Below are 56794 nucleotides of genomic sequence, written 5' to 3'. Positions count from 1 at the left end.
TGTCATACTGTACCTCTTCTATTTTTACTTACCGGTCGGTAAGTAAATTGTAAAATGAAAATGAATGATTTGCAAGTTAATTAGAGTTTTAAAAGGAACTTCTTGATGAACCTAGAAAAATATAAAGTAAAAACAATGTATAACGATAAGGAGGATTTTCATATGGGATCTGGCGGTAAAGGTGGTAGCGGCGGCGGTGAAGATGGCAAAGATGGTAAGAGCGGTAGTAGTGGGCTTTTATTACTCATTCTGCTCTTTATCGTATTCATTATAATTGGAGCTAGTTATAGTGTGTTTAGCTTCTAAGAAAAGACACAATTCAGTTAGTTATAGTAGCGTAGAAAACTGAAACAGAGATTAAAATTTTCCTTCTTAAGGTTTCTTCACCAGTAAGGGCACACAAAATAGAAAGCCCCGGTTATATTTAACAGCCAGCGCTTTCTATCTTCAGTATTCTTATAATGCTTCATCTATATTTCCAACTCGCACACGTAAATCATTATTGATCATCCACAATAATATACGCTGTTCTAATTGGCCCATGCACACCTACGACAAGGTTCATTTCAATATCCGCGCTATTTGACGGACCAGAAACGAAGTTCACACAAGCCGGCAAGTTTTCTCCCGCTTTATTTTGATTATGGATCAGTTTTGTAGCTTGGGTTAATCTTGGTACAATCGTACTTTTAGGAACGATTGCAATATATGACTCTGGAAGAAGACTCACATGTCTTCCTTTTAACCCGTCATTAAATAGTACAACGGTTCCTGATTCTGCCAGAGTCATATCACTGAACGTAATGCCAAGGTCAGCAGCTTTCGCAAATTTTATGTCCTCTTCTTTATGATCTAATCCCCATGTACGAAAATGTGTTGTTCCTTCATTGCTGAAACATGGTGTAAGACCATACTCATTAAAGCGCTCATCATTCGAACATATAACAGATTTGATATTCCAACTTTTTATAAAAGACCCCAATGTTTCAACAAGATTTTCCTTTGTTGTTCGCTTTACTTCTGTATGAATGACTTCGCAGTGCTCTATTAACTTTAATACAAGTTCGTCTTGCGCCAGTCCGTCAAAAACAGTCCACTGCGGGGAAAAAGACCAGTTCGGTTTTTCCACTGCTTCTGGACGTTTCCTACCAAGCTTTTCTGATAACTGGAGTAAAAATTCCTCACGATTTTGGATGGCCATCATTGTTCTCCTTTTCGTGTTTTTCAAACCACTCTCGAAACGGTTGTTTTTTCGGAACTGGAAAATCTCTCGCATCCGTCCAAGCTTTTAACGGCCCAATTCCACGCTCGATCTTATCCCCTTTTGCAAGAGGTTTTAATGCATACGGAGCGCTCTTCGCTGCAAAAGAAAATAGTCTAGGACTCTTCACCGCTTTTTCAAAACCTTTCATAGCCACGTTCCAAGCCACAGGTGATTTTTTTTCTTCTACAATGCGACTGCGGTGTTTAATTAATAAGTCATGTAACGGGATTTTCACTGGACACGCTTCTGTACAAGCACCACAAAGGCTAGATGCGTAAGGTAAATCCTTATATTCATCATATCCCCCTAAAAGCGGTGTCAACACAGCTCCAATTGGTCCTGGATAAATAGAGTCATATGCATGTCCACCAATATGCCTGTATACAGGACACACATTAATACATGCCGCGCAACGAATGCACTGGAGGACACTTTGGAATTCCGTTCCTACAATATCGGAACGACCATTATCAACAATGACTAAATGAAATTCCTCAGGTCCATCTTCCCCGCCAGGCTCAGTTAACCCTGTAATATAACTTGTTAACTTTTGTCCTACAGAACTTCGGCATAGAAGTGTTACTAAAACATCAAGCTCTTCCCATGTTGGAACAATACGTTCCATCCCCATAACTGTAATCAACGTTTTCGGAAGTGTCGTAGTAAGTCTTGCGTTTCCTTCGTTTGCTACGATAGAAATTGATCCAGACTCTGCAACAGCAAAGTTACATCCAGTCACCCCTATATCCGCTGCAAAAAAATCATCACGTAAATACGATCTTACAAACCTCGCCATTTCCGTAGGATCAGATGTTCCAGTGTAATTTAACTTTGTTTTAAATATTTCACAAATGTGTTCTTTATCCTTGTGAAGACACGGAACAACAATGTGTGATGGAGGATCGTGGTCGTTCACTTGTAGAATAAATTCAGCAAGATCTGTTTCTAACACTTCCGCTCCAGCTTCTTCAATCGCTTCATTTAAACTAATCTCTTCCGTTACCATCGATTTTGATTTCACAATTTTTTTCGCGTTTTTCTTTTTTACAATCTCTTTTACATATTCCCTTGCGTCTTCTGCAGTTTTTGCGAAATAAACAAAACCACCGTTTTTCTCAATATTTTCACTTAGCTGATGCAAATAATAATCAAGGTTCTCTAATGTATGCTTTCGAATTTCTTCTCCTAAAGCTCGCCATTCTTCCCAGTTCCCAAGACTCTCAGTAGCTTTTAATTTCTTAACTCTAAGACCATCTTGCGCTTTCCTGACAGCCTGTCGCATAAATTGATCCCCAATGCCTGTTGCAGTACGCTTATGAAAGGGATCGTTCCCAATTTTCATTCCCATCTCTATATCCCCCCTTGTTTTCGATCTTCATTTAATACTTGAGCAATATGTTTTACATCAATTGGATAACCATTACGTGTTAAACGTCCTTTTATATTCATTAAGCAGCTACAATCCATCCCAATTAACAATTCCGCACCGGTTTCCATAATATGCTTTACTTTTTCTTCAACCATTTGCTCAGAGATTTCTGGCATTTTCACTGAGAATGTCCCTCCAAATCCGCAGCAATCATAATTATGCGGCAGTGAAACAACTTCCAGTCCCTTTACACATTTTAATAATTTTTGCGGTGGTTCCTTAATCCCCATTAATCGGCTCATATGACAAGATGTGTGAACCGTTGCTTTTTTATGAAGCTCCGCACCTAAATCTTCTTTCCCTAACACTTCAACTAGAAATTGTGTGAATTCATATGTTTTATTTCCAAGTTCAGTAGCTTTTTTCTTCCAATCTGCTTCGCTTTCAGAAAATAAGCTAGAAAACTCGTGAACCATCATAGCGCAAGACCCCGATGGTGCCACAACATATTCTGAACTGGCAAAGGCTTCAATCATATGTTTTGCAGCTGTTTTTGTTTCTTTCACATACCCGCTATTATAAGCAGGTTGTCCGCAGCAAGTTTGAGTTTTTGGAAAATCAACTTCACACCCTAAATCTTCAAGAATTTCCACAACATCTTTCCCTACTTCTGGATAAAAAATATCTGCAACACAAGTAATAAATATTGATACTTTCATATTTTGCACCCCTAAATACAGTAAAGTAAGCTCAAGCAACTTCATCTGTATATTATTGGTAAAAAAATAAAAATATGAATAAAAATAAAAAAAGCATCCTAAATGTGTAATTTAGAATGCTTTTTGTAAAACAAATTAATTTCTATTAAGCAATCGCATACGATAACAATTCATCGTTACTTCCCCAAGCCTTTGCAACAATTGATAATTCGCATATGCTCCGACCGGGGCACCGATGATTGGGACAAGCTGGAGCATTTTTGCTAAATCGATATAGTCTCGGTATTCTGTTTGGAACTTTTCCCAGTCCATATGATTTTCTTCTTCTGTATCCCACGTTTCAATCGCTTTCCATACTTCTTTTCGGTAATCGTCACTTGAAAAAGCAAGCTGGAAAACGTGAAGAATAAAAAGGCGCTCTTCTTTTTTACTCGTATCAAATCCGTACAATGTTGCTGCATCAAATAAAAATTTTATTTTAATAGTAAGTAATAACGGGAAATCGGCAAGGCCAAGGAGAATACCACCTGCTCCTGTTCCTGCCCCTTCTGCCGCTGCAACTTTTTTGTACTCATCCATTTTTTTACGTACTTCATCGTCTCTTCTTTGCAGTGACCAGTTCGTTTCTTTTAGCTTCGGTTTTATGAAGTTTGATCCAGCGCTAATTGTTTGCACCATCATCCGAATCGTTTCTGTTAGTACCTTTTGCACTTTCGCGGGCACTAGTTGTTGCACTTTCACCTGCACTTTTTTAGAGAACCGTGTCATCATAGAAGAATCTTTCATGAATGTAGCTTTCCACTGCTCCAATTCTTTTATAACCTTCTCTTCATATGTAATCATAGGTTCATTCCTTTCAGTTTAAACGCTCAATGCGCTTTGCACCGTATTGATAAACGAAACCAATACTAAATAATATGCTTACTACAAATAAAATGCCGGTCATTATGAAATCTTTCGTCGCAAGTGCAAATATAATTGTAAATACAACGCTACCAATGATAAGAATCGCATTTAATAAAGTAAGGAAATCTCTCTTCTTCTCGTCTCCCCCTACCGGATATAAATCAAGCCAAACTTTCATACGGTGATGTTTCCAAAGGGTTAAGAGCTGGTAGCCGATTAAGTATAAGAAAACAAGGCTTACGATAAAACGTCCATATAAAAATGGGATAAAGTAAAGAATAATTCCCCCAAGAACGAGTAAACGCATATATAATCCGAAATAGTTACCCGATCTTAAAAATGTTCTCGTATATAAGTATAAATATGTACGTTTCTCACCAATCATCGAAAGAATGAAATCAAGCCATTTCCTACGTGATACTCTTTCTTTTAACGCTGGTACATCAACGAACATATTCGCAATGCGGTACAGCAGCATCATTTTTTTACCTTCTTCAGAAATTAAATACTCCCAGTTTAGCGGCTTTCCTTTCACCTTTTGATGCATAACAGCAAGGTATAGTGCCATAAGAAAGACAATTACACCGGTAAAAATGAATGAAGTACGTTCTACAAGGACGTACACAAATAAGCCGTTTAAGATAAAGCGAATAAACCAATCCGCTTTTTGAACACTTTGATCTGTTAAAAATGATTTTTCCCACGCTACGAATAAATTCCACGCTTTTACAATGACAAACGCGATTACAATCCATATGTAATTGGCACCTGTTTGTTTCATTTGCTGGAAGTATAACGGGGCAAGCGCAGCTGCTACCATTGCGATTATGTATAACTGAATCATAAACGTAAAAAGAAATGCCTTCGTAAAATAAGGCTTTAACTTTTCTTCAACTGGCAGCAAATAAACGAGATCTGCTTCTTTTAATAACGTTTGGATTGATCCAGCTGTTAACACGAGGCCAAGTAAGACTGCCATAACGACCGCTGTCGGAAACGAAGGTGTTAACGTTTGTAACCATTGCTGGTAATAATACGCTCCTGCGCCGATGATAAATACGAAAATAAATTTCAAATGATCATTAAATACGTATTTACTATATGTACGAACTTCTTTTAGAAAGTGCCGAAATCGTTCTTTCCATAACGCTGTGCTATTCATAATCTTCTTCCTTCGTTAACGCAATATAAATATCATCAAGCGTTGCACCAGGCATATTAAACCCGGATTGAAGTTCTGATAATGTTCCCATCGCTCTCACTTCACCTTGATGCAAAATGATGAATGAATCACAATAGCGCTCTGCTGTCGCTAAAATATGTGTACTCATTAAGATGCCCGCACCACTCTTTTTCATTTGATCCATCATTTGAAGAAGTGATTGAATCGCTAACGGATCAAGCCCCACGAAAGGTTCGTCCACAATGTAAAGTGATGGTTCAACTAAAAATGCACTCATAATCATCACTTTTTGTTTCATCCCTTTTGAGAAATGAGACGGAAACCATTTCAAACGATTTTTCATGCGAAATTCTTGTAATAGTTGTCCTACGCGTTCTTCATATTGTTTTTCATCTACACCGTACGCCATCGCTGTTAATTTCAAATGCTCTTCTAACGTTAACTCATCATATAATACTGGCGTTTCTGGAATGAAGGAGAAACTAGAACGGTACGCTGTCATATCATCACGAATTGTTTTCCCGTTAATTGTGACAGTTCCTTTTTTCGGCTCCATTAAACCGATGATATGTTTAATTGTCGTACTTTTCCCGGCTCCATTTAAACCGATCAAGCCGACAAGTTCGCCTTTATTAACAGAGAACGAAACATTTTGCAGTACAGGTCGTTTCGTATATCCTCCTGTAACATTTTCTACACGCAATAACTCGCTCATACGACACCACTTTCTTCATTTATATTCATTCACTTTTGTAAGAAATGTATATATTCATCTTACCAAAAATCATGGTGCACTACATAGTATCGATGCCTTCAAAAAAAATTTAAATTTCTTGGCATATATTTTTACGAAAGCGGACATCATAATTAGTGAAGAAGGAACACATTGAAAAAGCAACCACCAATTGATGAGTACAACAACATAGTGAAGTCATCATGAAATGGGGTGTCCAAGTTGGACAATGAAATTTACACATAACCAGATAATTTGTTTCATTTTCGAAACGGGGTGTCTCCGAAAGAGCATATACTGTTTTAAAAAATAAACAATTTCATTTTAAAAAAAGATTGCAATTCATTTCACTTGAAAATGGGGTGTCTACGGCAGAAACTTTAGCCGATTTACCGTGCATTTCTTAAATAAATGAGGTGTCTGCGAACCGTAAATTATAAAAAATGCTTTTTCAATCCCTCTTCAGAAAAACAGGAAGCTGAGTCAGCTTCCTGTTTTTCGTGTTTGTTCTCCTATGTAATTATGGTAAAATACGGCTAAGACTATTTGAAAGGATGAGATCGATGAATCATACAGCGGACAATTGTATTTTTTGTAAAATCATTGACGGGCAAATCCCTTGCTCAAAAGTATACGAAGATGAACATGTACTTGCATTTTTAGATATTAGTCAAGTAACAAAAGGACATACTCTTGTTATTCCGAAAGTTCACAAACAAGACATTTTTGCGTTAACGCCAGAAATCGCATCACATATTTTTGCTGTCGTTCCAAAAATCGCAAATGCAATGAAAGCAGAATTTAATCCAGTTGGTTTCAACCTACTTAACAATAACGGCGAAAAAGCTGGACAAACTGTATTCCACTTCCACCTTCATTTAATTCCACGCTACGGTGAAAACGATGGTTTCGGTGCTGTTTGGAAATCACACCAAAATGAATACACAATGGAAAATTTACAAAACATCGCAAGTACAATTGCAAATAGTGTGAAATAGTGCCACTATAATAAGAAGTAATACATAATAAGCCCATTCCTCTGGCATTTATTGTATGGCTTCTTTCTTCACAAAAAATGCCGGGGGTATGATTTTTTGTGCATAGCATGTACAAGAGAGAAAAGCTCGCTTTTCTTCCCCTTGTCTTAAAGATATGCACACTTTTATACATCATGAATACGAACGAAAAATAAGGAGGTTTCCTTTTATGTCAAAAGCTAAATCCTTTATTACAGGTGTACTTTGCGGCGGAGCAGTTGCTGGACTAGCCGTTCTTTTCTCAACTCCTTCTTCTGGTAAAGCTATGCGCGGTAAGCTGAAAGAAAAAGGAACTGATATTAAAAAAACATTAGCTGATATTACAGCTGATACGAAGTTATTAAAGCGTCAAATCGTTGAAACTGCTTCAGAAGGTAAAGAAGTATTCCAAGAACTAAAAGACGATATGCATGACACGCTTTCTAACTGGAAACAAGATATTTCTCAAAACAAACGACATATCGAAAAAGAAATTTTAGACATTCAAAAGTCAATTGAGAAACTACAAGAAGCCGTTCCAGAAAAAGCGTAAACATATTCCTGCTTAGTTTTTTGCATATAACAAATATTTTTCATACGAATTAACCTTAACACGGCATATCACATAGATATGCCGTGTTTTTATGCATTTACAATATATGTTATCCCTTAACATGTAAAGACAACACATGTATTCTCGACTCATAAAACGCTTCCATAGTTATGCATGATTTGTATAGAATGTTATTTTTCCGAAAAATTTTCACAATTCTCACAAAAAGACTTTATTAATTTTTATTTTACTGGCATAATAGATAATAATGAAAAAAGAATGTTAAAGTGGGTGAGTAAATGAAAAGTGGAGAAAAAAATTACTCGGTAAAAGAAGCGATGATTTTCAGCCAACGTATTGCTCAATTATCGAAAGCGTTATGGAAATGCGTAGAGAAAGATTGGCAACAATGGATTAAACCTTACGATTTAAACATTAACGAGCATCATATTTTATCAATCGCTTATCATTTAAAAGGGGCTTCTATTTCTGAGATTGCTAAGTTTGGAGTTATGCACGTATCAACGGCGTTTAACTTCTCTAAAAAGCTAGAAGAACGCGGCTATCTTGTATTCTCTAAAAAAGAAGATGATAAACGAAATACGTACATTGAAATTACAGACAAAGGGGAAGAATTACTACTTCGCTTAATGGAGGAGTATGACCCTGAAAATAATTCTGTTTTTAATGGGGCACTTGAACTTCGTAATTTTTACGGTAAGTTCCCAGAAAATATCGAACTTATTGCGATCCTTCGCAATATTTACGGACAGGACTTCATCGATATTTTTGAGAAATCATTAGAGAATATTGAGGAGAACTTTACGGAGACCGATCAAAAATTAGTTAAGAAATAATCTATTTATCCTTTCGCAATCATGCGTAAGAATTCATTCATAAGTGGCACAAATAAGCCCTGTTTTGCTAGCGCTTCCGCAGTTTCGTGTACTTCGAGCTGATGTGGAAGCGCTTTTTCAAATTGATCTAATAGCGCATCAAACAATAGAAGGCCTTCTGCTTTCTCCACTACATATTGTTCGTTCAGTCTTTCACAAAGTTTTAGTATACGTTCAATGTCTTTTTTACGAGCTTTTTTCTTTATGATTAAAGAATAAAATGGACACTTTTCTTCATCAATCATTTTAAATAGTAGGTCTACGTAGTATTCAGCTTGTTCTAGTCTTCTTACAACGTCCATTTTCTCCCTCGCTTCCTAACACAAAGTCTTCTATTTCTGAATTTTGTAACACGAACAAAATATCGTATGATACAATATATAAAGTATATGTATTTTAGCCAAAAGGAGGTCTCGCCTCATGACTCTTATAACCGTTGTTTTTGTTGCATTCGCACTTCTTGTTATATTTTACACGAATTTCATGACACATACACTGTGTGAGCGAAAACAAATATCTGCGAGCCGCCAGCCCGGTGTCTTTCGAGTTATTAATGTATGTATTACCATTCTATTAATTTCTAGTTATGTAGAAATTATATTTCATGGAAAGTGAGGAAGGAAGCCCCTTCCTCATTTTTTTCCTCTATAAGCAAATTATACCTACTATAACTAATAAAATAAACAGTACAAGTAATAAAATAAGTTTTGAATTCATCCCCCATCCCCTCCTCTTTTCTGTATATGCGACATCCGCCCAATATGGTACCCTTTCAAAATCTGACACAAACTGGTTAAAATTTCTTTATCAATAGGAAAACCCGTCGAAATATGATATATTAAATTTTGTACATATTGCTTATACTATGAAATAAATGACACGCATCTTAACTTTATCCTCAAACCTCGGTAAGCCCTGTTAAGCGTGCTTTTACATATTAAAAAGCAAAGGCATCAGTGAGACTTAATCGGGCTCTTATGAACGAAAATAACCTATCATAAGGCGTTTCTTCATTAGTGCGGGATAAATTAAAAATACATAATAGTAGGAGTGTTTATTGAATGAAGAAAGCTATGCTTGCCTTAGCCGCAACAAGTGTAATCGCATTATCAGCATGTGGAACATCATCATCAGACAAAATTGTTACATCTAAAGCTGGTGACATTACAAAAGAAGAGTTCTACAATCAAATGAAGACACAAGCTGGTAAACAAGTACTAAATAACATGGTTATGGAAAAAGTACTTATCAAAAACTACAAAGTCGATGAAAAAGAAGTAGACAAAAAGTTCGATGAAATGAAAAAGCAAGTCGGTGACCAATTCGATACACTAATGAAACAACAAGGTCTTAAAGAAGAAACAGTTAAAAATGGCGTTCGCGCTTCATTAGCTCAAGAACAAGCAATTGAAAAATCAATCACTGATAAAGACTTAAAAGCAAAATATGAAGACTATAAGCAAGAAATTAAAGCAAGCCATATTCTTGTAAAAGATGAAGAGACTGCTAAAAAAGTGAAAGAAGAACTTGCACAAGGTAAATCTTTCGAAGAGTTAGCGAAAAAGTACTCTGAAGATCCAGGTTCAAAAGAAAAAGGTGGCGACTTAGGATTCTTCGGACCAGATAAAATGGTAAAAGAATTCGATGAAGCTGCTCGTAAGCTGAAAAAAGACGAAGTAAGTGAACCAGTAAAAACACAGCATGGTTACCATATCATTAAAGTAACTGATACTCATGCTGATAAAACTTTCGATCAAGCAAAAGCTGACATCAAAAAAGAAGTAGTTCAAGAAAAAACGCAAGATGCTCAATTTATGAACGATCTTATGATGAAAGAAATCAAAAAAGCTGACGTAAAAGTTGACGATAAAGATTTGAAAGATCTTTTCGAAGAACCAAAAGCTGACGCTAAAAAATAATGAAAAGCTCGGGCTAAGCCCGAGCTTTTTTGTATGTGCAAATACTTTTTAAATAAGAAGTAGCCCTATTTTATGTTAAATGAAATTATATCGACTTACCAACAAAATCAGACATGAGTCCCCTCTCCCCTTGTAAAAAGGAAAACAAAAAACCTCAGTTCCACCGCATACGGAACCAAGGTTTATCTTATTATCATTGATTAAATTAAAAAACTATGGTAAATTAGTACAGAAACACATTCGTCAAAAACGGTAGAATGTATTTATCCGTATCTTAATTGTACACCAAAACACATCTTCAGTCAACCTCTATTTTTCACTTTTAAAGGAGTGCTTACCGCATGAACAAAAAACTTGATCAAGAACAAAAACGATTAGATACCGTAATCGAAACGATTACGCAGCAAATTGATAAACTGGAAAGCGAAACTGGCAGACGCCGGGCAGAAGTAATCAACATTCGTAAACACTTTTGGGATGATGTAAAAGTTAACACTGATACTTTTGACGATTATCTTGAAACGGTTATCAACTTAAGACAACAAGCTCAGTCACTAGCCGTAACACAAATTACCCATAAGCACACCTTTAATCGACTTGCTGCATTACGCCGTATGCATAAAGCACCTTACTTTGGACGAATTGATTTCAAAGAAGAAGGAGAATCTGGCGCAGAACAAATTTATATAGGAGTTGCTACACTTACCGATGCAAGCGGAGAAAATTTTCTTATATACGATTGGCGCGCACCAATTTCAAGTGTTTACTACGATTATCCACCAGGACCGGCTGAGTACAGCACACCAGGAGGCGTAATCCGCGGCAATGTGGAGAAAAAATTACAATATATTATTCAAAATGGCGAGATTGATTCTATGTTCGATACGAGCCTTACAATTGGCGATGAAATTCTGCAACAAGCGCTCGGAAAAGGTACGAATAAACATATGCAAAGTATTGTTGCTACTATTCAGCGCGAGCAAAATGAAATTATCCGTCACGATGAAGGGCGACTACTTATCGTGCAAGGAGCTGCTGGTAGCGGTAAAACGTCAGCTGCCCTGCAGCGAATCGCCTACTTACTATATAAATATCGCGAATGGCTAAAAGCAGATCAAATCATTCTCTTCTCCCCTAACTCCATGTTCAACAGCTACGTATCTAACGTACTGCCAGAACTCGGCGAAGAAAATATGCAGCAAGTTACATTCCAAGAATATTTAAACCATAGACTAAGTAAGTCATTTGATGTTGAGGATCCTTACGAGCAATTAGAATATATGCTAACTGAAACGAATAGCGCAAATTATAAAACTCGAAATGCGAGCATTCGATTTAAAGCATCTACTCAATTTTTCGAGATGATTAGAGCATACAGACAATCTCTTGAATCTTCAGGCATGCTATTTAGAGGAATGAAATTTAGAGGAAAACTGATTGCCTCTGCTAAAGAAATTACAGAGCAATTTTATAATACTGATTCCTCCCTCCGCTTCCATAATAGAATCGAGAAGTTAACGGATTGGCTAAACAAACAAATAGATGCAATTGAAAAAACAGAACTGAAAAAGCCGTGGGTAGAAGAAGAAATCGAATTACTTAGTAAAGATGAATACCAAAAGGCTTATAAATATTTACAGAAAAAAGGCGAGTTTGACGACAACTCCTTTCATGATTATGAAAAAGAAACGAAATTACTCGGACGTATGATTGTCCGCAAAAAATTAAAGCCACTTCGTAAAGGCGTTCAAACACTGCGCTTCATCAATTTCACAGGTATATATAAACAACTCTTCACAGATGCGTCATGGGTTACTGGAGAAAAACCTAAAGAATGGGACGAAATTTGTTCATTAACTGTGAACATGTTAGATGAAGGAAAGCTACATTACGAGGATGCGACTCCATTTTTACTTTTAAAAGAATTAATTGAAGGCTTCCAAACGAACAGAACAATTAAGCACATACTCGTAGATGAAGCGCAAGATTACTCTCCGTTTCAGTTCGAGTTTTTAAAACGTCTCTTCCCTGCCGCAAAAATGACAGTGCTCGGAGACTTTAACCAAGCAATATTTGCCCATGCGAGTGAAGCAGTGAATTTCAATACACTTACTAGCTTATACGGACCAGATGAAACGAACGGCATCAACTTAACTCGTAGCTATCGCTCAACAAAACCGATTATTGAATTCACACGCTATCTCGTACCGGAAGGAAAGAATATTAACGCCTTTGAACGTGACGGCGAGAAACCTACAGTGACTAAAGTTTCTGATTACAGCGAACTGCATGATCGTATCACTTCTAAAGTTGCTGAACTACAAAAACAACAGCACAATACGATCGCAATTATATGTAAATCCGCAGCTGAAAGTGCCGCTGCCTACGAAGCACTCAGTCATATCGAGAATATTAAACTTGTGAAAAGTAACTCAGCCGAGTACGAGCAAGGCATCGTCGTTATCCCTGCTTATTTAGCGAAGGGTATCGAGTTTGATGCTGTTATTATTTACGATGCTTCTAAAGATGTGTACAGTGATGAAAGCCTACGTAGATTGTTCTACACTGCTTGTACACGCGCAATGCATGAATTGCAGCTTTATAGCGTTGGTGAGGTTAGTCCTTTTGTAACGGGGGCTGCTTCGGAGAGTTTTGAATGTATAACGAAAACACCTTGATTTTTATCAAGGTGTTTTTTTCATTCTAAATGAAATATCTTTACGCCGATATACACTCAGCACAATCCCCATTATAAATGCGTGAAACAGAGCTGGTATCAATCCGTAGCTAATAAAAGGTAATGATATAGAAACACGTGGCAATAATCCTAAAATCATGCCAACGTTATAAATAAAATGGACTACAAAAAGAGTCACTCCGCCAACGAGAAGCAGTTTACCATAACCATCATTTATTTTATAAGCTATGTTCATTATTCTTACTGCAAAAAGAGAAAGAATCAAGACAAGAACAAGCGCAAGCACATATCCATAGTAGTAAGTCAAACTCGCGAATACAAAATCAGTATGTGCAGCAGGGATAGACTTTATATTTCCATATGTACCAAACCAACCTGCCGACGACATTACCTCTTTTAAACGTAAATCCCATAGATCATGCTCCGGGTTTAAAAACCCTAAAATTCTAGCTATCCGATATTCTTTTACGGCAGACCAGGAAAGTAAATCCCTAATAATAAAGAAACAAATTGGTAACATTGTAATGAGCCATGCCGTTTTCTTTCCTAACTTACTCCACCAAAGCATAACAAATACCATCGTAATATAAATGAAAATTGGTAAAAGAATTGATGTCGTTAAAAATAGATATAAAGAAAATACGTACAGCATGAAAAGATGTATAAATTTTAATCTACTGTTATTAAAAAATGAAGCCCAGGCTAGAAAAAAGAATGGTATCGTCATTAAACAGTCAATTTTGATGGGACCAATTTTTATGAGCGCTTCCCCATTCACGTAACCACTTGGAAAACATTTTAACGTTAACAGAATAAGTACTCCGATTGTATAAAACAGCCATCCAAGCCTCTCTAACTTTCGATAATCAATTAGCATTATCCCAACAGCTGTTGCAATGCCGAGAATAACAAAAATTACTTTGTTCATTAATAAATCATTCGTATGCCCAAGAGCTATTATTGGCAAAAACCCTAACCCCATAGCAGCCACTAATAAAATAATTAAGAACCAATCAACCTTTGGCTTATGAAGTTTGTTAAGTTCCCTGCCAAGCTTGATCGGACTTCCCATTTGTTCCACAGCTTTATTTTCAGCAATTTCCTCACTTAATCCTTTTTCTATCCACGTGTTCTTCGCCTGTTTTAAGTGAAAATCTAGTTCGGTTGCTACAAAGCTCTTTGCTTCTTTTGATTTAATATGATTCGTAACTTCGCTTACAAAACGATCCCCTTTTTTATTCAATTTCGCCTCACTCCTGTACTAAGTCTTTTAATATAAATTGTACCTTCGTAGTATTTTTTTCTGCCTTTCGCAACATCTTGTTTCCTTTATCATTTAATTGATAATATTTAGCTCCTGAATGATCCCAACTTGATTGGATAAAACGATTCTGTTCTAGACGATGTAATACAGTATATAAAAACCCTTCATTCCCTTCGAATTTTCGAATCCCTCTCCCTCGTAGTAGCTGTGACAATTCGTATCCTGTTTTTTCATTACTGAGGAGTTGTAAAATCGCTAACGAGATGTCCTCTTCCTTTTCGTGTGATGCATTGATTTTTTCGCGCACCCGCTTTCGGTGTTGATCAGAAAAATTCAAATGTTTAAACGTTGTATTCTCCATTGATTTTCGCAGGCCTTTTAATCGATCTTCCATTTGATTATTCCTCCAATCCTTTCTTCAAAAGCTCCTTCGCTTTTTTCAGTCTCGTTTTTATCGTGTTTTCTTTCACTTCTATTACAATAGCAATCTCTTTAATTGATAGTTCTTCATAATAAAATAGATAAATGACTTCTCGATATTTTATCGGTAAATTCATTACTGCAGAAGCCAGTTCACGGTCCTTCGCATTTTGAATAACAGTTTGTTCGACACTATCATTTTGAACCCCAATATAAGCAGCTTCACCCTCTGTCACGATCACCTTTTTGTTATACCAACTTTTTATGTAGTCCTTACATTGATTAATCGCAATTCTCCACAACCACGTTTTCACATTCGATTTCCCTTTGTATGTATGAAGAGATTTATAACATTTCACAAATATATCTTGCGTTAAATCCTCAGCGACTTCTTTATTATTCACATATGAATACACAAGCTGTAAGACTTCTTGTCCATACTTGTTCATTATTTCATCGATAAGGAGTTCCTTATCTTCTATTTCAAACGCTTCTACCGTTAATTCATCCACATCATTTCCTCCTTCCCATTTATTAGACGACGCACTGTATGGAAAAGTTTTATAAATTCATAAAAAAACGGTTGGAAATGTCCATACCGTTTTGTTAAACCTTTATTTCAAACTTAATTCTCTTTACGAAGAATAAACCTTTTATTATGATACAACACTTTAGTTGAGATTTTAGCGCATTCATAATAAAACAAAAAACCACCTAAAGGCTCCCCTTCAGGTGGTTCTCTATTTTACGCTAAAGCAGCTGCTTGCTCTTGTTGATCTACAGGAATTACAGCATCGCTTAACGCTTTTTCTAATTCAGCTGTGTATTTCATTTGCTCTTCTTTGCTCCAGCCTAGTTTCGCAGCCATGTAGTTGATTACTGCTTCTTTCCACTCGTATACCCAGTGGATGTTGAAGAATACAGCGCCTCTGCGGCGTACGAAGAAGTCAACTGGTTTCGCTGTCATTTCGTAATCCATTGCGTATACAAGCGGGATTAGAACGTCTAGCGGCATGTTGTATTCTTTCGCTTCGTCTTTATGTTTTTTCGCTAAGTCAAACAGTACGTCAACGTTAGAGCCGTAGAATTTCGCGAATTTTTCCGCTTGTGCTGTCGTTAAACCATATTTCGTACCTTCGCCTGCTTTTCTCGCAACAAATGCCGGGAATCCGTGCGAACCACTTACATGACCACCAGAGATTGGCATATGTTTCGTATCGCTCTTCTTATATGCGCTATGGCCTTCTTTTTGTAATAGATTCGTTACGTAGTCTACTACCATTTCAGCCATTTTGCGGTATCCTGTTAATTTACCGCCCGCGATTGTAATTAAACCAGATTCAGAAGTCCAAATTTCATCTTTACGAGAAATTTCAGATGCATTCTTACCTTCTTCATAAATTAGCGGACGTACACCAGCCCAGCTTGATTCCACATCTTTTTCTGTAATTTTCACGCTTGGGAACATGTAATTAATCGCATTAATAATATATGTGCGATCTTCTGTTGTCATGTGTGGTACAGCTGCGTCTTTATCATAGAACGTATCTGTTGTACCTACGTACGTTTTTCCTTCGCGAGGAATCGCGAACACCATACGTTTATCTGGTGTATCAAAGTAAATTGCTTGCCCTAATGGGAAACGTTTTTGGTCAATTACTAAATGCACACCTTTTGATAACTGAAGTACTTTCCCTTTTTTAGAGTTATCCTTTTCACGAAGTGTATCTACCCAAGGACCAGCTGCGTTTACAATTTTCTTACCGTAAACTTCATACACTTCTCCGTCTAGTAAATCGATTACACGTACACCGCATACTTTTCCATCTTTATATAAGAAACTGTCTACTTTTGCGTAGTTAACAGCTTTCGCACCATGTTCAATCGCTTCTTTCATTACTTCAATTGTAAGACGCGCATCGTCTGTACGATATTCTACGTAGTAACCGCCGCCTTTTAATCCTTCTTGTTTTACAAGAGGCTCTTTATTTAGCGTTTCTTCACGGTTAAACATCTTTCTGCGCTCGCTTCGTTTTACACCTGCTAAGAAGTCGTATACACGAAGACCAATTGATGTACTGAATGACCCGAACGTGCCGCCTGTATGGAACGGAAGTAACATCCACTCCGGTGTTGTTACATGGGGACCGTTCTCATATACGATCGCACGCTCTTTCCCCACCTCTGCTACCATTTTCACTTCAAGTTGTTTTAAATAACGTAAACCGCCGTGTACAAGTTTCGTTGAACGACTTGATGTACCTGCTGCAAAGTCCTGCATTTCAAACACAATCGTTGATAAACCGCGTGTTGCCCCATCTAATGCAATACCAGAACCAGTAATACCTCCACCAATTACGATCACATCTAACTCTTGTTTATTTACTCCATTTAATACGTCTTTACGTTGTTTACTTGAAAATTTCATGGTAATTCCTCCCTTTGATAACGAAAAAAGAGACCACAAGCTCCGCTATAGATTTCGCCTCTATAGCGTGTTGTGGTCTCTCCAAATCTCCTACCGAATTATTAACTTGTCATCATTATAACACTGTTTATGATTATTTGAAAGCTTTAGTTGCTTCAATTGCTTTTTTCCATCCAGCATATAGCTCTTCGCTTGTTTCCGCTTCCATCGTTGGTTCAAAGCGTTTGTCCATATGCCACTGTGCTTTAATTTCATCTTGGTTTTTCCAGTATCCAACCGCAAGACCAGCTAAGTATGCTGCACCTAAAGCTGTCGTTTCATTGATCACTGGACGCTCTACAGGAACGTCTAAAATATCACTTTGGAACTTCATTAAGAAGTTATTTTTAACTGCTCCGCCATCAACGCGTAATGTATTTAGTTCAATACCTGAATCTGCTTCCATTGCGCATAGTACATCTTTCGTTTGGTATGCTAAAGATTCTAGCGTTGCACGAATGAAATGCTCTTTCGTCGTACCGCGTGTTACACCAAACATAGCGCCGCGTACTTCACTATCCCAATACGGTGTACCTAGTCCTACGAATGCCGGTACTATGTATACACCTTCAGTTGATTCAACACGGCTAGCGTACACTTCGCTCTCGCTCGCATCTTTAAACATACGCAGTCCGTCACGTAACCACTGAATTGCAGAACCAGCTACGAAAATACTTCCTTCTAATGCGTAATTCACTTTACCATCTAAACCCCATGCAATTGTTGTTAATAGGCCATGCTCAGAAGCTACTGCTTTTTCGCCTGTGTTCATTAACATGAAACAACCAGTTCCGTAAGTGTTCTTCGCCATACCTTCACCGAAACAAGCTTGTCCAAATAATGCTGCTTGCTGGTCACCAGCTACACCTGCGATCGGTACATTTTGACCGAAGAAGTGATAATCAATTGTTTCTCCATATATTTCAGATGATTGACGTACTTCTGGAAGCATGCTCTTTGGTACTGTTAACATGTCTAGAAGCTCATCATCCCACTGTAAGTCGTGAATGTTAAACATTAATGTGCGTGATGCATTTGAGTAATCTGTTATGTGCGCTTTACCGCCAGACAATTTCCATACAAGCCATGTATCAATTGTTCCGAATAATAACTCGCCGTTTTCTGCTTTTTCTCTTGCACCTTCAACGTTATCTAAAATCCATTTTACTTTCGTACCAGAGAAGTATGCATCAATTAAAAGACCTGTTTTTTCGCGAACCATCTCGCTATAACCTTTTTCTTTTAACTCATCACAGATTTCAACTGTTTGACGAGATTGCCATACGATTGCGTTATAAATTGGTTTTCCAGTCGTTTTATCCCATACAACCGCTGTTTCACGTTGGTTCGTAATACCGATACCAGCGATTTGTTCTGGCTTCACATCTGCTTCACTTAAGCAAGTTGCGATAACCGCTAAAATAGATCCCCAAATTTCTTGTGCATTATGCTCAACCCAGCCTGGCTTTGGAAAATGTTGTGTAAACTCTTTTTGAGCTGAATGAACGATTTTTCCTTCTTTATTGAAAAGAATTGCGCGTGAGCTTGTTGTTCCTTGGTCTAATGAAAGAATATATTTTTTCATATCAGTTTCCCCCTATGCTACTTTTCTACTATTTGTAGTAGCTCCACTTTTTTTACTTGTCATATAAGAGATTGCTAGTACAATCACAGTTGTAATAATCACATAAATAAGTGCTGAATTTTGTTTTCCTTCAAATACAACTTGATGGAATAATCCTGCAAGTGATCCACCTAGAATTGGACCAACTACTGGGATCCATGCATACTTCCAGTTTGAACCGCCCTTTCCTGCAATCGGAAGGAAGAAGTGTGCAATACGCGGACCTAAATCACGAGCCGGGTTGATTGCGTATCCTGTTGTTCCACCTAATGATAAACCAATACTTACAATTAAGAAACCTACGATAAATGGATTTAAACCATCTGCAAATTTATTTGCTCCAATTGCTAATATACCAAATACTAAAACGAATGTTCCAATCATTTCACTTAAAAGGTTTGTAAATGTATTCGGAATTGCTGGACCTGTTGCAAATACACCTAACTTTGTTCCTGGATCTTCTGTTTCTTTCCAGTGTGGTAAGTAATGTAAATATACAAGAACTGCCCCGATAATTGCCCCAATCATTTGTGCTGCGATATACATAGGTACATCACTCCATGGGAACGCTCCCTTAAACGCAAGTCCTATCGTTAAAGCCGGATTCAAATGTGCCCCACTAATTGATCCAACTGCATACGCTGCCATAGCAACCGCTAGACCCCAACCCATTGTAATTACAATCCAACCAGAATCTTTCGCAAACGATTTCTTTAAACTTACACCAGCGCAAACACCGCCACCAAGTAAGATTAACAACGCAGTCCCTATTAATTCCCCTAAAAATGCTGACATAAAATCCCTCCACAATCAATTTAAATGCTTTCGAAAAGTGATAGAGGTAAAATGAATGGCCATTCGTTTTTTTCAAAAGAAAAAGATCCACAGCTTACATGCTTCTATATAATATATATAGAAACAATAAAATGTGGATCTCTTCTTTTCTCCGTCACGTTTATTAACTTGTCTATAATGTTAACCCTTAATGAAAGCGGTGTCAACAGAATTTTTTTCACATTTTCGTCACTTTTTTTGGTAATGTTTCCATAGTTCTTTTTTCGATGTCGTAATTGCTGTCGCACCAGCATTTAACGCTCTTTCAACGTCTTCTACCGTTCGAATAAAACCACCTGCTAAAATTGGTACACCTGTACGCTCTTTCACCTCAGCAATGACACCCGTTAACGCACCAGGAAGCACCTCTATATAATCCGGCTTCGTCTTTTCTAGCAAATTACAGCTCTTTTCCATTGCGCTAGAATCAATTAAAAAGATGCGTTGAATGGAGACGACACCTTTTTGCTTCGCCTTCATAATTACGCTCGCCTTTGTCGATAATAACCCGTACGGTTTATATTCTTGGCATAAAAACTCCGTCGCATGCCCATCACTTTGTAATCCATGGATCAAATCCACATGTAAAAATACTTTTTTATTATGCTGCTTCGCGAGCGACACAACACTCTTCAATTGACCGACATGAATATCTAAAATAACAATATACTCATACGAACTATGTAATAGCTTCTCCAAATCTTTAATTTGCCTCACTGCCGGCAAAATCTTTTGCTCATGAAATTCCATTCTAAACGTCCCCTTCCTATCTATCCTTTATAGTACACAATTTGGGTGAAAAGAACAGCTAGTGTAGGGGATTTCTTACAAATCTTTCTCTTATCTATATATTTTCTTCAACTTATCAGAAACCGTACCACCTATAATCATTAATAGGAGCGGTAAAAAATTCATTACATATGGTGCATCTGCGACAATTGTAATGCTTGCTCCTGCAAACTTATTTAACGCCCATACAACGATTTTTGTAATAAACAAAAATACCCCAGCATGAATAGACCATCAAAGAACACCTTCCATTTTGGATGCGCTAATTGTTTACTATCTTCAATTACTTTCTGCGTCAACTCTTCATCACTCCTCAATAACTCATCAATTGTAATACCGAACAGATCACTTAAATGAATAATAATTTCAATGCTCGGATAGTTCTTTCCCGTCTCCCATTTCGAAACAGACTGCCTACTTACATGAATTTTTTCAGCCAAATCATTTTGCGACCAATTTCTTTTTTCCCTTTCTTCTTTTAAACGTTCACTAAAAATCATACTGTGTTTATCACCTCTCTATGTCTAGTATGGTCAAATAAATGATGAAGAGTAAAGCTAGTTATCGTTGCGTAACCTGTGCAACTTGTGCGTTACAGCGTAATGCACGCTATGTAATATGTCGATTTCATATATTTTTCTTCTATAATAATTTCCCGAACAATAATACAATGAACGGATGACTAGATTAAGCATAAAAAAATACGCCATCCCTTCTTATCATTCTCCAGAAAGAATAACGTAAAGTTTCATTTTTAAACATTTTCATCAAAAAGAAAAGAAGCTAACAATAAATTGTTAACTTCTCAGCTGAAAGTAAAATATTATCTTTCCTTATCTTCTAATATCTAGGTTGTGATTGAATATTTGTAAGATGAACATCAAACATATCAATGATTTCAAGAAATCTATCAGCTTCACGGAAAACATGGTCTGCTAATAACGGATGAATGATACTCTTTATTTTACATTGCTCAATTAAATCACGTGCTGTTTTCTTAAAATCCCGAAGAGATGTAACGGACACACGATTTTGATCTAAAAATTGATCTAAAAGAGGGACTGTTTGGGATTGTGGTTTCATAGATTCTAAGTCAATTGCTTGATACATCAATTCATCAAAATCATTGCTAAAATTCCGTGCTGTGTCTACAAGCTTTCTTTCCGATGGATCAAGAAGATGACCAATAAATTTAGCATGGTCTGCCATAATCCTTAAAAAGAAAACATTTTCTTTAATAATAGCATCAGGAAGGGCATCTAATTTCCCTTCATTTAATTGTATTAAACGTTTTCTAAAATAGTCAGCTTCCCTACTTGTATGGTCGACTAACAGTGGAAAGTTATTTTGTCCTGGCAATTTACATGTGAGAATTAATCCTAAAATTTTTCTTTTAAATCCCCAAATATTAGTTGCGGCTTGTTGTACTTCTGAATTAAATCTTTTTATTTGCTCAGGATCTGTTTCATTTGTATAGGAATGCGCTATTTGTTCGATATGTTCAAACAATCGATAAAATTGATTAGCCTCTTCAATTAGTTGAGTATCCTCGCATCTAAACCCTAAGCGAAGAAAAAAAGAATGCTCCTTCATGATTCTAGACCAAAAACGAATTTCATTTAATGAACGCTCAACAAACATTACAGATGTAACACCTGTATCAGGATGTAATGATGTTTCATCCCTATGCATTGTTAATCCCCCCTGTAGATACTGCGCTAGTTCCATTCTTATGAGGAAACATATATATAAATACCATTAATAAAAGTTCATGATGAGTCTCGTATACATGTAAAGTTAAATTTATATAACCTGCTCCCCCAGAAGAAAAAGGCTACCACCTAGATATAAAGTTCTCCTAGTTGGTAGCCTTTCAAAATTTCTATTAAAGCAACACCGAATCTTTATCACTATCCTGATTCCGTTTCTCTCGTTCTTCTTCTAAGCGCTTCATATATACTTCGCCTTCTTTTTCGATAAAATCATTATCCATCTCTTGCTCTTTTTTCGAAGTATATAAAACCATGTAGCCACTCAATACGATCCCAATGATTACAAGATAAATCCACCATGGTAAAGTTTCCACTTTCGTTCATCCCTTTCCTTAGACAAGCCTTATTAGTTTCACTTTATGAGGAAAGAAGTGGATTTATGCTTAAAATTTTATTGTGGATTCTTCGCGAAGAACGCTTGTACATATTCCATAAACTCGATTGGCTCCTGGCGAAACGGTGCATGGTATCCTTTTTCAATGATATGAAACGTACTATTTGCAAATAGCTCATGATACAGTTCACCATTTTTCCAAGAAACACTCTTATCGTGTCGTCCCCATATAATTAAAGTCGGTACCTTAATTTTATCTGCTTCCATCGCAATGCGGCGCTCTCTCATTTTCGTAAGCTGATCATAATGCTCTTTATCATCGCGACTATTTTTCACTTCATTTTTATTATAATCCGTAATCTCTGTTACAGTTTGTAAGTCTGTCGATAGTGGCGGCACTTCATAACTTTCTTTTTGCTGGAAAGACTCTATCCCTGTAGAATCCGCTAAAACGAGATGCGTTACTGCATCCGGATATAAATACGCTAAATTTAGAGACATCTCTCCGCCCATCGAATGACCAAGTACTGCGAATTGATCGTATCCGAGTTTCTTCATTAACTTATAATATAAATTCACTTGCGCAGGAAACGAATACTGAAAATCAATTGGCTTAGAAGAACGCCCAAACCCTAAAATATCAACCGCAATAATCGTATGGTCCTTTACAAGTTCCGGATAAATATCACTAAACCCATCTGAAGAACCACCAAATCCGTGAAGCATAAGTAAAGGCGGTTTCCCCTCACCAAGTTGCTTAAAATAAATCGTCTGCCCATCAATCTGCGCCATACTCTCTTTCGTATTCAGCCTCATCATCACAGTATCTTTCACTTCTTCAACCTTCGCAATCGGCTTATCAACGAAGTTACATACTATTAATAAAACAAGAACAATACCGCTAATAAAATAAAATTTAAACCGTTTCAAAATTCCCGTCTCCTTTCTCTTGTTGCTATTTAAAGTTTTTACATTATTTGGTTGTTTTATGATTGTTTTTAATTGTAACCATGACAGTTACAATTATACTAAAAAAATATTACTCACTGCCATTAGTGATGGTTACTTTGTAACTATTATAGTTACACATTTAAAGTAAGTCAATTCTTTTCTCTACATGGCCTAATAACAAAGAAAAGGACTTCATGTTGAAGTCCCTTTCTTTGTTATTATAGTTGGCTTACTCCGCCGCCATCGCCTCTATTATCTGCTGGTGCTCCACCTGTATCCCCTATATTAATGTAGTCTGGTCTTGCTGGTGCTCCTCCCGTGTCCCCTATATTAACGTAGTCTGGTCTTGCTGGTGCTCCGCCACCATCACCTTTATTAAGTGCAACTGAATTAAAATCATGAAATCCTAGAGATAAAGTAAATGCGAACCCTATTACCGTTAATACAATTTTTTTCATTATTTTAACGCTCCTTTTATCATTTGTTTTTTTCTTGCTTCTTTACTCATATGATAATATTTGCTAGATTTTTCATGATTGTTTTCATAATAAAATTTATCTGCTAAGCGTTCTGTATACTCTTGAATACAATCAAACAATTCTTCTTTTTCAAAATAAGAAATCGCATCTAAAACAACATTTTCAAGCTCACCAGTAGTCGCATTCATTTTATTTAAAATCATGAATCGGTATTGATACTCTTGATTTTTTAACTGATTACAAATATGTAACCCTTTATTTATTAATGACTCTACTTTTTCTAATTCATTTAGTTTTAGGTATTCGTCTGATTCCAAGTATAGTGCTCGAAAATGATTAGGAGATTTCTTTGTTACCTCTGATAAGTGACGGATAGCTAACTCAGATAAATTTTGATTCGCGTATAATAAACCTAAATTATTTCTAACCATTAATATATATTTTTCATGATTAACTTGTTGGAAAACATTCAATGCTGTATTAAATGTTTCTTCAGCGAACTCAAATTGTTGTAAATCAATATAACACAGCCCTAACATATTTTCGCACAACGCGAGATTAATTTCATAACCTGGTTGTTTTACAAAGTCCGCTTTTGCTGTTTTTATTTGATCAATCGCCAACATTTGTTGATATGATTGATTATAAAGATATCCGTAACGATAATGAAACTCCGCATGTTCTATCGGATCTGCAATATATTTCAATAACTTCTCAGCTTGTTCATACTGTTGTTTCGCTTCGCTATAATTTGAAATTAATGTACAATGAAATCCTTTGAAAAAGTGATAATAATAAGCTAAAAAGCCTTCTGTTGGAATTTCGAAAGATTCCACTTTATCAAAACTATCTTCTCTAATTGAAATCCAATCAACTAATGCATCATATCTAAAATTCAATAATGTATGATAAAGCAATACATCCTGATCCACGTCCAACCCACTAATCGTACTATCAATCTCTTCTTTCATTTCCGTAGCTTTCTCTATATGTTGCTGCAACATTACACGATACCAATCATCTAAAGAATGTTTCATTTGCTCCTTCGTTACTACATCTGTTCCCATACCTTCGCATCCCCTTTTCTCCAAACTTACAAAATTAGGATATTTATACAATTATTCAAATTGTATATTATCACCCCTTTTCTATGTATTGAAAAATAATTGTCAGAAAATTTATAATTTAAATTAATTATACCAAATATTTCTATTTAGAAAACTTGAGAAACATTTTTCAGAAAATTTTATAGACCAAATAAAAAAACAAGCAGTTCCAGCGATCCGCTAAAACTACTTGCTCTCCTACTTATTATCTCTATTTTTACTCTTTAATAAATTCCTTAGTACTTCTCACTGTATCAATTGGACGAACTAATTTTTCGATTTCTTCACGCTTTGGCTCTAAGAACGGAGGTAAAGATAATTTTTCACCAAGTGTTTCGTATGGCTCATCTCCCATAAAACCAGGACCGTCTGTTGCAAATTCAAATAAAATTTGCGGCGCAACTCTTGCGTATAATGACTCAAAGAAGTGACGATTTACATAACCAGATGAAGGGAGTCCAACTCGACTTAGTCGCTCAATCCACTCTTCTAATACAGCGCGATCCTCTACACGGAATGCTGCATGATGCACTGTACCAAAACCTTGTTGTGCTTCAGGAAGAACCGTATTATGTTCTACAATGACAGAGGCACCATTTCCACCTTCGTTTACTTCAAATAAGTAGAATTCTCCTTCTTGAGCAATCTCTTTAAATAATAGAACTTTTTCTAGTACTTCTTTGAAATAACTGAAGTTCGCGATACGGATAAATACAGGTCCTAAGCCAGTAATTGCATATTCTAATGGAACTGGACCATTTTGCCAAGGTGTACCTGATTCCACACCTTTATCAAGTTCATCTGAGATTAATTGATAGTGTTGATCATCAAAATCAACGAAAGAAAGAGTTTTCTTACCAAATTGCTCTTTAATTCCTGTATGTTCCACTTCAAGACGGTCAAAACGTTTCACCCAATATGCTAATGCTGCATCAGTTGGAACACGGAATGAAGTTTTTGAAATTTCATTTGTACCGTGTACTCCTTTTGGAACACCTGGGAAATCAAAGAATGTCATATCTGTTCCTGCACTACCTTTATCATCTGCGAAGAATAAATGATACGTTTGAATATCATCTTGGTTTACTGTTTTTTTAACTAGACGCATTCCTAAAACGTGAGTGAAAAATTCATAGTTCTTTTCTGCACTACTTGTAATTGCTGTAACGTGGTGAATTCCTTTTAATTGGTTCATTTTATATTCCTCCAATGGTTTTAAATTGTATATTTTCTCTTCTATTATTTCTCTTCGATAGGTGCTAATTTCGCTTCAATTTCTGCTCGCTTTTCTTCTAAGAACGGCGGTAAATCAAGTTTTTCTCCTAAATGCTCTGCATCTCCATCAACTGTAAATCCCGGTCCATCTGTCGCAATTTCAAATAGGATTCCGTTTGATTCACGGAAGTATAAGCTTTTAAAGTAGAAACGGTCGATAATGCCTGAAGAATGGAAACCTTTTTGTATTACCTGTTCTTCCCAATAAGCTAGCTCTTCACTGTTTTTCACGCGAATCGCTAAATGGTGAATGCTACCGCGGCCTGGCTTTTCAGTAGGACCATCTAAATATTTCACAACGATTTCTCCGAAGGCTTCTCCGTTAATAGACTGGAAAATCGCTTCTTCGTCGCTTCGGCTAACTTCTTTATAACCAAATATGTCTGTAAGTGTACTCGCCAGTTTATCAAGTCTACGCACTGTCATTTCCACAGAACCCATTCCTTGAATTTGATGTTCAGCTGGAACTTCGGATTTCTCCCACGTTTCCCAGTGCTCCACTTTTTCTCCGTTTGAAACGAGTAGCACGAGACGAAGACCTTCCGCATCCTCAAATTGCAAAGCAGGACGATTTGCATATGTTGTCATTTCACTATGTTTCACATCAAATTTCTCAAATCGTTCTTTCCAGTAATGTAAGCTTTCCTCTGAAGGAACGAGTAATCCGATTCGCGTAATTGCATTCGTACCACGGTACGTTTTTCCTACTAAAGGCATTTCAAAAAATGATAGTTCAGTACCTGGACTTCCTGTTTTATCTCCGTAAAATAAATGATACATGGATGGATCATCTTGGTTTACCGTCATTTTCACACGGCGTAAACCAAGCACGTTTTTATAAAAATGGTTATTCTCACTTCCGTTTTTTGTAACCATTGAAATGTGATGATGCCCTTTAATTTCATACATTGATAATTCCTCCGCTTCATTTTACTAGTCAAGTGATAACTAAAAAAATAACATTTCCCACCACTAATATGGTTTTTAGCTTTTCAATTTATTCTCATTATATTTTTGTAAATTCATCTTAGTTTTTACTGAATAAGTTACTTTGTTTTGTAAATCGAAAGCAACTGAGTGTATGTTCTTCATATGACTCAATCAATTTCGTTACTATCACTTTACATCTCAAGTGATTAAAAAGCAAGTAATTTATCTCAAATTCGAGATATTTTTTTATTGCATAAAATTTTGGACTAAAAACACAAGAAATTCTCGGTTTGGAGACATTATAAAATTCATAAGTTGATGGATGTAGGATATCGCCAGCATTAAAAAAATACGCTAAGAGTATGCAAGGTTTTATACAGTTTTTCAGCTAATTCAGTAACAAACAGAAATCTTAAAATCCCCTTCAGGATAGGAATGTATAAAAAAATGTATAGATCCATAGAACGTAAAAAGGAGGTTCCTTGTGAGAGCAGGGTTCCTCCTTTTCCTTGCTACCGATAATGTTACGTTATATTAACTGAATGCGAATACCATATACATCCAAAAATCATAACAAATCGATTCTCCGAAATGGTACAATTAGGAAAAGGGGGAAAGGATATGTACGATTACAAATTCGTGAAAGTCGAAGTTAATAACTGGAAAGGGGAACCTAAAGAAGATTATAAGCGTATTATTGCCGAACATGCTGAAGACGGTTGGAAATTTGTTCAAATCTTTGCACCATCAATCGCAGGATACGCGCAATATTTTGAGATTATCTTCGAACGAATCAAATAACCCCTTTCGAGAACGAGAGGGATTTGCTTTGAATAACATACAAAAAGAACTGAAATATTTGGGAATCTAATTGTTCTCCATTTAACTTATAAGACAAATAAGCTAATATTAATCAACTTCCAATAACGAGAATTATGTAAATAAGCTGCCCATATGGACAGCTTATTGTATTTTTTCTGAAATGCTGGCGTTACTCAACTAAAAAGTTGATATGCTCCCATTCTAGTGGCAAGATATGTTTTATTAGTTCTTCGTTACACCGATGCGTACTTCTTAACTATTTTATTTCATTTTCAATACAAAAACAGCCCCACTAAGCTTTTAACACTTAATGAGGCCATTCAATTCACACTATTAATTATGGAACGTCGGTTTATAGAATGAACGATTATCAAGTGCAAAGACACGCTCAGTGTATTCACCTGGTTTTGTGCGTCCTAATGCGCGGTCCATCATGTTCATTTTTGCATCTAAGTTATCGATGTAGTGCAGAATTTCTGCTTCTTTTACTAATGGTGGTTTTGGACTACCCCATTCTGCTTTTCCGTGATGGGAAAGGACGATGTGCTGAAGAATTAATACTTCTTCTGCATCGATTTGTAGTTCGTCTGCTGCTTTACCAATTTCGTTCACCATGATAGAGATGTGGCCAAGTAAATTTCCTTCTAACGTATACGTCGTAGAAATTGGTCCAGATAGCTCAAATACTTTACCAAGATCGTGTAAAATAACGCCCGCATATAGTAAGTCTTTATCTAACGATGGGTACAGAGCCGAGATAGCTTTCGCTAAATCTAACATTGATACAACATGGTAAGCTAGTCCAGATACGAACTCGTGATGATTTTTCGTCGCTGCTGGATATTCTAAAAATTCGTTTTGATGCTTATTTAACAAATGTCTTGTTAGACGCTGTATGTTCGGGTTTCTCATTTCAAATATGTATTGCGTAATTTTCTCAACCATATCTTCTTTTTTTATTGGAGCTTTTTCTACAAAGTCTGAGATGTCTGTTACTTCATTCTCATTCGCAACACGAATTTGTTTCACACGTAATTGAATACGTCCTTTATAGTTTAGAATATCTCCAGCTACTTTAACGATTGTTTCCGCTACATATTGTTTCTCAACTTCTGGCGATACGTCCCATAGCTTTGCTTCAATATCTCCACTTGGATCTTGTAAGATTACTGTTAAAAACGGCTTGCCATTGCTTGCGAGACCTTTTGTCGCTGTTTTAATTAACAAGAAAACATCGACTTGTTCACCAACTTCATATTCTACAATTTTCTTTTTCATTCGAATTCCTCCACCAAATCAGTTACTTTTAGTATAGCATACTACAACTCATTTTCTTTACGCTTACGTGTTAATTTTATAATCTCATTTTCTGTAAAATACGTTAATAAATGCGCATGGCATGTAAAGAAGATAACTTGTCTATCTTTCGCAATTTCTTTTATAAGTTCAATCGTTCGATTCGTCCTTACCGCGTCAAAATGTACGAAGCTATCATCAATAATAAATGGATAGTCATGCTCAAACGTTTTCGCTAGCGCGAATCGCAATGATAAATATAACTGCTCCGCTGTCGCTTGGCTTAGTTCATGACTGTAAAAACGCATACCATCGTTACGTTCGACAATGAACGGTTCCGCTTCTGACGGTGAGAATATTTTACTATATCTCCCGCCTGTTAAATACACGAAATACTCTTCGGATTTTTGTAAAATACGCGGAAGATGCACTTCATGATAATACTGCTTCGTTTTCGTTAGCACTGTCTTTGCGGCCGCATATGCAGCCCACTTCTTCACTTGTTCACGCACTTGCGCTTTTTTCATTTCCCACTCATGTAGCAAATCACCATACGTACTGCCTTCTTCTAAATTCGCAATTTCTATTCGATGCTTCGCAATACGCTCTGTCAGTTCTTTCTCTTGCGCCAGACAGCTTTGCGCGGCTGTAATTTCTTGCTTTAATTTTTCATCATAACCGTCAGCCTCATAATGCTCAGCTAATGACAAACTCGTTAAGCGCTGTTCTAACAAATCAATTTGAGGTAATAAACGCCCCACTTGCTTATCCGCGTCTTCACGTTTCTCTGCCAATTTTCCTGCTTCTAAAAACATCTCTTCATCTGTAGATTCTGCGATATGCCATAACCCATCTCGCTCTACTAGTAGTTGTTTTAATTGCTCTTGCATGAACTCATATTCTTCTTTCCATTCCGCCAGCTTCTCTTTCAGCTGCTTACAAGTTTGGCGCTTCTCTTTTTCATTTTGCATACGACTTTGCGCCTCATACAAATTACTATACTCTTTACTACCGATAACAGTTTCTAGTTTATGCTCAAAGTGCGAAATCATTTCATACAATGAAGATTTCCGCTTACTTTTCTTCTCTAAATCACGATATAATTGCTGCATTTTTTCAATACGCTCAAACGCTGGCAACATGTGCGCATATGTAAAAAATTCAGGGAACATATAGCGCGTTTTATACGCATCTACTTGTTCTCCCGTACGGAAAGTTTCTCTCTCCCATTCTTCATAAGATGAAACGACTTTATCATAAGCACGTTCCATTTGTTGTAATTTATAAGACTCTCGCTCAAATAACTTTCGAATCTCTTCATCCTTTTCTAACTGATAACGAACGGACATCGCTTCTTCACTTTGACGACCGCCAGCACTTTGCTGAAGAGTAAGAAGCTCTTCTTGTAATCCACCCGAAGGATCTTTATATAAAACGAGTGCAAGGACAATCCCTACAAAAACAATGACACTAATAAATAACAGCACGCGGTTATCTATAAATAGACTCGTGAATAAAACAAGCGTGTTAATAAGAAGTAACAGAAGACAAATTCTTTGCCACTGTTTTTTCTTTTGCATAGCCGCCCCTGCTTTTTCCTCATACTTGCGCTTCATTCTCTCTGCGCCCATTCCTAAAAATGCCGCATCCTGAAATGATTTTTCTTTCTCAACTAACGTATTTCTTTCTTCATCAGCTAACATTTGCTGGCTGATTTGTCTTATATTTTCTTCTTGCTCTTCTAATTGCTCCTGAGCCGTTTTGAAACGTTCATCAAGCTGCGTTTTTTGCGTTTCTAACTCTCTCGCTTTTTGCACCGTTTGTGTAATTAATTCTTTCGTCGCTAAACTTATATCAAATGAAAGAACAGTCTCTTGTTCAAAAGTAGCGCCAATTTGTTGCTGTAGTTCTGCGATTTCTTCTTTTATATTCGCAATACTTCCCGTCATATCACGCATTTCTTGGCGTGCATTTTCATAAGACATATGCTGCATACGAAGTTCTTCTACGTAACTTTCTTTTTGTAAAAATGCTTCATCTATTTCTGTGGAATCAATTTCTGATTGCACTGTTTCTATCTTTTTTTGAAGTGAATCTACTTGTACTTGGAGCGGTTCTATCTTTGCCTTTACCGCCTCATGGCGCGCCATTCCGTTTACAGGAAACTGCCCGTTCTCGTTTTCTAACACTTTCTCGTGCGCACTCTTTTCAATAACGAGAGGCTCAAGCGCCGCTAATATTTCATAGTCTTGCTTTCGTCTTTCGGCTGACTCTTTTTCCGCACGAACAGAAGCAAGTTTCTCTTCACTTTCTTTTAACTGCTCGACTTGTTTTTCATACGTGCCAATTTTCCCTTGCCACTCTTTCATCTTTTCCTCAATTTTCTTCATCTCTTGCAGTGACACATTAATTTCAGGATTACGACCACTCGGCTTAAAGCGCTGATTCATTTCTTTTTCTAATTTTTTATCTAACTGCAATAACGCATCACTTCCGACTGCGCTGGCCGAAAATAAATAATTGCCGATATCCGCTTCGCCGAGCTGATGAATATTTTGCAAACCATGCATATCAAATGAAAAAACAGAATCAAATAAGCTTTCATTCACACCGCTTAATATATCGTTTAAAATATCTTCGCCGCCAGTTTTCCCACCTTCAAAATAAACGGTCACTTCACCAGCTGCTGTCTTTGGCAATCGTTCAATTTTCAAACGGCCGTACTTCTCTGTTTGAACAGTCATCGCTCCGCCGTACTTTCCGCCTTCTTTCGGTTCATAACGGCGTTGTCCTCTCGTTGGAAAACCGAATAAAATACTTTTCATAAACGAGCGAATTGTCGATTTTCCCGCTTCATTTTCACCGTACAACACCGTCAGCATTGACAGATCCATTTCCACATTTTCTAGTTTTCCATAGCCATAAATATGGAGTTTTTCAATTCTCATTTTTTATCCCTCTCTTGCTGGAATAATTGCTCTAAAATAATATTTTCCGCTTCCTTTTGAATCTCTTTCTTCTCTTCTTCCGTAAAAGCTTCAATGCTATTACGTGCTACAGGAGATGTCCAAATGGTGCGCAATACTCCGTCCATATTTGTGAAAGCTTCTAACTCTTTCAGCACACTACCGACGAAATGATTTTCTTCTTTCAAACGTTCAATTTCCGCAAAAGAAACCGTCTCATTTTTCCACTTCATCGCATACACAAAGTCTTTTCGCTCTTCTCCAGCTGCTAAAATATGAAAAATCTCTTCCACGCGCTTGTCTTCACGCAAATAAGGAGAAAGTGGCCCCTGTCCTGTAAATACGACAGTTAAAAGCGTGCCTTCCTCTTCTCTTCTGCATTCATTCATCGCAGTTGACGCGCTCGTCAGAAGATCATCAACAGTTTCAAGTCCATCGATACTAACTTCAATCTCATCCCACACAACATCCGCCGTATGGAAAAACGAACAATGCGATCCTTGTTTCGTGAGTTCAATAAGGTACGCACCCTTTTCCCCTGTTTCCTTACGATGACGCCCTTGTATATTACCTGGATAAATAATGTATGGCTCTTCTGATAAAATTTCACGTTTATGTATATGACCAAGAGCCCAATAATCAAACTGCTTTTCCTTCAGCTCACGAATTTGAAACGGTGCATAGCGATTATGCTCTGCATCCCCTTCCACACTTCCGTGAAGCATTCCAATATGAAAAGGCGCATCACTCATTTTCGTATACTGCACTGTCATATTATCCGTTACCGCTTGCTGCAAATAACTAAACCCGTAAATAGAAGCTACAAGCTCACCATTTTTATAAAATGATTTCGCTTCTACATAAGGCTCTGTAAACACATGAACATTTTCCGGAAACTCAATTGCTGCCCAGCTTCCCCCTAAATGATCGTGGTTACCGTGAATAATAAAAACGGAAATATCGTACTGCGAAAGTCTCTTCATTTGCTCACGCACAAACACTTGCGCTCTCAAACTTCTCGTCTCCGCATCATACAAATCCCCGGCTAGTAATACGAAATCAACGCGCTCTTGAATCGCTTTATCAACAATACGCTCGAACGACTCAAACGTACTCTGCTTCATTCTCTCCCAAACAGACTGTGATACATTCATTTCCATCCCTTTAAACGGACTATCCAAATGCAAATCAGCCGCATGTATAAACTTCACTTGTTTCACAAATAACGATCCTTTCTATAGTTCAAAAGTTTCATCTTATCCGCATGAACACAAACAATAAATGCTCAATTGGCGAAAACTAGTAATAAGCAGGAAATAAAAAATCCCCCACTGATTAAAGTTTCACTTTACCCCGTATTAACGGGCAGTAGGCAAAGAAGCCAATCTGAAAGTAAACTGCCCATAAATACCCGATTGGTTCAACTAATAACTAGTGGGGATGAAAAGACTCCCCACTAGTTAAAGTTTCACTTTATTGTAACACGCAATGTCATATATTTCTTTGCATATTCTATTGATTTATGCCAAAATAGTTATAAGATTCTGATTTTAATTATTGGAGGGAATTTTCATGGGAGTATACGTTCTAACAGTCTTTGAAAAAGATGGTTCAAAAGCATTAGACGAATCATTCGAGGCAGCAACTGAAAAAGAGGCGAAAGCAAAAGGTGAATCTATTTTACAAGAAAAAGGATTGTATGAAAAAACACATCGCTGCACATCTTCTGCAGGTAAGCTCGTTTTATTCCAGCGCTAAAAAAAGAAGCGTCATCCGCTTCTTTTTCACTCTACTATATCTTCGTCACACCACGTAAACACCACATCTAGAATGCGATTACCGATACGTACGCGTTTATTCCATTTACCTGTTTGGATCTGATGTTGCAATTCCGCTTTCATCTTTTCCGTCCAGTCGTGAATCGTGTCACTACGGTCGTACGGATATACGCCCGGAAACTCTTCCTGCAGAAGATGCAAGCTCTCTGCATCAAAATGAAAATGGAAGAAGTAGTTTGCTGTAAGCGATGGTTCTTGCAATCGTAAAAAATGATCATCAACTTGCTTTCTATTTCTATAGAAAGTAAAGATATTCACTTTACCGCTCGTAATTTGGTCAATTTGAATTTCGTGCTTCTCTATAATCACGTCTTGCCCACCTCGTTATATACTACCCTTAGTATATATGTCTTTTGCAACAAAGTTAACCATTTTCGCGCGAAATTCATTTCCTTCATTATATTACCCGTACCTCCAAGTACAATCAGGACAAGTAAACAAAGTTGAAGGGGAGCGATCACATGTATTTCGGAAGCAAAGGTTGGTATGTAAAAGAACTTAAAAAATTAGGGATTCGTACTTACGAAGGTAAAAAACTAGAATCTTATCGTACACATATTTTATCTAGTTTACTTGAGAGAATGAAGAAAGCTTCGGCTTAATAGATGTAGGAAGCGACTACGGTTGCTTCCTTTTTATTTACTAAACAAAAAGGAAATCATCATACCTTAACTTTTTAACTTTACCGTTATACTTCCTTGATAGAAACCGCCCATTATCAACTGAATCTCTATTACCGAATACTCTTCCAGATAATCATTTGTATATATTTTAAATTCTCCATACTTATTAACCGGTCCGCTTCCAACATACATATCGCCACTCGTTATGACAATTGTTGAATGAGGTTCTGCACGGCCCAATACACAATTATCACCATATTCCACAGAATCTATCGTTATTTTTTGATGCATATTATTAACTGAACCTATACAGTTCTTATTACACAAATTAACATCTCTTTCTTCAGCCCTCGATAGCGCTCGATTCCTACTAGTTTTTTCTGAAGAGAAAGCAACATTCCCCAGCCAACTAAACCTATCAAATGTAGTAATAGGTAGAAACATCTACGTTAACTCCCCCATTCTTCCAATACTTCCATCTCATTTTTTATCAACTACGGTCTTTTAATGAACTTACAGCAATACGTTTTATGTTGGGGTAAAAGAAAATAGCTTTGGTTTTCCATTCAATTTCGCACTGTTAATTTGTACAGAACACATAGAATACCGTTTTTCACCCCAGATGTAATGACAACACCACACAAAAGAAACCACGATCCATTAAATGTAAATCCACCTTCAAATATATTAATAATAATTATGTTGCCAATTATTAAGAGAATCCATGAAATGGAATACTGTTTTCCATTTGTAATATATAAAATTTCATCCTCATAACAGACTGTAATTCCCCCACCTTGCCAAACACCAATAGCGAAAGAAATAAGCGTAACTGCCAGTAACTCTGCTTGTAAATCCCTAGTCATTTGTTGCGGCGCCGTATAAGTAATAATCCCTATCATCATGAGAAAAGTTATAATATCTATCCAGTTTAATTTTCTTTGTTTGCTTTGCAGCCAAATAAAGAAAATTAATACAGGAATTAAAAGCAAAGTTTCCATTTAATTATTCTTCTTCCTTTCCTACATTAGAAACGTCTATAATTGTAATGCAATTAGATTGTTCTTAAATCTCTCATACTTTCTGAAGCATAACATGAGAAAGAAATAAAAAAATCGTACAAAAGGGCAAGCCTATAATGTACGATTGGGCATATATAATGTTTTAAAAATGAATTAACTTCCTTTCAATAGATACAGCTACTGCTTCTGACCGTGAATTAACACCTAATTTATTGTATATATTTGTTAAATATGCTTTTACTGTTCGCTCAGCTATTCCCATATCAAATGCAATTTCTTTATTCTTATATCCTCGCGCAATAGCTTTCAGCACAAACAATTCTTTAACCGTTAAGTTATTTTCTGCAACCTTATCAGCATGTACTTCTTTCCTTTTATACTTCACTATCTTTTCCATAATATTTGGTTGTAGTAAAATCTCACCTCGAATAGCCGCTTCCAATGTTCGAAATAAATTCTCACGATCCGTATCTTTTAGCAAATATCCTTTTGCCCCTAACTCAATTCCCTTTAACATTAATTCATCTTCGTTATAAGTAGTTAATATAATAATCGGCGTATGGTTTTGTTTTTCATTCAAAGCCTCAATTGTTTCTAAACCACTCATTTTAGGCATATTCAAATCCATTAAAATGACATCGGGTTTCTTCTTTTCTATGAAAGAAAGGGCTTCTTCTCCGTTTGCAGCCTCACCTATAATTTGAAATGAATCACTCGTTTCTATTATTAATTTCAGACCTTCTCTTACAACGAAATGATCATCTACAATTAATACGTTATGCTTCATGGCTATCTCCTTCTTTATTTATAGGCACTTGAATATACACTTTCGTACCTTTCATCTTTTCACTCAATATATGTATTTCTCCCTTAATCAATCGAACACGCTCATTTAGACCAATTAAACCATAATGTCCAGGATTCTTACCGATATATCTAGTGTCAAAACCAATTCCATTATCTTCAACTTCAATAGTAAGTTTTTCAAGATCATCGATATATTCAACATTTAAATTTACATCTGCTGCCTGTGAATGTTTTGCGATATTCGTTAAACATTCACTAATTACATATAAGCAGTGCTCTTTTACTACGCTTGAAATATACGGTGGACTTTGGATAGTAAATCTCACATGTATAGACGTAGCTTCAGAAAAACGTTGAATCTCTTCTTTTACTGCTCCATTAAATGAATTAGTAGTATGACGCAAATCATCAATAACCAACCTTGCATCATGTAAAGTTTGTCTCGCTCTTATCATAGTTTGTTTCATAATCTCTTGAGATCGTCCTGTATTCCCTTTTTGCATATGGGCATCTATCGCTTCCAATTGCATAATTAAGCTTGCTAAACCTTGCGCTAACGTATCATGTAAATCTCTTGCCATACGCTGCCTTTCATTAGCTAATGTCAATTCTTCCACTCTCATATATGCAGACTCTAACTCTTGAATATAGCTCTGTATACGATTACGTGCATCAAATTGCTGCTTATTAATATAAGAAAAAGGAATAATAATTGCTAACACTAAAAGAAACATAGAGATAAGAATAGCTAATTTATTCACACCATAATTGATACTAATTGCAGCACAAAATATTGCATACATAAGAGTAAAAACTATCATTACTTTAAATATATTGTGATAAACATATAAACTTTGGGCGATTAAAATAGGAGTTAATCCAACAAAAATCGCTATCGAAGCATTTGTTGCAATAAATGCAGCCAAAAACACAATGAAAAGTTGTACAAAAAAGAAGTACAACAATTGCCTATTCTTTAATGAACTCGCATACCAATGAAAAATAGTATGAATAACAATGACTATTGTAAAGAAAAAACTATCCATAGAGAAAATATTATTACGAAATTCTAAAAGCATTGAAGCTATATATACGAGTGTAATCCATAAAATAATAAACCTTCTTGGGATAAATACCGCTTCCAATACATTTGTATCCAAATCTATATTTGAACTTATTTTTTTCATATCTGACCTCCACCATTACATTATACAAGATGCGACTTACATTTTGATAAAGTGAAGGCTTTTACATGTCGCCCGCCTCCCACAAATAGCGGGATAAGTTACTGATTCCTCTTCATCCTCATTACCAAATATAAATATGAAATATTGCATATCGAAATGCATTGATGTTTATGTAAGCGCTTACTATAATGATGGTATAAAGATTTATTACAACTTACTATTTAAAAAAGGGGGCAATCACATGGAAATCGCAATGGCAGTTTTAAAATTTGTAGGTGGAGTAATTCCATTGGTTCAAGAACTTTTAAAAGCATTTATGTAAGATTATGATTCAGCAATTATCTATAAGAATTATGTACCCTAGCAGAACAATAATGATACATCTATCTCAAGTTGGAAAAAGACGCTCACAAGGGCGCCTTTTTTTATATTACTATATATCTAATAACTTGTTCGGAAAATCGATTCTACAATTCATACAATGCTACATAATTAATGTATCTTTTTAACATTTGCACAATAAAAATCCCCTCAAAGCATAAAGCGAGCCTATTTTTCATTATTTTTTTTATATACAGCAATACCATTTTCTACGATTTTATTAAATGAATAAACGACGACTGTCTGCTCTTCTTTATTTAGTGCTACTGAAATAATCAATTAAGCTAAAAATGCTATAATTAACCCAATCACACTAAGGGGGAACAATTATTTTGCGCGGAACATGTATTCAATTTCATAAGTTTGGCAATCCGAAAGATGTATTACAGGTTGAATATAAAAATATAGAACCGCTTAAAGATAATGAAGTTTTAGTTCGTATGCTAGTTAGACCGATTAATCCATCTGACTTAATTCCAGTAAGTGGAGCATACTCACATAGAATCCCTTTACCTAACATACCGGGTTATGAAGGTGTTGGTATTGTAGAAGATGTAGGTGCGAGTGTTTCTAGAGATCTTATCGGCAAACGCGTTTTACCTTTACACGGGGAAGGTACTTGGCAAGAGTTCGTTACAACATCAGCTGACTTTGTAGTCCCTATTCCTGATTCCATTGATGATTTTACAGCGGCACAAATGTATATTAACCCCCTTACAGCGTGGGTTACATGTACAGAAACGCTAAACTTAAAACAGAATGATGTTTTATTAGTGAACGCTTGCGGATCCGCTATTGGTCATCTTTTTGCTCAATTATCACAAATTTTAAACTTCCGATTAATTGCAGTTACAAGAAATAATAAGCATACAGAGAAATTACTTCAGCTCGGTGCCGAATATGTAATTGATACTTCCACTGCCCCGCTTTATGAAACAGTTATGGAGTTAACAAACGGGATCGGTGCAGATGCTGCGATTGATTCTATTGGAGGACCAGATGGAAATGAATTAGCTTTCTCCTTACGTCCAAATGGGCGCTTTTTAACTATCGGCCTTCTATCAGGAATACAAGTTAACTGGGCAGAGATTGTCACGAAAGCAAAAGTGCACGCGAACATATTTCATTTACGACATTGGAATAAAGAAGTATCACCATATAAATGGCAAGAAACGTTTCGTCACTTAATTCGCTTAGTGGAAAACAAGCAATTACGTTTTATGACGGTACATTCTACATATGACTTAGCTGATGTGAAAACAGCGGTTGATGTCGTGCAGTCTGCTGAAAAAACGAAAGGGAAAGTGTTTTTGACGAGTGATTAAATACAATTGAAGAAGTCTTTTTGATTGACCTTTTAAATAGACTAGATGGTACGTTTAGGAGTACCCATTTGTAATTATCTGGTATAATCATTTTAAAAGGTGAAAGGAGATTCTAACATGTGGTTAATTACGGCAATTGCGCCTGTTGTAATAGTCGGAGGAATCGTATTATATGTAATTGGAAGGCTTAAACATAAATATAACAACGGTAATTTAGGTAAGAAAAAATCAAAAAACGCTCAAGTTTTATTAGATAGTTTAATACCAATGGGAATGCTTTTGGGGTGTTTAATCGGTATAATTGTCGACATATTTTTCCCGGGTTATTCGCTGTTTACAGTTGGTTTAGGGGCTGGAATAGGCTATTTATTTGGATTTTTTGCCTATGAAATTTATAGCAAGACAGGAAACGATTTTTCATAATCAAAAACAGACACAATTGTGGAATAAGCGAAGTCAAAAAAATCCCCTCAAAGCATAAGCTTCAAGGGGTGAGCCTGTATTTTTACTTACTTATATACGTACAGCTGTACCACTTACAGCAACCATTAACATTCCATCACGAACAACTTCATAATCTACGTCAATACCAACGATAGCGTTCGCACCTTTTTGTTTTGCAAGTTCTTTCATTTCATCCATCGCGATATCACGAGCTTCTTTTAGCTTGCTTTCATAAGAACCAGCACGGCCACCGACAACATCACGAACTGAAGCAAATAAATCACGAACAATATTTGCACCCATAATAGCTTCACCATTTACAATATCAATATACTCAATAATTTCTTTACCTTGGATTCCAGACGTTGTTGTTACAATCATGACTGACACTCTCCTAATAACTTATAGTTTTTTGATTAGCTTTCTTATGTCTTTATTATGACATGGAAAAAGTATCTAATCTATTGAATTACCTTACATGAATGTGACAATTTTGTAAGAATGAAACGCCTATTATTTTTAATAAAGCGCTTTAACATTAGGATACATAAACGATTTACTATTTTCTTTCCAATCCTTTTCTACTTCTTTAAAGGTTGGTCGCCCTAATTCTTCATTGTTTTCATGTTTACTAAACCATTTCTTCACATACTTCTCTCCATTTTTATTTTGAACCGTACAAAGGAAACTATTACTACTATCCTTTAATATTTTTACAATCACGAAAAGACACCCTTCCCTTTTCAATAAAGTGAAACTTTAATCAGCCCTCACCAATCGGGCTGCCCACAAATAGCGGGATAACAGAATAGAACTTGATCTTTTACTATAAGCCCTTCCTCTCTTATAGTCATACGACTCCTCAGCCGCGCCAAAGTTGTAAGATCAAAAAACGATATTCACTATGTTTACATTTTGCATAATTAATATGTGAAGTAAATATTATTTAAAGAAATCGGAGTTATAAGCATTATGCTTATCAAATATTTTATAGATTTCTAACTTATCATCTAATTTCGCATCTACTAAAATTAATATATTTCCATCGTAAATGTATTCTTCATATTTCTTAGCATGTTCTTCAGGAATTCCTAATCCGATAAATGCTCCTATTAAACTTCCAGCTCCTCCGCCAATACCGGCTCCTCCAATAGCTGCTGCGATAGGTCCCGCTGCTACGATTGGACCCATTCCAGAAACGGCAAGTATACCAAGACCTGTTAATAAACCACCGAGTCCGCCTGCTACTCCTCCTGCCACAAGCCCTGTCGCTGAAAAGATATCCGCTTTATGTGCTGTTTCACTATTCACTTTTTCACCCGATTTTTCTTCCAGATGTTCAATTTCCTTTTGATCCTTCGCAATAGCTGAAATGTTACCCGCCGAGTATCCTTTATCTTTTAATTCATTAATAACGAATGCCGCATCATCAATTGTTCTAAAAATACCTACTATTTTTCTATCTACATCCATAACTATTAACCTCCTAAAGTTTTATATAATGTATCTTTATCTTTCTTCATTTCTGTATACACTAATCTTCTTATTAACATAACCATTTACGAAAAAAGCGAATAGTAAAAGCATTACAAGCGAACTACTTAACAAGTAAATTAAATCAAATGTAATATCAATCATCATTTCATTCATGTATACCAGACTCCTTTTTATTTAAAGTAAAAGTATATTTTTATAGACTAGAAATCTTACAATTCATCTTCAGTCAATCTCTTTGTAGTATATGTATACCCTTCGTAACCCTTTCTAAACGTAAAAAACTATAATTATATTTTTTCTTATTTATATGTTTAACATTTTTTAAAACGGGTATGTTTATATTGTTATGCTTACTATACAGAAAGGAATATTTCGATGAATGCAATCCAATCTACTACTATTCTTTATAATGAAACACCTACAATAAAGCAGATTCATCATTTTTATGCTTTAATGACAACATTTCAAACTAATTTATTTATAAGTAAACACGGAACACTTACTTCTATTAAAAGCTTAAGCACATTAATATCCTTTTTCCTTACTGTAAAAAAGAGAGAGCTTGTATTATTTATCTTTGAAGGAATAGATGCAAAAAAAGCTTTAAGAACACTCTTTCCTTCTTAAAAGTTTTATTATCCCCCTATTCCCTCGATCGTTACTTTTCATATATGTTTTTATATTTCAAAATGATTTCCTCTATTCAAAACGAGACCCCCTAATACAATAGGGGGATTTCTAGTTTGGCCTTATGAAAACTGATATAATATATATTACGTTTTTCATTCTTTACAATAGAAAACTTTTAATAATCTTGAAGGTAGGAATTTTTAATGAAATCGAAAGCAAAATTTAGTATTCGCTACAAAATTATGGCTGGTTATTTAGTTATGATTTTGTTCTTACTTATTTCTTTCATTATGTTAAACAATGAGATTTCCAATTTACAAAAATCTCGTAATTTTATTATTGATCACGATTTTAAAGTTCTTAATTTAACGAATCAAGTGGAGAAAGAATTGCTAACAATTGAAAATAAAGCGAAAGGATTTATTACTTCTAATGATGCAAATTACGTGCAATCCCTGAACACTGCGGAAAAGGATTACGAAAAACATTATCAAGATCTTTTGGCTCTAGTAGAGGATAACCCCTCTCAGCAAGAAAAATTAAAACAGATTAACGAAAATATTAATAGTTGGATTAATAAAGAGATTCATCCATTCATTACAAATCATAATAGTAATAACATACAAGCAATCGACACGACTCAAATTCAGTCATTACAATCGCAGCTAACTAACTTCCGTGGTGTAGAAGAGCAACTAACGAAAAAAAGAGCTGCACAATTAGATACTGAAAATAATAAATTAGAGATTTGGTTATACAGTTTATTGTTCTTACTTTCTTGTATTTCTATTATCATTTCACTCTATATTTCGAATTCCATTACAAAAACGATTAAAAACGTAATTCAAGCTATTCAAGCAATTTCTTCTAAAGAAAAAATTACTGAAAGAATTCATGTAAACACGCGGGATGAAATAAAAGAGCTTGCTCATACAACGAACCACCTACTAGACGAAATATCTAAAAGAGAGTGGTTACAAACCGAGCTTGCAGAATTAATTTTAATGTATCAAGGTGTACCTTCTATTGAGATGTTAGGTAAAAAAATTCTTAGTGGAGTTATACAAAAAACGCAAACCTCTTGCGGTGCATTCTATGTACGTGAAGAAATTGAAGAAACTGTCTACTATGTAAAGAAAGCTTCTTTCGCTGATCAAGGTGCTGATATTGGAAAACAATCCATTAAAATGGGTGAAGGTTTAATTGGGCAATGTGCTTTAGAAAAACAAAGCTTTATTCTTCGAGAAATACCAGAAGAATTTCGTTATGTCACTAGCGGCTTATTAGAAATACGCCCTCAAAACCTACTAGTCGTCCCAATCTTATTTGAAGATGAAGTGATTGCAGTAATGGAGTTAGTAAGTGTAACTGAGATTTCAGACTTACATCAAGATTTAATTCAACAAACCGTTGATAACCTAGGTCTAACCATCCATAGTATTATGGGACGTATGCGAATTCAAACTCTTTTACATGAATCACAAGCAATGACAGAAGAGTTGCAAGTTCAATCAGAAGAATTGCAAACGCAAGCTGAAGAACTACAAATGCAAGCCGAAGAATTAAGAACAACGAATGAACAACTAGAGTCTAGAACTGAAGAGGCCGAGCAAAAGACAGCTGACTTACAAATTACTAAATCAGAATTAGAAGAAAAAGCAAGTGAAATATTACGTAGCTCAAAATACAAATCAGAATTCCTAGCAAATATGTCACATGAATTACGCACACCGTTAAATAGTATTTTACTATTATCTGAAATGTTAAGAGAAAATCATGATAATCATTTATCCGATGATGAAATTGAATTAGCAACCGTCATTCATTCATCAGGGAAAGATTTACTTACTTTAATTAATGACATACTAGATTTATCTAAAGTAGAAGCTGGGAAACTAGATGTTATTTTTGAAGCAACGAACATAAGTGACATGGCGGCAAATATGCATCAAAACTTTTTACATATAGCTGCACAAAAAAATGTCGAATTTACTATTGAAGACAGTGATATTATTCCTGATTTATTTTATACAGATGCAAAGCGGATTGAGCAAATTATTAAAAACTTATTATCCAATGCATTTAAATTCACGGAAAAAGGATCCGTCTCTTTACATTTCGATCCGATAGAAACAACTAATTTAAGTCATGATATGCAGTCTATAAGTAATGATTGGATTACAATTTCAGTAAAAGATACTGGTATTGGTATCGCTACAGAACAGCATCAACTTATTTTCGAAGCTTTTCAACAGGCAGATGGAGCAACGATTCGGAAATATGGTGGTACAGGCTTAGGATTATCTATTTGTAAAGAGTTTGCTAGATTATTAGGTGGTTGGATTACGTTAGAGAGTAATGTAGGAGAAGGCAGTACTTTCACCGTATATATCCCTAACCTTCCAAATGGGTTAACTGATATACAAGTATCCAATTTAGAAGTCGCAGCAACGATAGATGACGTTATTCCTGCTGAAGTTATTGAGGAAACTATCGTGACGCCAGAAACAAATAACGTCTTCCAAGAGAAAACTATTTTAATTGTCGATGATGATCATCGAAATATATTTGCATTACAAAACGCATTAGAAAAACAACATGCCAACATTATTACTGCACAAAACGGCATAGAGTGTTTAGAAATACTAAAAAACAATACAAATATTGACCTTATTTTAATGGATATTATGATGCCGAATATGGACGGTTATGAAACGATGGAACATATCCGAATGAATTTAGGGTTCCATGAAATACCTATTATCGCATTAACTGCTAAAGCAATGCCAAATGATAAGGAAAAATGTTTATCTGCTGGCGCTTCAGATTATATAAGTAAACCATTAAATTTACATCAACTCTATTCGGTAATGAGTGTATGGTTAATAAAATAAGTGAGGTTTAATTTAAGTGGAAAATAAGTATTATAATTTTGATCCATCCGTAGATATGGATAAGCGCACGAACTTAGAAATTGAATTACTATTGGAAGCGGTATTTAAACTATCTGGCTTCGATTTTCGCCAATATGCTCGCACATCTATTTATAGAAGAATTTGTAATCGAATGCAGCTCTCTAATATCCCAACCATTTCAAAATTAATTGAAAAAGTAATTCATGAGGAAGGGTTTTTAGAACAGTTATTAAATGATTTCTCCATTAATGTAACTGAAATGTTCCGTAACCCTACTTTTTTTAAAGCGTTAAGAGAACATGTTATTCCTGAATTAAAAAAGTATCCTGAAATTAGAATTTGGCATGCTGGATGCGCAACTGGTGAAGAAGTGTTATCAATGTCCATCTTACTTCACGAAGAAGGATTAAGTGAAAAAGCTGTTATTTACGCAACAGATATGAATACAAATGTGTTAGAAAAAGCAAAACAAGGCATCCTTCCGTTAAATAAAATGCAAACTTATACGAAAAACTATTTACAAGCTGGCGGTACACAAGCATTTTCTAACTATTATTCAACAGATAGTCGTTTTGCTTATTTTAATCCATCCCTTTTACAAAACATTATTTTTGCGCAGCATAATTTAGTAACTGATCAATCTTTTAACGAATTTCATATTATACTTTGCCGTAACGTTTTAATTTACTTTACAGGTAAACTTCAAAACCAAGTACAGCAACTATTTTATGAAAGTTTAGGCCACAATGGATTCCTATGTTTAGGAAATAAAGAAACTCTTCGTTTTTCAAATATAATGCCGCATTATATCCAGTTTAATCCTAACGAACAAATCTATCAAAAAATACAATAAAGTGAAACTTTAATCAGAGGGGGGATTCCCCTCTGATTATTAGTTGAACCAATCGGGCGTTTACGGGCAGTTGATTTCCCACCTACCTTCTTTGCTTCCGACTAATTTTTTTGGTGGGAGTCTTACTGCCCACAAATAGCGGGGTAAAAAGCGTATGAAATCCTCTGTTTGGATTTCATACGCTTTTTATTTCGCATTCGTTTGTATCATAATTAGGCACATATCATCTGATTGTGTTTTCTTCTGTTCTTCCTTATAAAACCCTTCTATCTCTTCTTCTAAATCTCCCCATTTTCTTTCTGTAAAAGTACGTAACTTTTCTTCAGACTCAAATTCATCATTTGAAATTGCTTCAAGTACACCATCTGTAAACAATAATATTTGAGCGTTCTTCTCAAAAGGTATAACTGTCTTTTCAACTTTTATTTCATCAAAAAATCCTACCGCACAACTCCCGCGATCTAGTTCAACTACATTTGTTTCATCAACTAAAACGTATCCCGAAGGATGTCCTGCATTTACATATTCAATTGTTCTATTTTCTGTATTAACTACTAAGTATATTGCTGTAAAATAATATGGAATATTGTCATTCTCATTATGTAAAAGAGTCATATATTTATTTAAGTCTTTAATGACGAGTTCTGGATCGATTAAACATTTAATCGTTTCACGTAATACAGACGAAATAAACATACAAACTAATGAAGCAGATACACCATGTCCCATCACATCTAATAATATAATACCGTAGCGGTTTTCATCGATTTTATACCAATAATACATATCTCCAGCTAGTTTGAATGAAGGTAAGTAACTTGCTTCAATTTTTATATGATCTTCTCTTAATGGGCTACTTAATAAGTTTCTTTGTACTTGTGTAGCTAAATCTAATTCATTACGAAGATTTTCCTCTTGTTCTTTATGCCAATTCAATTCCGATTTTAAGCGTAATGCTACACGCATACGTGCTAATAGTTCAACTTTATTTATAGGTTTCGTAATATAATCCATTGCACCTATATCAAGAGCTTCGGCTAATTTATTCGCATCCTCTAAGGCTGTTACAAAAATAATAGGGATATCTTTAAACTTCTCCTCTTTTTGTAATCGCCTACAAACTTCAAGTCCATCAATTTCAGGCATCATGATATCTAACAATATTAAATCAATTTCATTATGCCTGGAAGAATCTTTTCCAAAATGTATGTATTCGAAGAGTTCTTGTGCAGAATTAAGTGATACAAGATCATGATATCCGGCTTGTTTTAAAATTTTCTCAATTACAAATATGTTAACCGGATTATCATCAACAATTAAAATGGACACAAGTCATTTCCCCTTTTCTTATTTAAAATTTAAATCTATTGTAATTTTCTATTTTTCTAGTATTACATACTCAGTTACAAAATGAAAATTTCCTAATTAAACATATTTATACAACAAAAGAACAAACCCCCAGAAATGAGAATTTGTTCTTTCATTCTATAAATTTCCACTTTTAATTTAACACCATTGCTTTGTCATTTAAAAGACGATCTAATTCTTCCATATGATTTGTTTCATCTGCAATCATATCTTCTAACTTTACAACTAACTCTGTCATATTTAATTTCGCTGCCTGTTCTTTTCTCGTTTCATAACGCTTAATTGTTTCATATTCTGATTGTCTAGCGTATTCTAACATTTCTCTAACATCTTCTACTTGTTTCACTGGTAAAGGGATCGTAGTAGGTGTACCACCTAGCGTCTTAATTTTCTCCGCTAAATATAGGGCATGTCCTTGTTCATCACTAATTTCAGATTCAAAGAAAGGTTTTAACACTTGTCTATATATACCAGAAACCGTAGCTGCATTATGGTTATACATAATAATTGCCGAGTATTCTCCTGCTAAATCTTCATTCAATCCTTCGATTAGTTCTTTCACATCGTGTGACATTTTAATATCTCCTCCTATACTTAATAACTACCCCTTTTCTCATGTTTTAAACATAATTATTTTAAATTTTTTATGTATCTAAAAACGCCGCTTGCTTCAATTTACTTATCGCTTGTCTTTTAATACGAGAAACGTGCATTTGTGAAATACCTAACCGCTCTCCTGTATCCTTTTGATTTAAATTTTCTCCAAATATATAATGAATAACACTCTTTTCCGTATCATTTAATACGTTAAAAATATCATCTAAAACGAGACGTCTTTCTGTCTGTTCATATCCTTGCTCTACTTCACCTACAGATTCAATTCTCGCTACCGAACTTCCATCAGATGAATTTTCAACTACATCATCTAAGGAAGATACTTGATAATTATTTTTAGCATCCATAATTTCTAGAACTTCCTCTTCGGATAGTCCTAAATGATTCGCAATCTCTATAATCTTCGGTGAACGTTGTAGGTGATCTGTTAGCTCCTCTATCGCAAGTTTAATTTTCCCGCCTAAATCTTTAATTCGCCTTGGAACATGAACGCCCCAAGTTTTATCACGTAAATACTTCTTTATTTCCCCTACTATCGTAGGTATTGCAAACGGTTCAAAAGCATTCCCTATCGAATAATCATACCTTCTTATTGCGCCTAAGAGCCCTAACATCCCTACTTGTATAATATCCTCATGCATCGGCCCACCTTTTGAATAGCGGTATGCAATGGAATATACGAGATTTTTATAGTGATTAACCAACCTTTCCTGCGCTTCATCACATTGGTTTTGTTGGAATTCTGCAATTAGTTTAATAACGTCTTCTTTAGTAAGATTTGTAGGTTGAGATTGGATTTCCATCATTCTCCACCTGCTCTCTTTGTATATATTTTGTCATTAAAACTGTCATGCCCTCATCATGCATAATTTGTATATCATCCATTAACGTATTTATTAAATATAAACCTAAACCATTTTCCGGCAAATGTTCTACTGGTTTATTAATATCATACGGACCAACTTTACTTTTTAAGGTGCTAAAATCAAAGCTAACCCCATTATCCGCAACCATAATTTCTAATCGATTTTCATATAGACCAAAGACAATTGTAATTTCTCCAACGTCTTCTTTATATGCATGTTGTACAATATTTGTACATGCTTCACTAATAGCAATTTTCATATCTTCTATATCGTCATAAGCAAAGCCTATTCGATTCGCAACACCAGCCATTGTTAAGCGAATAATAGCCACATATTCTGCTTTTGCAGGAATTTTCATTTCTATCGTTTCAAATTTCTCCATCATCCCTAGTCACCTTCTTTCTACTTTTTCAAAATCAGAATTCAAATTTAATATTTCTGTTAACCCTGTAATATCAAATAATCTTTTTAGTCTTTTAGATACACCAACAAACTCTAGTTTTCCATCATTTTTCTTAATTGCTTTTAATAGAGCTATAAAAACACCTAACCCTGTACTATCCATATACTCTACCTTATTAAAATCTACTACAATATAAACCTCTTTCTCGCTTGCAATAGGCATTATCTTATTTTTTAAATCTGATGCCGTATACGCATCAATCTCACCATTAAGTTGTACCGTATAACCTAAATCATTTTGCAAAATATTTATTGCCAAATTCATCATTTCCGCCCCCTTATCTCAAACTACTACTATTTAATTACCCATAAAAATTAGTTTTAAACATATTTTTTCATTTTAATTATAAATAAATTTTCTACACCTTTCTCAGCTTAACACTAAAAAAATACTACCAAATGTTTAAACCTTATAAATTTGTGTATGTATAATGTATAAACATTATTTTTAGGGGGATCTATCTATGGAAGAGCACAACTTTAAAAAGGGAGATTTTGTTCAATTTTCTTATCGACACGATCATGCTACAAAATTAATTGGTTCCATTATTAATATACTAACGAATACAATTGTAGTTGATATAGGTAATAGCGAGGACTTATCTCATATAGAACCAAGGCAGGTCGTAAGAATAAATAATTGTAAAAAAGTAACGATAGCTTAATATGTAATCTCAATCAGTGGGGCCATCCTCACTGATTCCTATGTAAAATACATTAAAAAAGCATCCAAATTATTTTAATTGGATGCTTTTTTATGTATTTTTATCAGTTTATTAACTTTATAGCTACATATAATAAACTTAAGATTACTATTCATTATCATACTTACGCTTTCCGTAGCATTCTAGAAAAGAATGTAACGATTAAAATAAAGACGATTGCACCTAATAAAGCTGGAAGAATAAAGATGCCTCCCCATTCAGGGCCCCAGTGACCAAATAAGGCACTACCTACCCAAGATCCGATTAATCCAGCAATAACATTACCAACTATACCTAAAGGAAAGTCTTTTCCTGTAATCATTCCAGCTAACATACCAATAAGTCCACCTACAATACACGTAATAATAAGTCCCACAATTAGACCTCCTATATATTTTTATAATGGATTTATCAAGCTTTGGCGTTTAACCAAAGCTTGATAAACATGTATTATTCTTTGTTATCCAATCCATCACTTATCTTTTGTTTCACTTTTCCGACTTTTTCTTTTACAGTTCCCTTCGTCTTCTCCCACTTCCCTTCATTTTTCAACTCTCTATCTTCTGTAACTTCACCAATTCCTTCTTTTACTTGCCCCTTTTTCTTTTCAACTTTACCAGTAATTTGTTCTTTTAGCCCGCTCTCACTCATATTTCCAATCTCCTTTTCGTAATAGATTTGTAGATTTAAAGAGTATGAATTTAAATAGAATACGTGCATCTTCTTTCTTGTAACCATTCACCGACTCTTTCTAAATCCTTAACGAATAACAAGATTTTCCCTTCATCCAGTTTTTCTTCATAAAAGTTAGCTTCTTCCTCATTAAGTCCTAATTCTTGCATCTTATTTCTTAACTGATCTCCTGTTTTTTGAAAAACATTAATAATACTTGTCCCAAGTCCCTCTTCTTTTATTCCAATTGTATTCACGTCTGCATTGTCTGCGATTCTATCTGTCCTTTCTTTCTCATGTGTTAATACGTAAATATCTTTTTGGTCGATTCCTTTCTTCACTAGATCATTCGCCGCATTCATGACCTCTTTCTCCGTAATAAATTCATATACAAAAGGTTTACTATACTTCGTTTCCATCTTTAACTTCCTCCTCTAAAATGAATTATTTATTATATTATATGTAATACACCCATTTTCGAAATGTTAAACATAAAATATGAAAAAAATTATGTGAATTTTGATTTTGATAGAGAATGAACCGCATATTTTTCATATATACGCTTCATATTATTCATACGAACATCATTAAAACTAGTAAACATGTCTCCCTATGATTTACAAAATTATCTCCTTACAATAACTACCTAAAATAACAGAAAATTGTTATAATTAAGCGTAAGGAGGGATACTATGAAAAAAATCATATCTATATGCGCTCTAAGTGTTCTATCTTTCACTTTAATAGGTTGTACAAGCACTTCTACTACAAACAATGCTCCAACAACTAAGCAAGAAAATACGAAAAATACCATTCAATTAAACTCTGCAGACATTACCAACATTGAGATGCTTAGAACAACAAGTAATACTAGTTCCAAATCTCAAACAGATAACGAGGAAATGATACAATCAATCGCTTCAGCAGTCCAAAACGGAACACCAAAAACAATCACAATAGATCAAAAAAAGAGAGAATCTGCACATTCTACTATTACCGTTACATATAAAGATGACGCAAAAGAAGAGTTTCTTGTATGGGTTGATAATAAGGAGAAAATTACGATTGCTAAAGATGAGAAGAAAGATAAAGTAGAAGCTGTGACGGTGAATATTAAAGGCGCTAAGATAATGAAGGATTTTTTTAAAAATGATAAAACATAAAAGAATCCCCATCAACTTAAGGATTCAAAATTAGCACAAAATTTTGTTCAGAAACACTATAAAATTTCAGCCTAATAGGTAAGTGGCGAGACCGTATATTATTAAACTTAAAATGTTCCAAGTCGAAGGAAGACACCTTATAAGGTGTCTTTTCTTCATGAAAAAATCCCTGTGCTCAACAAAAAATACTTTGTCTTTACAAATAATACTCAAACATTTTTGCAACCTTTTCTTTCATTTTTTCTTTTATAGATAATTGATTGACGTCAGAGGATGTTACTTGCTTTGAATTTTGTAAGTCTGCATTAATCACTGGTTTTATTCTCGAAATATAGATAGGGTCATGAATATAACAGTTCATTTCTTCATTTAAATGAAACGAGCGTGAATCAAAATTCACGGTCCCAACCATCAATACTTTTTCATCAATCAAAAATACTTTACCGTGTAACACCCCATTTTTATAACCATATACTTCCATCCCCTGTTTTAATGCTTTTCGGATATATGGATATGCTGCTTCTTTAACTAATAGTGCATCCGAATGAGGTGAGAATAGAATTTTGACACGGACTCCCCTCTTTCTTGCATCTACTAATGCGTTCCAAATAGTTCTGTCTTTTGGTATAAAATAAGGTGTTAATATAATGATGGATTCTTTTGCTTGTTGAAACAGCATTGCATAATCTTGCCCAAGTTTTTCTCCACTATAATATGCAGTAAATCTTTGCGAGGTTGCTCCCTTTTCCTTTACCGCATTGTGTATCGGAATCGGTTTCTCTGAGTTTTTATTCCAGTCTAATACAAATTGGTGTTCTAAATCTTGAACTCCTTCTCCTCGTATTTGAAGATGATAATCTCTCCAATAACCAAGTTTTTCTTTTTCTCCCAAATACTTCTTTCCGATGTTGAATCCGCCAATGTAACCAACCTTTCCATCAATAACTGAAATACGACGATGATTCCGATGATCCAAAGAAGAAAAAAGATAAGGGAAAACAGGTTTATTGTAATATGTAAAATGAACTCCTTTTTTAACTAATAATTCTCTTTCCTTTTTCTTTAGTAAAATTCCACCTAACCTGTCCACTGCATAGTATACTTCTACACCTTCCTGACTTTTTTTTCGCAATAGCTCTAGAAACTGATGACTTACTTTATCATCAGCAATAGAAAAAAAGTTAATATGCACGTAATGCTTTGCTTTCTCTATATCTGAGAATAATTGATTGTTTAACTGTTTCCCATCTGTATACATAGTAATATCACTTTGACGCATAGGGTATTGACTAGAATTCTGGCTAAATACCCCATTTTTTTCGGCTATTGTTCTGTCAATTTCCCCCCAACCAAACAGAACTAAACATCCACCGATAAATAAAAAGAGGAATACTCGGAAAATTCTTCCTATCTTTTTCAGCATATTTAATCTCCTTTATATATTATCGTTTTATTTCTGTTAGTTTTTGTTATTGGGACAAAACTATTCCATACATCTATTAGCTAAAAATTCTCCTTTGAATGATTAACTATAAAATTTCTCATTCGCAAATCCCTAAAATTGGAAATCGTATTATGATAACAAAATAGGCATTCTATATTTTGAAGTACATTTACAAGGAGGAATACTACATGACAGTAAGTACTAAACTTAAACAAACTATCGCTGGATTAAAGGGTGCTCAAGCATGCCTAGAAGGATTTGTTCTTGATACTGATAACAAGCAAGCAAAACAATTATATAAAGGTGCAGCACAACAAACTCAAGAAATTATTGAATCTTTAAATCCTCGTCTTCAACAAATTGAACATGAAGAGCCTCAGTACAAGTAATAACATAATACCTTTCACATAGAATATCGTCCCCATGGAAGAGTGCCCAGCTTAAATAACGATTATCATAATGCTGATTACGATTAAAGGGTATCGCCATATGCCCATCAACTTAAGAAACGGAATACACAATCTGCGTATGCTTTTATGAAACGACTCGTTCAAACTTTTGGAGAACCAACGGTTCTGACAACAGATAAGGCCCTTTCTTTACTTTGTTCACTCAAAAAATTAAAGGTGAATGACTTTTATAAAAGTACTACTCATTCTACAATCAAACATTTCAATAATTACATAGAACAAGATCATCGCTATGTAAAGCGCCGGTTTGCTAAATCCTCAGGGTTCTAACACTTCGCATAAATCTGTCCTTATAGGTCAAAATATGTAAGGTATTGTGCTGGAATGCACTTGCCTATTCTAAATAAGGAGTGAGATGAGTGGCTGATAAAAACGAACGTAACCGTGTTGATAATGATACTGGCGAAGCGGTAGGAACTGGTGTCGGTGCTGTCGCTGGAGCTGCTTTGGGTTCTGTTCTTGGTCCACTTGGTACCGTTGCAGGAGCTGTTGCAGGAGGAGCGATGGGTAACAAAGTCGGCGAAGGTGCCGATGAGGCTAATGACAGTGTTGCGAACCGAGAAGATTAGACTTTAACCAAAGTGACACTAAATGAATTGGATTCCCAAAAAGGGAGTCCTTTTTTTTATTAAGTTAATTCAGCTTTTTTAGGTAAATTCCCAGTAAGATTTTGAATCAATTCACTTAAAGTAACGTGTGCGTTAGTTCAACAAGCTATAAGCAGCAATCATAATCATTTTCTTAGTCTTCCGCAATCGGGCGCTATTGCTGAATAAACCTTAGATTATCAATCGACTTTATTGTTATATTTTTGAGTACAGTGAAGTATCTTATATCGGAAATTAAACAACTATATTTTAACCCCGTCCTAAATTTAGAACGGGGTTATGCTTGTTTTAGCTTTTCAAATTTAATAGCACCACCTAAATGGAAGTTTTATCTCGAAACGAAGAGGTAACTCCAATTCTAAAAGAAGGGCCTGAAGTGTTTTGGAGTTTGTAGAGTTGATAGATGCTTTAAAATATGTTTCACCAAGTCGTGATAAACCTTTTAAAGCTTATAAGCATATTACTGAAAATTGGGATGATAACTGGGATAGTGTAAATTCACAGTGGAAAAATATAATTGGATGATTATCAATTTCTAGTGTCCAAGGTGAAGCATTCAAGGAAGTTACTAGTACCATAGAAGGTTTCTTTAAGGAACAGGAATGACTTAATAGTCATTCCTGTTTGTTTTTTTGCGGTATCAAGTTAAGAAGCACATTCTTCCCCAAAAATCATAAAAATGAACTTCGGTGCTATAAAAAAATTCCATTTAGGGGGTACTTTAAAATCTTAGCTTGATAGCGATGGGGTACCGCCACATCGCTATCAAGCTAACAAAATAAAATACCCCTTAAAATGAAAAAATACGCTTTCTTTCTGTAGACTTATAGGAAAGGATGGCGTTTTTTTTACACTTGGGGGTAAAGCAAATTCTTAAGTTGATGGGCATGGGGTCACCATATCAAAAAAAGAAAATTGTACGTTTAGACATAATTTAGACACATTTTATCCGGTTCCCTGTACGTTAAGGAATTAGTTTGTATATTTGAGGAGATGTACGAGACAGATGTGAATTTAGGGGAATCCAATATTTTCTATTCAAATATGATAGAATGGAAATATATACAAAATGGAGGAAAAACAAATGAACTCAAACACAAAACAGTTTATTAATGATATCCAGCAAAGAAAGAACAATTATTTAGAAAATGTATTAATAGCAATACAACACCCTAAAAAAGAACAATCTGAACAGGTCATTCAAAATATAGTAGAGAAGATGGATATGATGATTAGTCTAGTTACTACGTACATGAGGATTGAATCAGGATCTACGGAAGAATTAACAGAACTTCAGAAAGAAATTATTCATGCTCAAGCATATATTCAAAAACGAAAACTTGAAGAAACACAGAGATAAAACCCTGTGTTTTTATTGGGTCGTCTATGACGCCAATCTGTTATAAATTAAATTAGATGTAATTTAATTATTGTTTTGGCATAATCCATACAATTTGTTGAATGCGTACAATATATGGCACCGTATCTTCAATGAGTAAATGATCTGGTTTCACATCTTTTAACTTTCCTCTTACATTACCTCTTACAGTTTCAATAACCACCTGTTTACCAATTACTGATTGTAATGTCTGATATACGTAGGGATTGGGTGCACTTACCATATGTTGTTCACTCAAGTCATTTCCTTCCGAATAACTCATTCTATAAGACTCCTTTCTAACTTGCATTCTTTCTCCCAATATATGATATAAATCTTATAAATATGCTAGAAGGATAATTCATTATAGGAATGGAAATAACATTTTAATAAGGTACGGTTTCTATTTCTAAATTGCTAAAAAATTATTTATATAAAGTTACTTTTACTAGTTAATAGGTGATAATATATGGATATTTTGAATGTACATTCAGGTTGTTCTTTTCAAGATATGTGTCATTTTAAATACGCCCTTTGTTAGCATACTGCTCATACTTTTTCTGAGATTCTTTCGTAATACGTGCGTTAAGTAAAATTGCTAACAATAAAAACACTCCATATTTTCCTCCTGTAGCTCCTATGATAATCACACTACTACAAACAAGTATAATTAATAGGATAAACGAAACTAAATAAATACGATCATAATTCTTTGACATCTTTTCGTATTTTATGCGTTCTTTCCTTGCATCCATCTAAATTCCTCCTTTACATTATCCATTTCACTATCAAATAAATCTCGCCCTTAAAAAGAAAACCATATATCGTTTTAAATAATTAGTTTGTTTTTTTAGCAACTAATGTATATAACATGAAAAGAAATCCTACCAATGTTAAGCTTTCCACTATGATAACCCCGACCCTCTCCTTCCTATTA

66 protein-coding genes and 3 pseudogenes (1 of these 69 cut by a window edge) are annotated in these 56794 nt (G+C 35.2%); 23 read left to right on the top strand and 46 right to left on the bottom strand.

Annotated features, from left to right (window positions below; genetic code table 11):
* A protein-coding gene (locus tag B5P42_RS07930; protein ID WP_113733959.1) for a TetR/AcrR family transcriptional regulator crosses the window boundary here: on the bottom strand, nucleotides 1–6 show its 5' portion. The gene continues 579 nt to the left of window position 1, outside the view; 6 of the gene's 585 nt are visible here — the first part of the coding sequence; it begins with the start codon at nucleotides 4–6; its stop codon lies beyond the left edge, outside the window.
* Between the two features lie 156 nt (nucleotides 7–162).
* Between B5P42_RS07930 and B5P42_RS07925 the strand changes: the two genes are divergently transcribed.
* Entirely contained in the window at nucleotides 163–306 is a 144-nt protein-coding gene (locus B5P42_RS07925; protein WP_100248471.1) for a sporulation protein YjcZ, read from the top strand.
* A 193-nt stretch (nucleotides 307–499) separates the two neighbouring features.
* Here the strand turns inward: B5P42_RS07925 and B5P42_RS07920 are convergent, their stop codons facing one another.
* From B5P42_RS07920 to ecsA, 6 genes are all read right to left on the bottom strand, one after another.
* Nucleotides 500–1201 carry a LutC/YkgG family protein gene (locus B5P42_RS07920; RefSeq protein ID WP_113733958.1) on the bottom strand — a complete coding sequence of 234 codons (702 nt, stop codon included), beginning with the start codon at nucleotides 1199–1201 and terminating at the stop codon, nucleotides 500–502.
* Nucleotides 1182–2612, bottom strand: coding sequence for a LutB/LldF family L-lactate oxidation iron-sulfur protein (locus B5P42_RS07915; protein WP_113733957.1), 1431 nt, complete (start codon nucleotides 2610–2612; stop codon nucleotides 1182–1184). The genes B5P42_RS07920 and B5P42_RS07915 overlap by 20 nt, the downstream gene beginning before the upstream one ends.
* A gap of 2 nt (nucleotides 2613–2614) precedes the next feature.
* The gene (locus tag B5P42_RS07910) at nucleotides 2615–3352 is read right to left on the bottom strand and encodes a (Fe-S)-binding protein (protein WP_002150070.1); all 738 of its coding nucleotides are present in this window, start codon (nucleotides 3350–3352) and stop codon (nucleotides 2615–2617) included.
* A 135-nt stretch (nucleotides 3353–3487) separates the two neighbouring features.
* A complete protein-coding gene (gene ecsC / locus B5P42_RS07905) occupies nucleotides 3488–4195 on the bottom strand; it encodes an ecs operon protein EcsC (RefSeq protein WP_002011122.1) in 708 nt (235 codons plus the stop codon).
* Nucleotides 4196–4208: 13 nt separating this feature from the next.
* Nucleotides 4209–5420, bottom strand: a complete 1212-nt coding sequence (locus tag B5P42_RS07900; protein WP_113733956.1) for an ABC transporter permease — start codon at nucleotides 5418–5420, stop codon at nucleotides 4209–4211.
* Complete coding sequence (gene ecsA / locus B5P42_RS07895) at nucleotides 5413–6156, bottom strand: ABC transporter ATP-binding protein EcsA (RefSeq protein ID WP_001292616.1); 744 nt, start codon at nucleotides 6154–6156, stop codon at nucleotides 5413–5415. Before ecsA ends, B5P42_RS07900 begins: the two co-directional genes overlap by 8 nt.
* Before the next feature lie 581 nt (nucleotides 6157–6737).
* On the opposite strand from ecsA, the gene B5P42_RS07890 reads away from it, so the two are divergent.
* From B5P42_RS07890 to B5P42_RS07880, 3 genes are all read left to right on the top strand, one after another.
* Nucleotides 6738–7172 carry an HIT family protein gene (locus B5P42_RS07890; RefSeq protein ID WP_001016832.1) on the top strand — a complete coding sequence of 145 codons (435 nt, stop codon included), beginning with the start codon at nucleotides 6738–6740 and terminating at the stop codon, nucleotides 7170–7172.
* Between the two features lie 208 nt (nucleotides 7173–7380).
* The gene (locus B5P42_RS07885) at nucleotides 7381–7743 is read left to right on the top strand and encodes a YtxH domain-containing protein (RefSeq protein ID WP_002011120.1); all 363 of its coding nucleotides are present in this window, start codon (nucleotides 7381–7383) and stop codon (nucleotides 7741–7743) included.
* Nucleotides 7744–8042: 299 nt separating this feature from the next.
* Entirely contained in the window at nucleotides 8043–8600 is a 558-nt protein-coding gene (locus B5P42_RS07880; RefSeq protein WP_002011118.1) for an HTH-type transcriptional regulator Hpr, read from the top strand.
* A gap of 5 nt (nucleotides 8601–8605) precedes the next feature.
* Here the strand turns inward: B5P42_RS07880 and B5P42_RS07875 are convergent, their stop codons facing one another.
* Complete coding sequence (locus tag B5P42_RS07875) at nucleotides 8606–8941, bottom strand: YhaI family protein (protein WP_002087170.1); 336 nt, start codon at nucleotides 8939–8941, stop codon at nucleotides 8606–8608.
* A 118-nt stretch (nucleotides 8942–9059) separates the two neighbouring features.
* On the opposite strand from B5P42_RS07875, the gene B5P42_RS07870 reads away from it, so the two are divergent.
* From B5P42_RS07870 to helD, 3 genes are all read left to right on the top strand, one after another.
* Entirely contained in the window at nucleotides 9060–9254 is a 195-nt protein-coding gene (locus B5P42_RS07870) for a hypothetical protein (protein ID WP_000172693.1), read from the top strand.
* Nucleotides 9255–9700: 446 nt separating this feature from the next.
* Nucleotides 9701–10558: a peptidylprolyl isomerase PrsA gene (prsA, locus tag B5P42_RS07865; RefSeq protein ID WP_113733955.1), complete on the top strand. Its 858-nt coding sequence runs from the start codon at nucleotides 9701–9703 to the stop codon at nucleotides 10556–10558.
* A 341-nt stretch (nucleotides 10559–10899) separates the two neighbouring features.
* Complete coding sequence (helD, locus tag B5P42_RS07860; RefSeq protein WP_113733954.1) at nucleotides 10900–13236, top strand: RNA polymerase recycling motor HelD; 2337 nt, start codon at nucleotides 10900–10902, stop codon at nucleotides 13234–13236.
* A gap of 6 nt (nucleotides 13237–13242) precedes the next feature.
* Here helD and B5P42_RS07855 read toward each other — a convergent pair whose 3' ends face one another.
* The 15 genes and pseudogenes from B5P42_RS07855 to B5P42_RS07785 all read right to left on the bottom strand — a co-directional run bounded on the left by B5P42_RS07855 (nucleotide 13243) and on the right by B5P42_RS07785 (nucleotide 27480).
* Nucleotides 13243–14499, bottom strand: a complete 1257-nt coding sequence (locus tag B5P42_RS07855; RefSeq protein WP_113733953.1) for an FtsW/RodA/SpoVE family cell cycle protein — start codon at nucleotides 14497–14499, stop codon at nucleotides 13243–13245.
* 7 nt (nucleotides 14500–14506) lie between these two features.
* On the bottom strand, nucleotides 14507–14914 hold the full coding sequence (locus tag B5P42_RS07850) for a PadR family transcriptional regulator (RefSeq protein ID WP_113733952.1): 408 nt from the start codon (nucleotides 14912–14914) through the stop codon (nucleotides 14507–14509).
* Nucleotides 14915–14918: 4 nt separating this feature from the next.
* Complete coding sequence (locus B5P42_RS07845; protein ID WP_113733951.1) at nucleotides 14919–15452, bottom strand: sigma-70 family RNA polymerase sigma factor; 534 nt, start codon at nucleotides 15450–15452, stop codon at nucleotides 14919–14921.
* Nucleotides 15453–15685: 233 nt separating this feature from the next.
* Nucleotides 15686–17368: an aerobic glycerol-3-phosphate dehydrogenase gene (glpD, locus tag B5P42_RS07840; protein ID WP_113733950.1), complete on the bottom strand. Its 1683-nt coding sequence runs from the start codon at nucleotides 17366–17368 to the stop codon at nucleotides 15686–15688.
* 133 nt (nucleotides 17369–17501) lie between these two features.
* Nucleotides 17502–18992, bottom strand: coding sequence for a glycerol kinase GlpK (gene glpK, locus B5P42_RS07835; RefSeq protein WP_002011107.1), 1491 nt, complete (start codon nucleotides 18990–18992; stop codon nucleotides 17502–17504).
* Nucleotides 18993–19004: 12 nt separating this feature from the next.
* The gene (gene glpF / locus B5P42_RS07830; protein WP_002030197.1) at nucleotides 19005–19826 is read right to left on the bottom strand and encodes a glycerol uptake facilitator protein GlpF; all 822 of its coding nucleotides are present in this window, start codon (nucleotides 19824–19826) and stop codon (nucleotides 19005–19007) included.
* A 228-nt stretch (nucleotides 19827–20054) separates the two neighbouring features.
* A complete protein-coding gene (gene glpP / locus B5P42_RS07825) occupies nucleotides 20055–20615 on the bottom strand; it encodes a glycerol uptake operon antiterminator GlpP (RefSeq protein WP_000394293.1) in 561 nt (186 codons plus the stop codon).
* A 90-nt stretch (nucleotides 20616–20705) separates the two neighbouring features.
* Nucleotides 20706–21154: pseudogene (locus B5P42_RS07820) on the bottom strand (helix-turn-helix domain-containing protein).
* 340 nt (nucleotides 21155–21494) lie between these two features.
* The gene (locus B5P42_RS07815; RefSeq protein ID WP_000554485.1) at nucleotides 21495–22346 is read right to left on the bottom strand and encodes a DUF2935 domain-containing protein; all 852 of its coding nucleotides are present in this window, start codon (nucleotides 22344–22346) and stop codon (nucleotides 21495–21497) included.
* A gap of 193 nt (nucleotides 22347–22539) precedes the next feature.
* Complete coding sequence (locus B5P42_RS07810; protein WP_002087191.1) at nucleotides 22540–22740, bottom strand: sporulation YhaL family protein; 201 nt, start codon at nucleotides 22738–22740, stop codon at nucleotides 22540–22542.
* Between the two features lie 77 nt (nucleotides 22741–22817).
* On the bottom strand, nucleotides 22818–23690 hold the full coding sequence (locus B5P42_RS07805; protein ID WP_113733949.1) for an alpha/beta fold hydrolase: 873 nt from the start codon (nucleotides 23688–23690) through the stop codon (nucleotides 22818–22820).
* Nucleotides 23691–23929: 239 nt separating this feature from the next.
* A complete protein-coding gene (locus B5P42_RS07800) occupies nucleotides 23930–24169 on the bottom strand; it encodes a hypothetical protein (protein ID WP_113733948.1) in 240 nt (79 codons plus the stop codon).
* The gene (locus B5P42_RS07795; protein ID WP_113733947.1) at nucleotides 24169–25257 is read right to left on the bottom strand and encodes a response regulator aspartate phosphatase; all 1089 of its coding nucleotides are present in this window, start codon (nucleotides 25255–25257) and stop codon (nucleotides 24169–24171) included. Before B5P42_RS07795 ends, B5P42_RS07800 begins: the two co-directional genes overlap by 1 nt.
* Before the next feature lie 256 nt (nucleotides 25258–25513).
* Entirely contained in the window at nucleotides 25514–26491 is a 978-nt protein-coding gene (locus B5P42_RS07790) for a ring-cleaving dioxygenase (protein WP_113733946.1), read from the bottom strand.
* 44 nt (nucleotides 26492–26535) lie between these two features.
* The gene (locus B5P42_RS07785; RefSeq protein WP_113733945.1) at nucleotides 26536–27480 is read right to left on the bottom strand and encodes a ring-cleaving dioxygenase; all 945 of its coding nucleotides are present in this window, start codon (nucleotides 27478–27480) and stop codon (nucleotides 26536–26538) included.
* Nucleotides 27481–28122: 642 nt separating this feature from the next.
* Here B5P42_RS07785 and B5P42_RS07780 point away from each other — a divergent pair.
* Nucleotides 28123–28302 carry a DUF4177 domain-containing protein gene (locus tag B5P42_RS07780; RefSeq protein WP_000272495.1) on the top strand — a complete coding sequence of 60 codons (180 nt, stop codon included), beginning with the start codon at nucleotides 28123–28125 and terminating at the stop codon, nucleotides 28300–28302.
* A 354-nt stretch (nucleotides 28303–28656) separates the two neighbouring features.
* Here B5P42_RS07780 and yhaM read toward each other — a convergent pair whose 3' ends face one another.
* The 3 genes from yhaM to B5P42_RS07765 are packed head-to-tail and all read right to left on the bottom strand — an operon-like array spanning nucleotide 28657 to nucleotide 33805.
* Nucleotides 28657–29601 carry a 3'-5' exoribonuclease YhaM gene (yhaM, locus tag B5P42_RS07775; RefSeq protein WP_002011096.1) on the bottom strand — a complete coding sequence of 315 codons (945 nt, stop codon included), beginning with the start codon at nucleotides 29599–29601 and terminating at the stop codon, nucleotides 28657–28659.
* A 41-nt stretch (nucleotides 29602–29642) separates the two neighbouring features.
* A complete protein-coding gene (locus B5P42_RS07770; protein WP_113733944.1) occupies nucleotides 29643–32567 on the bottom strand; it encodes an ATP-binding protein in 2925 nt (974 codons plus the stop codon).
* The gene (locus B5P42_RS07765) at nucleotides 32564–33805 is read right to left on the bottom strand and encodes a metallophosphoesterase family protein (protein ID WP_113733943.1); all 1242 of its coding nucleotides are present in this window, start codon (nucleotides 33803–33805) and stop codon (nucleotides 32564–32566) included. Before B5P42_RS07765 ends, B5P42_RS07770 begins: the two co-directional genes overlap by 4 nt.
* 352 nt (nucleotides 33806–34157) lie before the next feature.
* Between B5P42_RS07765 and B5P42_RS07760 the strand changes: the two genes are divergently transcribed.
* Nucleotides 34158–34343: a YhzD family protein gene (locus B5P42_RS07760; RefSeq protein WP_000539551.1), complete on the top strand. Its 186-nt coding sequence runs from the start codon at nucleotides 34158–34160 to the stop codon at nucleotides 34341–34343.
* A gap of 26 nt (nucleotides 34344–34369) precedes the next feature.
* Here the strand turns inward: B5P42_RS07760 and B5P42_RS07755 are convergent, their stop codons facing one another.
* Nucleotides 34370–34732: a hypothetical protein gene (locus B5P42_RS07755; RefSeq protein ID WP_002064091.1), complete on the bottom strand. Its 363-nt coding sequence runs from the start codon at nucleotides 34730–34732 to the stop codon at nucleotides 34370–34372.
* A gap of 152 nt (nucleotides 34733–34884) precedes the next feature.
* On the opposite strand from B5P42_RS07755, the gene B5P42_RS07750 reads away from it, so the two are divergent.
* Nucleotides 34885–35025, top strand: a complete 141-nt coding sequence (locus B5P42_RS07750) for a YflJ family protein (RefSeq protein WP_000273535.1) — start codon at nucleotides 34885–34887, stop codon at nucleotides 35023–35025.
* Nucleotides 35026–35091: 66 nt separating this feature from the next.
* On the opposite strand, the gene B5P42_RS07745 is transcribed toward B5P42_RS07750, so the two are convergent.
* The 4 genes from B5P42_RS07745 to B5P42_RS07730 form a co-directional block, all read right to left on the bottom strand.
* Nucleotides 35092–35490 (bottom strand): hypothetical protein, encoded by a 399-nt coding sequence (locus tag B5P42_RS07745; protein ID WP_033706485.1) that lies wholly within the window; start codon nucleotides 35488–35490, stop codon nucleotides 35092–35094.
* A 122-nt stretch (nucleotides 35491–35612) separates the two neighbouring features.
* Nucleotides 35613–36047 (bottom strand): hypothetical protein, encoded by a 435-nt coding sequence (locus tag B5P42_RS07740; RefSeq protein WP_113733942.1) that lies wholly within the window; start codon nucleotides 36045–36047, stop codon nucleotides 35613–35615.
* Nucleotides 36048–36210: 163 nt separating this feature from the next.
* A complete protein-coding gene (locus tag B5P42_RS07735; protein ID WP_002087211.1) occupies nucleotides 36211–36855 on the bottom strand; it encodes a response regulator in 645 nt (214 codons plus the stop codon).
* Nucleotides 36845–38062 carry a sensor histidine kinase gene (locus tag B5P42_RS07730; RefSeq protein ID WP_113733941.1) on the bottom strand — a complete coding sequence of 406 codons (1218 nt, stop codon included), beginning with the start codon at nucleotides 38060–38062 and terminating at the stop codon, nucleotides 36845–36847. Before B5P42_RS07730 ends, B5P42_RS07735 begins: the two co-directional genes overlap by 11 nt.
* Nucleotides 38063–38198: 136 nt before the next feature.
* Here B5P42_RS07730 and B5P42_RS33090 point away from each other — a divergent pair, with 136 nt between their 5' ends.
* The 3 genes from B5P42_RS33090 to B5P42_RS07715 all read left to right on the top strand — a co-directional run bounded on the left by B5P42_RS33090 (nucleotide 38199) and on the right by B5P42_RS07715 (nucleotide 40191).
* The gene (locus B5P42_RS33090; RefSeq protein ID WP_042889399.1) at nucleotides 38199–38384 is read left to right on the top strand and encodes a hypothetical protein; all 186 of its coding nucleotides are present in this window, start codon (nucleotides 38199–38201) and stop codon (nucleotides 38382–38384) included.
* Nucleotides 38385–38775: 391 nt separating this feature from the next.
* On the top strand, nucleotides 38776–39768 hold the full coding sequence (locus B5P42_RS07720; RefSeq protein WP_113733940.1) for a zinc-dependent alcohol dehydrogenase family protein: 993 nt from the start codon (nucleotides 38776–38778) through the stop codon (nucleotides 39766–39768).
* A 117-nt stretch (nucleotides 39769–39885) separates the two neighbouring features.
* Entirely contained in the window at nucleotides 39886–40191 is a 306-nt protein-coding gene (locus B5P42_RS07715) for a hypothetical protein (RefSeq protein ID WP_113733939.1), read from the top strand.
* Nucleotides 40192–40281: 90 nt separating this feature from the next.
* On the opposite strand, the gene B5P42_RS07710 is transcribed toward B5P42_RS07715, so the two are convergent.
* The 4 genes from B5P42_RS07710 to B5P42_RS31940 form a co-directional block, all read right to left on the bottom strand.
* A complete protein-coding gene (locus B5P42_RS07710; protein ID WP_000637510.1) occupies nucleotides 40282–40593 on the bottom strand; it encodes a YbjQ family protein in 312 nt (103 codons plus the stop codon).
* A gap of 138 nt (nucleotides 40594–40731) precedes the next feature.
* Nucleotides 40732–40935: a DUF4028 family protein gene (locus B5P42_RS07705; protein ID WP_113733938.1), complete on the bottom strand. Its 204-nt coding sequence runs from the start codon at nucleotides 40933–40935 to the stop codon at nucleotides 40732–40734.
* 219 nt (nucleotides 40936–41154) lie between these two features.
* A complete protein-coding gene (locus B5P42_RS07700; protein WP_002011077.1) occupies nucleotides 41155–41685 on the bottom strand; it encodes a general stress protein in 531 nt (176 codons plus the stop codon).
* Between the two features lie 36 nt (nucleotides 41686–41721).
* On the bottom strand, nucleotides 41722–41862 hold the full coding sequence (locus B5P42_RS31940) for a hypothetical protein (RefSeq protein WP_016089038.1): 141 nt from the start codon (nucleotides 41860–41862) through the stop codon (nucleotides 41722–41724).
* Nucleotides 41863–42084: 222 nt separating this feature from the next.
* Here B5P42_RS31940 and B5P42_RS07695 point away from each other — a divergent pair, with 222 nt between their 5' ends.
* From B5P42_RS07695 to B5P42_RS07685, 3 genes are all read left to right on the top strand, one after another.
* Entirely contained in the window at nucleotides 42085–42336 is a 252-nt protein-coding gene (locus B5P42_RS07695; protein WP_002168986.1) for a hypothetical protein, read from the top strand.
* Nucleotides 42337–42542: 206 nt separating this feature from the next.
* A complete protein-coding gene (locus B5P42_RS07690; protein WP_113733937.1) occupies nucleotides 42543–45233 on the top strand; it encodes a response regulator in 2691 nt (896 codons plus the stop codon).
* A gap of 16 nt (nucleotides 45234–45249) precedes the next feature.
* Nucleotides 45250–46107, top strand: coding sequence for a CheR family methyltransferase (locus B5P42_RS07685; RefSeq protein WP_113733936.1), 858 nt, complete (start codon nucleotides 45250–45252; stop codon nucleotides 46105–46107).
* 186 nt (nucleotides 46108–46293) lie between these two features.
* Here B5P42_RS07685 and B5P42_RS07675 read toward each other — a convergent pair whose 3' ends face one another.
* From B5P42_RS07675 to rsbV, 5 genes are all read right to left on the bottom strand, one after another.
* Nucleotides 46294–47436 (bottom strand): fused response regulator/phosphatase, encoded by a 1143-nt coding sequence (locus B5P42_RS07675; RefSeq protein WP_113733935.1) that lies wholly within the window; start codon nucleotides 47434–47436, stop codon nucleotides 46294–46296.
* Nucleotides 47437–47608: 172 nt separating this feature from the next.
* A complete protein-coding gene (locus B5P42_RS07670; RefSeq protein WP_000017756.1) occupies nucleotides 47609–48049 on the bottom strand; it encodes a ferritin-like domain-containing protein in 441 nt (146 codons plus the stop codon).
* A 70-nt stretch (nucleotides 48050–48119) separates the two neighbouring features.
* On the bottom strand, nucleotides 48120–48896 hold the full coding sequence (gene sigB / locus B5P42_RS07665) for an RNA polymerase sigma factor SigB (RefSeq protein ID WP_002188580.1): 777 nt from the start codon (nucleotides 48894–48896) through the stop codon (nucleotides 48120–48122).
* On the bottom strand, nucleotides 48859–49341 hold the full coding sequence (gene rsbW / locus B5P42_RS07660; protein WP_113733934.1) for an anti-sigma B factor RsbW: 483 nt from the start codon (nucleotides 49339–49341) through the stop codon (nucleotides 48859–48861). Before rsbW ends, sigB begins: the two co-directional genes overlap by 38 nt.
* A gap of 6 nt (nucleotides 49342–49347) precedes the next feature.
* Nucleotides 49348–49686 carry an anti sigma b factor antagonist RsbV gene (gene rsbV / locus B5P42_RS07655; RefSeq protein WP_113733933.1) on the bottom strand — a complete coding sequence of 113 codons (339 nt, stop codon included), beginning with the start codon at nucleotides 49684–49686 and terminating at the stop codon, nucleotides 49348–49350.
* A gap of 196 nt (nucleotides 49687–49882) precedes the next feature.
* Here rsbV and B5P42_RS07650 point away from each other — a divergent pair, with 196 nt between their 5' ends.
* Entirely contained in the window at nucleotides 49883–50083 is a 201-nt protein-coding gene (locus B5P42_RS07650; protein ID WP_107887136.1) for a methyltransferase, read from the top strand.
* A gap of 163 nt (nucleotides 50084–50246) precedes the next feature.
* Here the strand turns inward: B5P42_RS07650 and B5P42_RS07645 are convergent, their stop codons facing one another.
* From B5P42_RS07645 to B5P42_RS07635, 3 genes are all read right to left on the bottom strand, one after another.
* Entirely contained in the window at nucleotides 50247–50498 is a 252-nt protein-coding gene (locus B5P42_RS07645; protein WP_000522906.1) for a GlsB/YeaQ/YmgE family stress response membrane protein, read from the bottom strand.
* Nucleotides 50499–50572: 74 nt separating this feature from the next.
* Nucleotides 50573–50773, bottom strand: coding sequence for a CsbD family protein (locus B5P42_RS07640; protein WP_000004264.1), 201 nt, complete (start codon nucleotides 50771–50773; stop codon nucleotides 50573–50575).
* Nucleotides 50774–50823: 50 nt separating this feature from the next.
* A complete protein-coding gene (locus B5P42_RS07635) occupies nucleotides 50824–51213 on the bottom strand; it encodes a YflT domain-containing protein (protein ID WP_000448809.1) in 390 nt (129 codons plus the stop codon).
* 273 nt (nucleotides 51214–51486) lie between these two features.
* Between B5P42_RS07635 and B5P42_RS07630 the strand changes: the two genes are divergently transcribed.
* Nucleotides 51487–51957 carry a hypothetical protein gene (locus tag B5P42_RS07630; RefSeq protein WP_113733932.1) on the top strand — a complete coding sequence of 157 codons (471 nt, stop codon included), beginning with the start codon at nucleotides 51487–51489 and terminating at the stop codon, nucleotides 51955–51957.
* A gap of 196 nt (nucleotides 51958–52153) precedes the next feature.
* Here B5P42_RS07630 and B5P42_RS07625 read toward each other — a convergent pair whose 3' ends face one another.
* Nucleotides 52154–53380, bottom strand: coding sequence for a phospholipase D-like domain-containing protein (locus B5P42_RS07625; RefSeq protein WP_113733931.1), 1227 nt, complete (start codon nucleotides 53378–53380; stop codon nucleotides 52154–52156).
* Between the two features lie 209 nt (nucleotides 53381–53589).
* Between B5P42_RS07625 and B5P42_RS07620 the strand changes: the two genes are divergently transcribed.
* From B5P42_RS07620 to B5P42_RS07600, 5 genes and pseudogenes are all read left to right on the top strand, one after another.
* On the top strand, nucleotides 53590–53790 hold the full coding sequence (locus B5P42_RS07620) for a DUF1657 domain-containing protein (protein WP_088030966.1): 201 nt from the start codon (nucleotides 53590–53592) through the stop codon (nucleotides 53788–53790).
* A 114-nt stretch (nucleotides 53791–53904) separates the two neighbouring features.
* Nucleotides 53905–54138, top strand: a pseudogene (locus B5P42_RS07615) (DDE-type integrase/transposase/recombinase); the annotation flags it as partial.
* Between the two features lie 92 nt (nucleotides 54139–54230).
* On the top strand, nucleotides 54231–54440 hold the full coding sequence (locus tag B5P42_RS07610; RefSeq protein WP_000764047.1) for a glycine zipper domain-containing protein: 210 nt from the start codon (nucleotides 54231–54233) through the stop codon (nucleotides 54438–54440).
* Nucleotides 54441–54875: 435 nt separating this feature from the next.
* A pseudogene (locus B5P42_RS33085) lies at nucleotides 54876–55085 on the top strand (hypothetical protein).
* A 478-nt stretch (nucleotides 55086–55563) separates the two neighbouring features.
* The gene (locus B5P42_RS07600) at nucleotides 55564–55839 is read left to right on the top strand and encodes a hypothetical protein (RefSeq protein WP_113733930.1); all 276 of its coding nucleotides are present in this window, start codon (nucleotides 55564–55566) and stop codon (nucleotides 55837–55839) included.
* Between the two features lie 67 nt (nucleotides 55840–55906).
* On the opposite strand, the gene B5P42_RS07595 is transcribed toward B5P42_RS07600, so the two are convergent.
* Both B5P42_RS07595 and B5P42_RS07590 read right to left on the bottom strand, forming a co-directional pair.
* Nucleotides 55907–56140: a YuzF family protein gene (locus B5P42_RS07595; protein ID WP_088031430.1), complete on the bottom strand. Its 234-nt coding sequence runs from the start codon at nucleotides 56138–56140 to the stop codon at nucleotides 55907–55909.
* A gap of 238 nt (nucleotides 56141–56378) precedes the next feature.
* Nucleotides 56379–56612, bottom strand: coding sequence for a hypothetical protein (locus tag B5P42_RS07590; protein ID WP_088031431.1), 234 nt, complete (start codon nucleotides 56610–56612; stop codon nucleotides 56379–56381).
* Nucleotides 56613–56794 lie beyond the last annotated feature (182 nt).

The organism is Bacillus sp. SRB_331 (assembly GCF_003264175.1).
In the GTDB taxonomy this organism is placed as follows: Bacteria; Bacillota; Bacilli; order Bacillales; family Bacillaceae_G; genus Bacillus_A; species Bacillus_A mycoides.
Note: the sequence above shows the minus strand (reverse complement) of the source record. Positions and strands in the feature narration are given on the sequence as shown.

Excerpts from the sequence above, each read along its gene's own strand:
- ecsA (WP_001292616.1), bottom strand. The coding sequence starts at position 6,156 with ATGAGCGAGTTATTGCGTGTAGAAAATGTTACAGGAGGATATACGAAA.
- B5P42_RS07650 (WP_107887136.1), top strand. The coding sequence starts at position 49,883 with ATGGAAGAGCACAACTTTAAAAAGGGAGATTTTGTTCAATTTTCTTAT.
- B5P42_RS07625 (WP_113733931.1), bottom strand. The coding sequence starts at position 53,380 with ATGCTGAAAAAGATAGGAAGAATTTTCCGAGTATTCCTCTTTTTATTT.
- B5P42_RS07790 (WP_113733946.1), bottom strand. The coding sequence starts at position 26,491 with ATGAACCAATTAAAAGGAATTCACCACGTTACAGCAATTACAAGTAGT.
- glpD (WP_113733950.1), bottom strand. The coding sequence starts at position 17,368 with ATGAAATTTTCAAGTAAACAACGTAAAGACGTATTAAATGGAGTAAAT.
- B5P42_RS07690 (WP_113733937.1), top strand. The coding sequence starts at position 42,543 with ATGAAATCGAAAGCAAAATTTAGTATTCGCTACAAAATTATGGCTGGT.
- B5P42_RS07850 (WP_113733952.1), bottom strand. The coding sequence starts at position 14,914 with ATGGAAGATCGATTAAAAGGCCTGCGAAAATCAATGGAGAATACAACG.
- yhaM (WP_002011096.1), bottom strand. The coding sequence starts at position 29,601 with ATGAAAAAGAAAATTGTAGAATATGAAGTTGGTGAACAAGTCGATGTT.
- B5P42_RS07620 (WP_088030966.1), top strand. The coding sequence starts at position 53,590 with ATGACAGTAAGTACTAAACTTAAACAAACTATCGCTGGATTAAAGGGT.
- B5P42_RS07595 (WP_088031430.1), bottom strand. The coding sequence starts at position 56,140 with ATGAGTTATTCGGAAGGAAATGACTTGAGTGAACAACATATGGTAAGT.
- ecsC (WP_002011122.1), bottom strand. The coding sequence starts at position 4,195 with ATGATTACATATGAAGAGAAGGTTATAAAAGAATTGGAGCAGTGGAAA.
- glpP (WP_000394293.1), bottom strand. The coding sequence starts at position 20,615 with ATGGAATTTCATGAGCAAAAGATTTTGCCGGCAGTGAGGCAAATTAAA.
- B5P42_RS07880 (WP_002011118.1), top strand. The coding sequence starts at position 8,043 with ATGAAAAGTGGAGAAAAAAATTACTCGGTAAAAGAAGCGATGATTTTC.
- B5P42_RS07695 (WP_002168986.1), top strand. The coding sequence starts at position 42,085 with ATGAATGCAATCCAATCTACTACTATTCTTTATAATGAAACACCTACA.
- glpF (WP_002030197.1), bottom strand. The coding sequence starts at position 19,826 with ATGTCAGCATTTTTAGGGGAATTAATAGGGACTGCGTTGTTAATCTTA.
- B5P42_RS07715 (WP_113733939.1), top strand. The coding sequence starts at position 39,886 with ATGTGGTTAATTACGGCAATTGCGCCTGTTGTAATAGTCGGAGGAATC.
- B5P42_RS33090 (WP_042889399.1), top strand. The coding sequence starts at position 38,199 with ATGAAATATTGCATATCGAAATGCATTGATGTTTATGTAAGCGCTTAC.
- B5P42_RS07760 (WP_000539551.1), top strand. The coding sequence starts at position 34,158 with ATGGGAGTATACGTTCTAACAGTCTTTGAAAAAGATGGTTCAAAAGCA.
- B5P42_RS07910 (WP_002150070.1), bottom strand. The coding sequence starts at position 3,352 with ATGAAAGTATCAATATTTATTACTTGTGTTGCAGATATTTTTTATCCA.
- B5P42_RS31940 (WP_016089038.1), bottom strand. The coding sequence starts at position 41,862 with ATGAATGAAATGATGATTGATATTACATTTGATTTAATTTACTTGTTA.
- rsbV (WP_113733933.1), bottom strand. The coding sequence starts at position 49,686 with ATGATGAATTTGGCAATAAATATTTTGCAAAATGATTTAGGTTATACG.
- prsA (WP_113733955.1), top strand. The coding sequence starts at position 9,701 with ATGAAGAAAGCTATGCTTGCCTTAGCCGCAACAAGTGTAATCGCATTA.
- rsbW (WP_113733934.1), bottom strand. The coding sequence starts at position 49,341 with ATGATGGAGAAATTTGAAACGATAGAAATGAAAATTCCTGCAAAAGCA.
- B5P42_RS07875 (WP_002087170.1), bottom strand. The coding sequence starts at position 8,941 with ATGGACGTTGTAAGAAGACTAGAACAAGCTGAATACTACGTAGACCTA.
- B5P42_RS07770 (WP_113733944.1), bottom strand. The coding sequence starts at position 32,567 with ATGAGAATTGAAAAACTCCATATTTATGGCTATGGAAAACTAGAAAAT.
- helD (WP_113733954.1), top strand. The coding sequence starts at position 10,900 with ATGAACAAAAAACTTGATCAAGAACAAAAACGATTAGATACCGTAATC.
- B5P42_RS07670 (WP_000017756.1), bottom strand. The coding sequence starts at position 48,049 with ATGTCACACGATGTGAAAGAACTAATCGAAGGATTGAATGAAGATTTA.
- B5P42_RS07710 (WP_000637510.1), bottom strand. The coding sequence starts at position 40,593 with ATGATTGTAACAACAACGTCTGGAATCCAAGGTAAAGAAATTATTGAG.
- B5P42_RS07800 (WP_113733948.1), bottom strand. The coding sequence starts at position 24,169 with ATGAAAAAAATTGTATTAACGGTAATAGGGTTCGCATTTACTTTATCT.
- B5P42_RS07900 (WP_113733956.1), bottom strand. The coding sequence starts at position 5,420 with ATGAATAGCACAGCGTTATGGAAAGAACGATTTCGGCACTTTCTAAAA.
- B5P42_RS07735 (WP_002087211.1), bottom strand. The coding sequence starts at position 36,855 with ATGAAGCATAACGTATTAATTGTAGATGATCATTTCGTTGTAAGAGAA.
- B5P42_RS07870 (WP_000172693.1), top strand. The coding sequence starts at position 9,060 with ATGACTCTTATAACCGTTGTTTTTGTTGCATTCGCACTTCTTGTTATA.
- B5P42_RS07890 (WP_001016832.1), top strand. The coding sequence starts at position 6,738 with ATGAATCATACAGCGGACAATTGTATTTTTTGTAAAATCATTGACGGG.
- B5P42_RS07915 (WP_113733957.1), bottom strand. The coding sequence starts at position 2,612 with ATGGGAATGAAAATTGGGAACGATCCCTTTCATAAGCGTACTGCAACA.
- sigB (WP_002188580.1), bottom strand. The coding sequence starts at position 48,896 with ATGATGGAAATCCAATCTCAACCTACAAATCTTACTAAAGAAGACGTT.
- B5P42_RS07730 (WP_113733941.1), bottom strand. The coding sequence starts at position 38,062 with ATGAAAAAAATAAGTTCAAATATAGATTTGGATACAAATGTATTGGAA.
- B5P42_RS07885 (WP_002011120.1), top strand. The coding sequence starts at position 7,381 with ATGTCAAAAGCTAAATCCTTTATTACAGGTGTACTTTGCGGCGGAGCA.
- B5P42_RS07815 (WP_000554485.1), bottom strand. The coding sequence starts at position 22,346 with ATGCATAGGGATGAAACATCATTACATCCTGATACAGGTGTTACATCT.
- B5P42_RS07700 (WP_002011077.1), bottom strand. The coding sequence starts at position 41,685 with ATGGATGTAGATAGAAAAATAGTAGGTATTTTTAGAACAATTGATGAT.
- B5P42_RS07795 (WP_113733947.1), bottom strand. The coding sequence starts at position 25,257 with ATGGGAACAGATGTAGTAACGAAGGAGCAAATGAAACATTCTTTAGAT.
- B5P42_RS07590 (WP_088031431.1), bottom strand. The coding sequence starts at position 56,612 with ATGGATGCAAGGAAAGAACGCATAAAATACGAAAAGATGTCAAAGAAT.
- B5P42_RS07920 (WP_113733958.1), bottom strand. The coding sequence starts at position 1,201 with ATGGCCATCCAAAATCGTGAGGAATTTTTACTCCAGTTATCAGAAAAG.
- B5P42_RS07630 (WP_113733932.1), top strand. The coding sequence starts at position 51,487 with ATGAAAAAAATCATATCTATATGCGCTCTAAGTGTTCTATCTTTCACT.
- B5P42_RS07635 (WP_000448809.1), bottom strand. The coding sequence starts at position 51,213 with ATGGAAACGAAGTATAGTAAACCTTTTGTATATGAATTTATTACGGAG.
- B5P42_RS07780 (WP_000272495.1), top strand. The coding sequence starts at position 28,123 with ATGTACGATTACAAATTCGTGAAAGTCGAAGTTAATAACTGGAAAGGG.
- B5P42_RS07750 (WP_000273535.1), top strand. The coding sequence starts at position 34,885 with ATGTATTTCGGAAGCAAAGGTTGGTATGTAAAAGAACTTAAAAAATTA.
- B5P42_RS07600 (WP_113733930.1), top strand. The coding sequence starts at position 55,564 with ATGAACTCAAACACAAAACAGTTTATTAATGATATCCAGCAAAGAAAG.
- glpK (WP_002011107.1), bottom strand. The coding sequence starts at position 18,992 with ATGAAAAAATATATTCTTTCATTAGACCAAGGAACAACAAGCTCACGC.
- B5P42_RS07925 (WP_100248471.1), top strand. The coding sequence starts at position 163 with ATGGGATCTGGCGGTAAAGGTGGTAGCGGCGGCGGTGAAGATGGCAAA.
- B5P42_RS07640 (WP_000004264.1), bottom strand. The coding sequence starts at position 50,773 with ATGAGTGAGAGCGGGCTAAAAGAACAAATTACTGGTAAAGTTGAAAAG.
- B5P42_RS07745 (WP_033706485.1), bottom strand. The coding sequence starts at position 35,490 with ATGTTTCTACCTATTACTACATTTGATAGGTTTAGTTGGCTGGGGAAT.
- B5P42_RS07740 (WP_113733942.1), bottom strand. The coding sequence starts at position 36,047 with ATGGAAACTTTGCTTTTAATTCCTGTATTAATTTTCTTTATTTGGCTG.
- B5P42_RS07785 (WP_113733945.1), bottom strand. The coding sequence starts at position 27,480 with ATGTATGAAATTAAAGGGCATCATCACATTTCAATGGTTACAAAAAAC.